49 protein-coding genes and 1 riboswitch are annotated in these 44849 nt (G+C 36.6%); of the genes, 31 read left to right on the top strand and 18 right to left on the bottom strand.

Annotation, left to right across the window (positions count from 1 at the left end; all coding sequences use genetic code 11):
* The 3 genes from ACGHIN_RS10340 to ACGHIN_RS10330 form a co-directional block, all read right to left on the bottom strand.
* The coding region (locus ACGHIN_RS10340) for a TetR/AcrR family transcriptional regulator (protein ID WP_390453127.1) at positions 1–252 on the bottom strand (252 nt) is incomplete at its 3' end.
* 85 nt (positions 253–337) lie between these two features.
* Positions 338–871 (bottom strand): GNAT family N-acetyltransferase, encoded by a 534-nt coding sequence (locus ACGHIN_RS10335; RefSeq protein WP_390453126.1) that lies wholly within the window; start codon positions 869–871, stop codon positions 338–340.
* A 77-nt stretch (positions 872–948) separates the two neighbouring features.
* Complete coding sequence (locus tag ACGHIN_RS10330; RefSeq protein ID WP_390453124.1) at positions 949–1872, bottom strand: hypothetical protein; 924 nt, start codon at positions 1870–1872, stop codon at positions 949–951.
* A gap of 113 nt (positions 1873–1985) precedes the next feature.
* Between ACGHIN_RS10330 and pafA the strand changes: the two genes are divergently transcribed.
* Complete coding sequence (gene pafA, locus ACGHIN_RS10325) at positions 1986–3632, top strand: alkaline phosphatase PafA (protein WP_390453122.1); 1647 nt, start codon at positions 1986–1988, stop codon at positions 3630–3632.
* 80 nt (positions 3633–3712) lie between these two features.
* Here pafA and ACGHIN_RS10320 read toward each other — a convergent pair whose 3' ends face one another.
* The 6 genes from ACGHIN_RS10320 to ACGHIN_RS10295 are packed head-to-tail and all read right to left on the bottom strand — an operon-like array spanning position 3713 to position 7021.
* Positions 3713–4003 (bottom strand): barstar family protein, encoded by a 291-nt coding sequence (locus ACGHIN_RS10320; RefSeq protein WP_390453120.1) that lies wholly within the window; start codon positions 4001–4003, stop codon positions 3713–3715.
* Complete coding sequence (locus tag ACGHIN_RS10315; RefSeq protein ID WP_390453118.1) at positions 4000–4647, bottom strand: matrixin family metalloprotease; 648 nt, start codon at positions 4645–4647, stop codon at positions 4000–4002. Before ACGHIN_RS10315 ends, ACGHIN_RS10320 begins: the two co-directional genes overlap by 4 nt.
* The gene (locus ACGHIN_RS10310; protein WP_390453116.1) at positions 4601–5116 is read right to left on the bottom strand and encodes a ribonuclease domain-containing protein; all 516 of its coding nucleotides are present in this window, start codon (positions 5114–5116) and stop codon (positions 4601–4603) included. Before ACGHIN_RS10310 ends, ACGHIN_RS10315 begins: the two co-directional genes overlap by 47 nt.
* A 39-nt stretch (positions 5117–5155) precedes the next feature.
* Positions 5156–5947, bottom strand: a complete 792-nt coding sequence (nadE, locus tag ACGHIN_RS10305) for an NAD(+) synthase (protein ID WP_390453114.1) — start codon at positions 5945–5947, stop codon at positions 5156–5158.
* A gap of 16 nt (positions 5948–5963) precedes the next feature.
* Positions 5964–6491 (bottom strand): GNAT family N-acetyltransferase, encoded by a 528-nt coding sequence (locus tag ACGHIN_RS10300; RefSeq protein ID WP_390453112.1) that lies wholly within the window; start codon positions 6489–6491, stop codon positions 5964–5966.
* A gap of 2 nt (positions 6492–6493) precedes the next feature.
* A complete protein-coding gene (locus ACGHIN_RS10295) occupies positions 6494–7021 on the bottom strand; it encodes a GNAT family N-acetyltransferase (RefSeq protein WP_390453111.1) in 528 nt (175 codons plus the stop codon).
* A 393-nt stretch (positions 7022–7414) separates the two neighbouring features.
* On the opposite strand from ACGHIN_RS10295, the gene gldB reads away from it, so the two are divergent.
* The 10 genes from gldB to ACGHIN_RS10245 all read left to right on the top strand — a co-directional run bounded on the left by gldB (position 7415) and on the right by ACGHIN_RS10245 (position 14694).
* Positions 7415–8401 (top strand): gliding motility lipoprotein GldB, encoded by a 987-nt coding sequence (gene gldB / locus ACGHIN_RS10290; RefSeq protein ID WP_390453109.1) that lies wholly within the window; start codon positions 7415–7417, stop codon positions 8399–8401.
* A 20-nt stretch (positions 8402–8421) separates the two neighbouring features.
* Entirely contained in the window at positions 8422–8748 is a 327-nt protein-coding gene (gene gldC / locus ACGHIN_RS10285; protein ID WP_390453107.1) for a gliding motility protein GldC, read from the top strand.
* Between the two features lie 91 nt (positions 8749–8839).
* Complete coding sequence (locus ACGHIN_RS10280; RefSeq protein WP_390453105.1) at positions 8840–9979, top strand: cystathionine gamma-synthase; 1140 nt, start codon at positions 8840–8842, stop codon at positions 9977–9979.
* A 10-nt stretch (positions 9980–9989) separates the two neighbouring features.
* Complete coding sequence (locus ACGHIN_RS10275) at positions 9990–10472, top strand: nuclear transport factor 2 family protein (protein WP_390453104.1); 483 nt, start codon at positions 9990–9992, stop codon at positions 10470–10472.
* 4 nt (positions 10473–10476) lie between these two features.
* Complete coding sequence (locus tag ACGHIN_RS10270; protein ID WP_390453102.1) at positions 10477–10926, top strand: GNAT family N-acetyltransferase; 450 nt, start codon at positions 10477–10479, stop codon at positions 10924–10926.
* A gap of 104 nt (positions 10927–11030) precedes the next feature.
* On the top strand, positions 11031–11534 hold the full coding sequence (locus tag ACGHIN_RS10265) for a DinB family protein (RefSeq protein WP_390453100.1): 504 nt from the start codon (positions 11031–11033) through the stop codon (positions 11532–11534).
* Positions 11534–11965 (top strand): hypothetical protein, encoded by a 432-nt coding sequence (locus ACGHIN_RS10260; RefSeq protein WP_390453098.1) that lies wholly within the window; start codon positions 11534–11536, stop codon positions 11963–11965. The genes ACGHIN_RS10265 and ACGHIN_RS10260 overlap by 1 nt, the downstream gene beginning before the upstream one ends.
* Positions 11966–12241: 276 nt before the next feature.
* Entirely contained in the window at positions 12242–12790 is a 549-nt protein-coding gene (locus tag ACGHIN_RS10255; protein ID WP_390453096.1) for an L-threonylcarbamoyladenylate synthase, read from the top strand.
* Between the two features lie 101 nt (positions 12791–12891).
* On the top strand, positions 12892–13236 hold the full coding sequence (locus ACGHIN_RS10250) for a nuclear transport factor 2 family protein (protein ID WP_390453095.1): 345 nt from the start codon (positions 12892–12894) through the stop codon (positions 13234–13236).
* Positions 13237–13272: 36 nt separating this feature from the next.
* Complete coding sequence (locus ACGHIN_RS10245; RefSeq protein WP_390453093.1) at positions 13273–14694, top strand: CCA tRNA nucleotidyltransferase; 1422 nt, start codon at positions 13273–13275, stop codon at positions 14692–14694.
* Positions 14695–14822: 128 nt separating this feature from the next.
* Here the strand turns inward: ACGHIN_RS10245 and ACGHIN_RS10240 are convergent, their stop codons facing one another.
* The 3 genes from ACGHIN_RS10240 to cdd form a co-directional block, all read right to left on the bottom strand.
* A complete protein-coding gene (locus ACGHIN_RS10240; protein ID WP_390453092.1) occupies positions 14823–15857 on the bottom strand; it encodes a YncE family protein in 1035 nt (344 codons plus the stop codon).
* A gap of 10 nt (positions 15858–15867) precedes the next feature.
* Positions 15868–17694: a TonB-dependent receptor plug domain-containing protein gene (locus ACGHIN_RS10235; RefSeq protein ID WP_390453090.1), complete on the bottom strand. Its 1827-nt coding sequence runs from the start codon at positions 17692–17694 to the stop codon at positions 15868–15870.
* 31 nt (positions 17695–17725) lie between these two features.
* Positions 17726–17901, bottom strand: a riboswitch (cobalamin riboswitch).
* Between the two features lie 146 nt (positions 17902–18047).
* A complete protein-coding gene (cdd, locus tag ACGHIN_RS10230) occupies positions 18048–18530 on the bottom strand; it encodes a cytidine deaminase (protein WP_390453088.1) in 483 nt (160 codons plus the stop codon).
* A gap of 102 nt (positions 18531–18632) precedes the next feature.
* Between cdd and namA the strand changes: the two genes are divergently transcribed.
* Genes namA through ACGHIN_RS10215 form a run of 3 tightly spaced genes read left to right on the top strand, consistent with a single transcriptional unit; the run spans position 18633 to position 20345 of the window.
* Positions 18633–19685 carry an NADPH dehydrogenase NamA gene (namA, locus tag ACGHIN_RS10225; RefSeq protein WP_390453086.1) on the top strand — a complete coding sequence of 351 codons (1053 nt, stop codon included), beginning with the start codon at positions 18633–18635 and terminating at the stop codon, positions 19683–19685.
* A 30-nt stretch (positions 19686–19715) separates the two neighbouring features.
* A complete protein-coding gene (locus tag ACGHIN_RS10220) occupies positions 19716–20009 on the top strand; it encodes a DUF2752 domain-containing protein (RefSeq protein WP_390453084.1) in 294 nt (97 codons plus the stop codon).
* Positions 20010–20024: 15 nt separating this feature from the next.
* Complete coding sequence (locus tag ACGHIN_RS10215; protein WP_390453082.1) at positions 20025–20345, top strand: CCC motif membrane protein; 321 nt, start codon at positions 20025–20027, stop codon at positions 20343–20345.
* Positions 20346–20412: 67 nt separating this feature from the next.
* Here ACGHIN_RS10215 and ACGHIN_RS10210 read toward each other — a convergent pair whose 3' ends face one another.
* The 3 genes from ACGHIN_RS10210 to ACGHIN_RS10200 form a co-directional block, all read right to left on the bottom strand.
* Positions 20413–22221 (bottom strand): endonuclease, encoded by a 1809-nt coding sequence (locus tag ACGHIN_RS10210; protein ID WP_390453080.1) that lies wholly within the window; start codon positions 22219–22221, stop codon positions 20413–20415.
* A gap of 259 nt (positions 22222–22480) precedes the next feature.
* Positions 22481–23008 carry a DUF4136 domain-containing protein gene (locus ACGHIN_RS10205; protein WP_390453078.1) on the bottom strand — a complete coding sequence of 176 codons (528 nt, stop codon included), beginning with the start codon at positions 23006–23008 and terminating at the stop codon, positions 22481–22483.
* Positions 23005–23190 (bottom strand): DUF5522 domain-containing protein, encoded by a 186-nt coding sequence (locus tag ACGHIN_RS10200; RefSeq protein WP_390453076.1) that lies wholly within the window; start codon positions 23188–23190, stop codon positions 23005–23007. The genes ACGHIN_RS10205 and ACGHIN_RS10200 overlap by 4 nt, the downstream gene beginning before the upstream one ends.
* A 38-nt stretch (positions 23191–23228) precedes the next feature.
* On the opposite strand from ACGHIN_RS10200, the gene ACGHIN_RS10195 reads away from it, so the two are divergent.
* Positions 23229–23564: a hypothetical protein gene (locus ACGHIN_RS10195; protein ID WP_390453074.1), complete on the top strand. Its 336-nt coding sequence runs from the start codon at positions 23229–23231 to the stop codon at positions 23562–23564.
* A gap of 2 nt (positions 23565–23566) precedes the next feature.
* Here ACGHIN_RS10195 and ACGHIN_RS10190 read toward each other — a convergent pair whose 3' ends face one another.
* A complete protein-coding gene (locus ACGHIN_RS10190) occupies positions 23567–24175 on the bottom strand; it encodes a hypothetical protein (RefSeq protein WP_390453072.1) in 609 nt (202 codons plus the stop codon).
* 60 nt (positions 24176–24235) lie between these two features.
* Between ACGHIN_RS10190 and ACGHIN_RS10185 the strand changes: the two genes are divergently transcribed.
* The 6 genes from ACGHIN_RS10185 (at position 24236) to ACGHIN_RS10160 (ending at position 30775) form a co-directional block, all read left to right on the top strand.
* Entirely contained in the window at positions 24236–25138 is a 903-nt protein-coding gene (locus ACGHIN_RS10185) for a 1-aminocyclopropane-1-carboxylate deaminase/D-cysteine desulfhydrase (protein ID WP_390453070.1), read from the top strand.
* 16 nt (positions 25139–25154) lie between these two features.
* Positions 25155–26207 carry a glucosaminidase domain-containing protein gene (locus ACGHIN_RS10180; RefSeq protein WP_390453068.1) on the top strand — a complete coding sequence of 351 codons (1053 nt, stop codon included), beginning with the start codon at positions 25155–25157 and terminating at the stop codon, positions 26205–26207.
* Between the two features lie 87 nt (positions 26208–26294).
* On the top strand, positions 26295–27578 hold the full coding sequence (gene hemL / locus ACGHIN_RS10175) for a glutamate-1-semialdehyde 2,1-aminomutase (RefSeq protein ID WP_390453066.1): 1284 nt from the start codon (positions 26295–26297) through the stop codon (positions 27576–27578).
* 279 nt (positions 27579–27857) lie between these two features.
* A complete protein-coding gene (locus ACGHIN_RS10170; RefSeq protein WP_390453064.1) occupies positions 27858–29189 on the top strand; it encodes an amidohydrolase in 1332 nt (443 codons plus the stop codon).
* 14 nt (positions 29190–29203) lie between these two features.
* A complete protein-coding gene (locus tag ACGHIN_RS10165; protein WP_390453062.1) occupies positions 29204–29866 on the top strand; it encodes an ankyrin repeat domain-containing protein in 663 nt (220 codons plus the stop codon).
* A gap of 60 nt (positions 29867–29926) precedes the next feature.
* On the top strand, positions 29927–30775 hold the full coding sequence (locus ACGHIN_RS10160; protein ID WP_390453061.1) for a helix-turn-helix domain-containing protein: 849 nt from the start codon (positions 29927–29929) through the stop codon (positions 30773–30775).
* Positions 30776–30966: 191 nt separating this feature from the next.
* Here the strand turns inward: ACGHIN_RS10160 and ACGHIN_RS10155 are convergent, their stop codons facing one another.
* Together ACGHIN_RS10155 and ACGHIN_RS10150 are read right to left on the bottom strand one after the other, a co-directional pair.
* A complete protein-coding gene (locus tag ACGHIN_RS10155) occupies positions 30967–32178 on the bottom strand; it encodes a hypothetical protein (RefSeq protein ID WP_390453059.1) in 1212 nt (403 codons plus the stop codon).
* 33 nt (positions 32179–32211) lie between these two features.
* Positions 32212–34815, bottom strand: coding sequence for a TonB-dependent receptor plug domain-containing protein (locus ACGHIN_RS10150; RefSeq protein WP_390453058.1), 2604 nt, complete (start codon positions 34813–34815; stop codon positions 32212–32214).
* A gap of 200 nt (positions 34816–35015) precedes the next feature.
* Here ACGHIN_RS10150 and ACGHIN_RS10145 point away from each other — a divergent pair, with 200 nt between their 5' ends.
* The 10 genes from ACGHIN_RS10145 to ACGHIN_RS10100 all read left to right on the top strand — a co-directional run.
* On the top strand, positions 35016–35693 hold the full coding sequence (locus ACGHIN_RS10145) for a response regulator transcription factor (protein ID WP_390453056.1): 678 nt from the start codon (positions 35016–35018) through the stop codon (positions 35691–35693).
* A 51-nt stretch (positions 35694–35744) separates the two neighbouring features.
* Positions 35745–36776, top strand: a complete 1032-nt coding sequence (locus tag ACGHIN_RS10140) for a sensor histidine kinase (protein WP_390453054.1) — start codon at positions 35745–35747, stop codon at positions 36774–36776.
* Between the two features lie 132 nt (positions 36777–36908).
* Positions 36909–37502: an IS1096 element passenger TnpR family protein gene (locus tag ACGHIN_RS10135; RefSeq protein ID WP_390453053.1), complete on the top strand. Its 594-nt coding sequence runs from the start codon at positions 36909–36911 to the stop codon at positions 37500–37502.
* Between the two features lie 81 nt (positions 37503–37583).
* Complete coding sequence (locus ACGHIN_RS10130) at positions 37584–38933, top strand: alpha-amylase family glycosyl hydrolase (RefSeq protein WP_390453051.1); 1350 nt, start codon at positions 37584–37586, stop codon at positions 38931–38933.
* A gap of 80 nt (positions 38934–39013) precedes the next feature.
* A complete protein-coding gene (locus tag ACGHIN_RS10125) occupies positions 39014–39454 on the top strand; it encodes a hypothetical protein (RefSeq protein WP_390453050.1) in 441 nt (146 codons plus the stop codon).
* A 37-nt stretch (positions 39455–39491) separates the two neighbouring features.
* Entirely contained in the window at positions 39492–40118 is a 627-nt protein-coding gene (locus tag ACGHIN_RS10120) for a hypothetical protein (protein ID WP_390453048.1), read from the top strand.
* A 75-nt stretch (positions 40119–40193) separates the two neighbouring features.
* Entirely contained in the window at positions 40194–40988 is a 795-nt protein-coding gene (locus tag ACGHIN_RS10115) for a thymidylate synthase (RefSeq protein ID WP_390453047.1), read from the top strand.
* A gap of 73 nt (positions 40989–41061) precedes the next feature.
* Positions 41062–42378, top strand: coding sequence for a serine hydrolase domain-containing protein (locus ACGHIN_RS10110; protein WP_390453045.1), 1317 nt, complete (start codon positions 41062–41064; stop codon positions 42376–42378).
* The gene (locus ACGHIN_RS10105; RefSeq protein WP_390453043.1) at positions 42378–42608 is read left to right on the top strand and encodes a hypothetical protein; all 231 of its coding nucleotides are present in this window, start codon (positions 42378–42380) and stop codon (positions 42606–42608) included. Before ACGHIN_RS10110 ends, ACGHIN_RS10105 begins: the two co-directional genes overlap by 1 nt.
* Before the next feature lie 14 nt (positions 42609–42622).
* Positions 42623–44849, top strand: a 2227-nt coding sequence (locus ACGHIN_RS10100; RefSeq protein ID WP_390453041.1) for a M1 family metallopeptidase, incomplete at its 3' end; no start/stop codon positions are given.

Here is a 44849-nt window from a genome sequence, read left to right as displayed (position 1 = left end):
CTCAATCTGATCTTCTGACTTCTCAATAGCTTGTCTGATTTTCTGGTTAAAACTTTCCGCAAATTGTTTAATTGAGCGAATGTATAATTCCTGTTTTCCTCCTTTGAATGCCAAATAAAAGCTTCCTTTCCCAATTCCCATGGCGCTCAGCAATTCGTCTGCGGAAGCAGTATCGTAGCCTTTGTTTCTAAAGACTTCGGTTGCTTTTTGGATCGCTTCCTGTTCGTCGAATATTTTAGGTCTTCCTGCCATTTTTTTATTTTGATAGAACAAAGATATATAATTGTACCATTTGGTACAAAATAAAAATTCAAATATCTTTTATAGTTTCCGTCAATCAAACCTCAAAGCTCATATATAAAGCTGTTTCCGTGGAATCGTTATATAATTTCGTATTGATGCCGGTAAAAAGAAAACCTGCCTTTTGATAAAATTTAATGGCGGGATAATTGGTATTCTGGGTTTCCAGTTCAACGATTCTGCACTGCAGTTCTCTTGCTTCCCGATTAACACTTTTGATCAATAATCTTCCGATATTTTGCCCTCTGTATTTTTCACTGATGAGCATATTTTCTATAAAGAGGCTGTTATTCCACTCCCTGAAGTCACAAATGATCCAACCTATCAATTCATCATTGTCAAAGGCTCCGAAAGAATGTCCCTGTGCAATAATTTCATTCAGCTCGTCAATATCATCGGAATTGGTTTCCCAAACTTTTCTGTAATACTGCTTTTTTTCCCTGAGATTAAATTCAAATGAATTTCCGATCTCAATGGCAGAAACAACCCATATTTTATCTGTTTCGTAACCGTTGAGTCCCCAATTGAGTGTAGGGTTTCTTGTAAGCTTTCCCAATCTTTTGATTTCCATAGTAAAAATAGGAAGCTTAGTTTAGTTTATTTCCTTTCGAGTTAAGAAAAAGTTTTGAAAAGCTTCATAGAAGAAATTTACAATTTTGCCACGAATTCATTCAGGATTTCTTTAGTTTTTTTGTCGTAATTTTCATCAAACATATCAATTTCCTCATTCTTCTTTACAATTTGCTTAAGATCATCTCTTTCTGACAGATCAGCAATTCTACTCATAAAAAAACTTCCTTCAAATAAAAAATCTTTATATGATTCTTTAAAGCGTGTAACCAGAAAGCTGAGTAATTCATGATCATTAGGTTTACTAATAATGTCAATTAATCCCAGATCATAATAATCTAAAGTTTTTTGTGAAAAAAGAGCTGTTCTCAGTTTTTCTTTTTGAGTTTTATTTAATTCGAATTTTCTTTCAAAAGTGTCTTTGTCGTGATCATAAAAAGACATGAAATCACTTTCAGGAGAGAGTTCATAAGTTCCTTCCCATTTGGTTGCTTTTTCCAAAGCACACTCCACAAGCCAATCCACCGTTTTGATATGTTTTTCTTCTTCATTTTTGATTTTTAGAATATCCTGCATTTCAAGAATTCTATTTTTATAAATGGAATATTCATCTTTATTCAAAACTTTGGAACCATAAGAAAGAGCGTGGGTGGAATATCTGTTATCATTTTTTTCTTTATATAAAAATGCTAATGTAAAAGTCCCTTTTTCATAATAAGCCGGGGCCGGACAGGACATTCCTGAACTGGTGTATACTTCAATAATTTGTGTGCTTTTTATATTTCCCTGTAAAATATCATATACTTTTAAAACTGCAATTTCCGATTTGAACCAATCATCATCTTTTACATTTTTATTTTGTTTAACCTCTAAAACTTCAGCATATACAATATTTTTAGATTCAATAATTAATTTTCTCAAAGACATCAGAGAAATAGGATAAGCAAATAGGGTATAGCTGAAAACGATTAAAATCAGCAGGAAAAATGATTTCAATTTCATAATGGTCAAGTTTTTATTGTAAATATATAATGTAGAACGATAAAATTTAAATAAAATTTCATACTGCAAGACTTTCAAAACCTGTAAATTTGTAGCCAATAAAAATTTACCGGATGCTTAGGAAAATTTCAATCGCGGCAGCTACTTTCTTGTCGGTGGTTACAATCAATGCTCAGAAGAATAAAAATTCTCAATTAGAAAGGCCTAAATTAGTCATAGGTTTAGTAGTAGATCAGATGAGGTGGGACTATCTGTACCGATATTACAGTAAATATGGAAAAGATGGTTTCAAAAGGCTGCTTAATACCGGCTATTCTTTAAATAATGTTCACATCAATTATGTACCTACGGTTACCGCTTTAGGACATACCAGTATTTATACAGGATCAGTTCCGGCTATTCACGGAATTGCCGGAAATGACTGGACGGATAAAGAAACCGGAAAAAATGTATATTGTACTACAGATGAAAGTGTTCAGCCGGTAGGAACAACCAATACCAAAGTCGGAAGCCATTCTCCGAAAAATCTATGGTCAACAACGGTAACGGATGAATTGAGGTTGGCCACCAATTTCCAGGGAAAGGTAATAGGAGTTTCCCTTAAAGACCGCGCTTCCATTCTTCCGGCAGGGCATACTCCAACAGGAGCGTTCTGGTTTGATGATTCTACAGGGAATTTTATTACAAGTACCTGGTATATGAATGACTTGCCTCAATGGCTTAAGTCTTTCAATTCTCAAAATCTACCGGATCAGCTGGTTGCTAATGGATGGAATACATTGCTTCCGATTAATCAGTATACTGAAAGCTCCCCGGATAATTCATCATGGGAAGGACTTTTGGGAAGTGCAAAAACACCTACTTTCCCATACAGCAATCTGGCAAAAGATTATCAGGCAAAAAAAGATAATATCAGATATACTCCTTTCGGAAACACGCTGACTTTAAAACTTGCTGAAGCTTCCGTAGAAGGAGAAAAATTGGGAAGTGATGATGTTACCGATTTTTTAGCGATCAACCTGGCTTCTACGGATTATGCAGGGCATAAATTCGGCCCAAATTCCATTGAGGTAGAGGATGTATACTTAAGACTGGATCAGGATTTAGCGCAATTCTTCAACTATCTGGATTCAAAGGTCGGAAAAGGAGAGTACACGGTTTTCCTTTCTGCGGATCACGGAGGTGCCCATTCTGTAGGGTTTTTGAAAGAACATAAAATAACAACAGGTTTTTTCGGGGAAGACATGGAGAAGAATATCAACCAGAAGCTGAAGGAAAAATTCGGAGTAGATAAGCTAATTAATGCGGTGGATAATTATCAGATCTATTTTGACAGAAAATTAATGAAAGACCATAAAATAGAATTGGAAGATCTGAGGGAGTTCACCATTCATGAGCTGGAAAAAGATCCTACTGTTTTATTTGCCGTTTCCGTACAGGAAGTTCAGGAAGCTACAATTCCGGAACCGATCAAACAAAGAATCATCAATGGGATCAACAGGCAGAGAAGTGGTGATATTCAGTTGATCTCACACGATTCCATGTTGCCGCCATATTCCAAAACAGGAACCACACACAGTGTATGGAATTCTTATGATTCCCATATTCCGTTAATATTTATGGGGTGGGGGATACAACATGGGGAAAGCAATAAACCCTATGATATGACGGATATTGCACCCACGATTTCTTCCTTGTTAAAAATACAGTTTCCAAGTGGGAATGTCGGAAATCCAATTACCGAAGTTATTGGGAAATAAAGATAAAAAAAACGTCCTTACTAAGGACGTTTTTTTATGATCTTATTAATTGACGTAAGTGATGATATCGACTATAAAGATCATTCCTCCTCATCTTCATATTGCTCCAGATAATAAGTGAAAGTAAAGCTTTCAAGCTCTTCTTCAGCATCTTCCAGAGTAGTCAATAAGTCTTCGAAAATTTCCAGCTGATCTACATTCATATTCACGAATTCTATGTGAAGCGGCATTTCCAGCTCGCCTGTAATCACATCATATAAGGCATCAAGATTATCACCGAAATGCTCCGGAAGTTTGAGTTTATCTTTTAGCTGTGCATAAAAATCTTCATAGTCGCCGATGTCTGTAAAATCTATATAAATTGTTTTCATATTGAGTTGAATTTCCAGTTTTTATGGGTTAAAAAAGTTTTACATTGCCTGCAGAAATCTTTTTCTTCATTCGTAGGGTTCTTACCTTCCGCATCCCTCATAAAGCAGGTCTTTTCGGGACAGTGTTTCAACCCCTGGGTGTGGCCCAGCTCATGGATGGCTACCTTAAAAAGCTGCTCATCGGAGTTTTCTTTATCTAATCTGAATTTTGAAGCAACACAGGCTCTTCCCGGCCTGTATCCCAATCCCATGACGCCAAAGTCTCTGATTTTTCCTTTGGTAACACTGATGTCTTTTGAGGTCAGGGCAACAGTAACAAATCCTTCTTTGGTTTTTCCCTGTAAAAACCTAATGATTGAATCTGCCCTGTAACGGTTTCTTTCTTTATAATAGGCGTTTTCAGGAAAATCAATGGGTTCCAGAATTTTAACATTTGGGTATACTTTCTTAATTTCCCGGGTTACAGAGGCTACGTTTTCGGGTTTGATATCTTTAAAAGGCTGAACCAATATAGTCATAGGGATTTCTTCCTTTACTGTTGTATGCTGCTTTTCAGTACAGGAAATAACTAATATAAGGCCCGGGAAAAATAAAAAGTTATTGCTTCTCAAAACTCTTATAATGATTTTTAGTAAGGTAAACATCCCCGTTTTCAGTAAATACGATACGATCTGCATTCCTGTTTCCGCAGTTATAATTTACATCAGCTTCAAAATATCTTTCACCTTTAGGAAGGTTTCCTTCCCGGTTACTGAATTTATCTCCTCCAATAGCTCTTCCCGGCAATACATCGCAGAGATTTCCTTTGGAAGGGTTCCAGCCTTGTTTTCGGGCTTCATTTTTGGTGATATAATAAACAGGAAGTTTGTGGTTTTGCTTCACATAGCTGATTACTTTTTTCTCTTCAGTCAGCTGATCGATAGTTTGGTGGTCTGAAGAATAGTCCGTTTTGTTTTCTTCAGGAGAAGTACTTCCATAGCTTACCTGTTCAGATTTAGAAATTTTGGAATTGTTTTTCTTTTCAATGGTAAAATTATTGATAAGATACATGATCAGAATTCCCAAAAGAAGCCCGGCTAGTGCAAAAAATAAAGGTCTTGATTTACTGTTCATATTATAAACCTATAACTTTTAACTCTTCATTTACAACTTTTATACTCTCCATTCCTCCGGAATATCACATACCGGAATCGGATTCATTTTATGTTGTGCCGCCTTATTCATTCGTTCAAAAATCAGGAATACTTCCTTATCTCTTCCTTCGTAATCCTCTGCTGTTTTGGTTCCGTATTCCTTCTGGATCTTTTCAAGTTCAGGGTAAGAAGCACCGATCTGGTCTTCATCCGTTCTTTCTGCATCCCAAAGTCCATCGGTAGGAACTGCTTTTTGAATGCTTTCTATGATATTTAAAGCTTTAGCCAGCTTGTAAATTTCTGTTTTGTAAAGATCGGCAATCGGGGAAACATCCACACCACCGTCTCCGTATTTGGTATAAAATCCGATTCCGAAATCCTCCACTTTGTTTCCGGTTCCGCAAACCAGTAATCCGTGAAGCTGCCCGAAATAATATAGTGTTAACATTCTAAAACGGGATCTTGTATTAGCTAAAGCCAGATTATTGCTCCATCTTCCCTCTACGTGATCGTGTACCACATCTTCGAAGGTTTCAAAAACAGGAGTCAGGTTAATGGTTTTTCCCTGAACATTAGTGAATTTCGTTTTAAGATCCGCAATATGATCTAGCGCTCGGTTCATTTGGTCTTCTTTTTGACGGATCGGCATTTCAAGCAGTAAAACTTCAAGGCCGGTCATAGCACACAGGGTGGAAACCACGGCAGAATCTATTCCGCCCGAAACTCCTACTACATATCCTTTTACATTTGCTTTTACGGCATAATCTTTCAGCCAGTTAACAATATGATCTATTACTTTTTGTGTTTGCATTTTTTTATTTTGTTTTTTAATCTATTCCAAATTCTTTAGGGTATCGCACTACGCCTTTTACATCTTTTAGTCCGTCTTTTACCAATTCAATCGCCATTCCGTTCTCCTCAGGAATATCAAATGGAAAAGAGATTCCAAAATTAGTGGTTTTTTTGTATCCAAACTTAGGATAATAATTTTCGTGTCCGATTAATATAACAGATTGATAGCCCAGTTGTCGGGCAATATCATGCCCTTTTTCTATAAGTTTTCCGCCAATCCCCTGATGCTGAAAATCAGGCTGTACTGAAACCGGAGCCAAAGCCAGAGATTCAAAGGATTCCTGGCCGTTCTCAATGGTTATTTTTGTGAATAAAATATGGCCGGCAATTTTATCATCTGCTTCTGCAACCAATGATAATTCTGGAATAAAAGCATTTGATTTTCTTAATCTTTCAACTAAAAAATGTTCCTGATGGTCACTGTATTCCAAATTTCTGAAAGCTTCTTCAATAGTTTGAAAAACCTTCGGATAATCTCTTTCTTTTTCCTGTCTTATTACCATGATTATGATATATAATTTTCCTTTTTCAGCTCATACCAGAAGCAAACTCCGTCCGTCTCCGTAAACTCACCGGTTTTTTCAAATCCCAGCTTCTTTAAAATATGGTTGGATCCGGTATTTTCAGAATGAGCATGGGCATAAATGATTTCTGCTTTCAATATAGTAAAGCCGAAATCAAGAGATGCTTTTGCCGATTCAAGGGCATATCCTTTACCCCAGAACTCAGGAATAAAGCGATATCCGAGGTCATAGATATTTTGGTAACCATTGATGGGTTCGGTCAATAATTTTAAACCACTCCAACCGATTAAAAGTCCGCTTTCCTTTTCAATCACCGCAAGCCTTCCTATACCGTTATCTGTATATTGCTGCTGAATCATCCGGATCACTCTTTCAGAATCTCTTTTATCATTCAGCGGTGGCATGCCAATATATTTCATCACTTCAGGATTGGAATCAAGGAGAAACATACGATCTACATCGCCGGCTTCAAAATTCCGTAAAATAAGTCTTTCTGTTTCTAATTGCATGAGAAAAATAATAAATCAGCGTGAGAAGTTAGAGGACTTGCATCAACACTTTTAGGTTTAAAGATATAGTTAATTGATCGATACTCGGTAATTCTTTTAAAGAAATGTTGTTATTCAAATATAGAAAAAACGATTTTAAGATTTTCTGCCTTAATGTAAAGATTCTGTACTTATGGGGAACAACTGGATATCTTCCTGTTTTTTTTATCCTTTTGAAAATACGGCGACCTTTTGACCAGAACCGATTTCTTCAAATTTTCGTCTTTAAATCCAGTTTTATAAGCATTTAAAGGCGGATGATTTCAAATAGAAGGAATACCGCAAATATTTTATTTTTCACCGGAAATTGTGTTTAAATCACTATTTTTGTAAACTTAAATTTCATGTAAAAATATGAAGATTTTTAGAACTATTGTACTTTCTTCCATTATGGTATTGCTATTGAATTCTTGTAAAAAAGAAGCTCAGGACCAATGGAGGGTTGAAGTGAAAGATCCCGTTGAAAAAATTGATATGACGGATATTTCCAAAGAATTTTACAACCCGAATGTTCCGTTGGATCAGTTTAAAGCAAAATTTCCTTGGTTTCAGGGAACCGTTTCTGATGCTGATTTTGTAAAAAGAAGATCCGATGCAGAGGAAATCAAACTCTATAAGGAAGCCATTGGTAAAATAGACCAGAATAAGCTTCAGAAAGAACTTCAGGACCTGTTTTCGCATATTAAATATTACTTTCCCAACTTCAAAGTTCCTAAAATATACCTGTTTTCATCCGTTTTGCAGATGGTTCAGGATCCTGTTTTTTATGAGCCTAAAGAAAATTTGCTCTTTATAGATGTTACCGGATTTATGGGAGAGAATAATCCGAATTATAAAGGATTGGAACTATACTTCCAAAAATCGATGAATCCACAGAATATAGTTCCTAAAGTTTCCCAGATTTTTGCAGAAAATGCAGTAGTTGCTGCTCCTGATCATCAGAAATTCATTGATCACCTGATTCTGAACGGAAAAATCATGATACTTCAGGATGCTTTTTTACCTAACTTCCCGAATTACCTAAAAATGAACTATACTCAGAAGCAATATGATTGGGCTGTAGCCAATGAAGCCAATATTTGGAATTATTTCGTTGAAAGTAATTTGATTTTTGGGGATGATCCGAGACTGGTAGACCGTTTTATTTCCCCGGGACCTTTCTCAAAATTTTATACGGAAATAGACAACGAATCTTCACCTCAGATCGGAATTTTTACAGGATGGCAGATCTGTAAGGCGTATTTTAAGGAAAAGCCGGAAACCAAATTACAAGATTTTCTTAAAATGGATGCTACCACCATATTTAATCAATCAGGGTATAAACCTAAAGCAGAACAATAAAAAATAGAAAAATAGAAAGAATGAGAAAGACTCAGATAACGATAGATGTTGAATTAGATGAAAACCATATTCCTGAAAACATTACCTGGAATGCTCAGGATGGTGGAATTGAAAAAGAGGAAACAAAGGCAACAATGATTTCTGTGTGGGATGACAAGGCAATGGAAGCCCTGAGAATTGACCTTTGGACTAAGGAAATGCCGGTTGATCAAATGAAAATGTTCATCCACCAGATCCTTATTTCATTGGGAAATACCTATCAAAGAGCGACGGGAGAAGAAGATGTGGCACAATGGATGGAGCAGATAGCGGAAGAATTTGCTATCAAGTCAGCGATAAAAATGTAAAAATAATATGATGGTATGAAGATGTGCTGATTGAATCAAAAAAATCAAAATCAACATATCATCACATGAACTAATTATCAAATCAAAAATTATGAATTTTAATACAAAAGTTATACACGGGGGACAACATCATGAATCTGCAACAGGTTCTGTGAATGTTCCGGTTTTTTTAACCTCTACATTTGCACAGAAAAGCCCGGGAGTTCACTCAGGATATGAATATTCAAGAGCAGCTAACCCTACAAGACAGGCTTTGGAAGACTCTTTGGCAAGCATTGAGAATGGGGCGAGAGGCCTGGCTTTCGGATCAGGATTGGCGGCTATTGACTGTGTGTTGAAATTACTGAATCCAGGGGATGAGGTAGTGGCAGTGGATGATTTGTATGGTGGAACCTACAGAATGTTCACAAGACTTTTCGAAAAATATCAACTGAAGTTTACGTTCGTTAATTTTGATGATGTTTCTAAAATTGTTGATGTTATTACAGATAAAACCAAACTGATCTGGCTGGAAACTCCAACGAACCCTTTGATGAAATTGGTAGATATTAAAGCTGTTGTAGAGATGGCCAAGGGAAAAAATATTCTGGTTGCGGTAGATAATACATTCGCGACCCCTTATCTTCAAAGACCGATTGATTTAGGAGCAGATATCGTGATGCATTCTGCAACAAAATATTTAGGAGGGCATTCTGATGTTATTGCAGGAGCTTTGGTTGCCAAAGATGCTGAATTAGGAGAAAAACTTCATTTCATCCAATTTGCAAGCGGTGGAATTTTGGGGCCTCATGATTCTTATTTGGTGTTGAGAGGAATCAAAACATTAGCATTAAGAGTGCAGAGACATTCTGAAAACGGAATGTCAGTAGCCAAATACCTGGAATCTCATCCAGCGGTTGCTCAGGTAATTTATCCGGGACTGGAATCTCACCCACAGTATGAATTGGCAAAATCTCAGATGAAAGATTTCGGAGGAATGGTTTCTTTCACATTCAAATCAGGGAAAAAAGAAGACGCCATTAAATTTCTGGAAAGGCTGAAAGTTTTCACTTTAGCGGAATCTTTAGGAGGTGTAGAATCTTTAGCGAATCACCCTGCTTTGATGACTCATGCTTCTATTCCTGCTGAAAAAAGAGCTGAATTAGGAATTACCGATGATTTGGTTCGTCTGAGTGTTGGAATTGAAGACGCAGAAGACCTGATCGCTGATTTAGAAAGAGCTTTTTCTTAAAAAATAAGTAATGAGAAAGATTCAGATTTTGATGATTCTGAGCCTTTTCAGCCAGTTGATGTACTCTCAGGTAAAACCAACCGATGAGTTGTATAAAACGGCTAAAAAGCTGGACAGTTTGATATTCGATATCGGATTTAACAAGTGTGATCTTTCTCATTATAATTCCATAGTGAGCAATGATCTTGAGTTCTATCATGATAAAGGAGGAATTACATCCGGAAAGGAAGCTTTTATAGCATCCATTAAAAATAATATCTGTGGCGGACCTAATAAAGTAAAGCGCGAGCTGGTTCCGAACAGTATGAAGGTCTATCCTTTGTACAATAATAATGTCTTATATGCATTTATACAGGAAGGCGAACACGATTTTTTTGAGTTCGTTAATGGAAAATGGAACAAAGGAAGCCGTGCAAAATTCACCATTCTATGGATTTTAGAAGGAAAAGACTGGAAAATGAAACGTGTTTTAAGCTACGACCATCATTTATAATTATATGAAAAATACAAGGAAAGCTACTATTCAGGACCTGACACAATTAGCAGAGCTATTTGACCAATACAGGATTTTTTATCATAAGGAATCTGATATTCCGGCAGCAGAAAATTTTCTCATAGAGCGAATTGAAAAAGGAGATTCTGAAATTTTTGTAGCTGAAAATGATAATAAACTTGTTGGGTTTGTACAATTATATCCTATATTTTCATCCACAAGAATGAAGCGCTACTGGTTGCTGAACGATTTATACGTTAATGGAAGCCATAGAGGAAAAGGCTACTCCAAAGAATTAATTGAAGATGCGAAAGAACTTTGCAGGTCAACACAAGCCTGTGGCGTTTTACTGGAAACAGGAAAGAGCAATGATATCGGAAATCAGTTGTATCCTGCTTGCGGATTTGAACTGTATGATTCCGTTAACTTCTATGAATGGACGAACAATTTATAAATGATAAATGATGATTGATATTCTTTTTTTCTCATCATTTATTATCTATCAATTATCATTAATTAATATATTACTCATTACCAATTACTTATTACCATATTAATATGACAGATTTTCAAAAATACATTCAGAGATATTTAGACAATATTCCCTCCGAAAACTGGTTGGATGAAATGAATATATCAGGAGAGAAAACGATAAAAATCTTTTCCGGACTTACGGAAGAGCAGTCACTTTTTGCCTACGATGAAGGAAAATGGACTTTGAAAGAAATGCTTTTGCATTTATCCGATACCGAAAGAGTATTTCAGTATCGTGCATTAGCTTTTGCAAGAGGAGAGCAGGCAGAACTACCAGGTTTTGATGAAAACGGATATGCAGATAATTCTTATGGGAACGAGCGAACCTTAGAATCACTATTGGAAGAATATAAGCTGGTGAGAAAATCTTCTCAGATCTTTTTTCAAACCCTGAATCCATCTGTTTTAAGTAATATTGGGACAGCCAACAGAAACCCAATTTCTGTAGAAACCATCGGGAAATTGATCGTTGGACATAATTATCATCATTTGAATATTATTGCGGAAAGATATTTGCCGGGGTTGTAATGGATTCCAGAAAACTGATTTTAATAAGCGTAATAATCTTTATTACATCGCTTTTCTTTGATGCTCTTACATTTGAAGATTTACATGGAATTGGTAGTTATAGTTCATTGACACTTTTCCTTATTGGCCCAATCGGTTTCCTTGGCGGAGGTATTTTAGAATTTTTTATTTGGACAGCGAATGGCTGGTTGTTGGTTTCAATGATTAGTGCTTATAAAAAGAACTACTTTCTGGCAAATTTGTCAGGAATTATTGCTGCTCTTATTTCCGGGTCATTTATTTTTTGGGAAAATATTCTGGTGTCTGAAAGTGGAAGAACAGCAGAGATTCATAGTCTGGAAGAAGGTTATTTTTTATGGTTAACTTCTATTTTAGTAATGATGATTTTAGCAGTTTATTTGAATTGGCAATCAAAAAGAAATATTAAATAAGAATAGTCTTTAACCCGTTTTTTCATTTTTGCTATAAATATTACAATGACTAGAAGGGTAATTATAAAGTATTTGCTGTTTTCATTTTCATTAATGAGATTGCTTTTCTTTTAGCATTTCAGTGGGAAGAATTTATGTTTAAAAATGAAAATTTAAAATGTATTTTTGCTGTTCAGGATTCATTGAAAAAAACGATACGGTATCGATTATCTTATCAATTAAGAACCCTAATATTTTAACCTTGAATCTGAACACAGCCTTTTAAATTCAAATTGAATGGAACACATCATCAAAATACTAAAATCTGGCGGAACTATTCTTTATCCCACAGATACAATCTGGGGAATAGGTTGTGATGCGACTAATGTAGAAGCGATCAATAAGATCTTTGAGATCAAAAAGCGTGAAAAGAACAAATCCATGATCATTTTGGTGGAATCTGAAAAAAGGTTGCAGGATTTGGTAGATGTTCCGGAAATGGCATGGGAAATTATCGATCTCAGTGAAAAACCGGTTACCATTGTTTATGAAAGTCCAAGAGGCTTGCCGAAAGAATTACTGGCGGAGGATGGAAGTGTAGGAATAAGGCTTGTGAAAAACGACTTCTGTAAAAAGCTCATCACAAAACTCAATAAACCTATTGTATCTACATCAGCTAATTTCAGCGGTGACAAAAGTCCGTTGAAATTCTCGGATATTTCACCAGAGATGATTAAACTGGTGGATTACGCAGTAGAAGAGGACAGGGAGAAAGTTTCCCAATATTCCGGTTCTTCTGTAATCAAAATATGGAGTGACAACAGAATCAAAGTTCTGAGAGAATAAAATTACTGCTACCGCAGCTTTAAAATCTCGTCAATGGATATATTGACGGGATTTCTTTTATTTAATACTATCTTTGCAACTCGAATTGTAAAATCAAAGAAATGAATCACCAGGAATTTGCTAAGGAATGGATTGATACATGGAATTCCCATGATTTGGACCGTATTTTATCCCATTATGCTGATGATATTGAAATCAATACACCTATGATCAAAATGGCGACCCAAGGAAAGGAAGATACTTTGAAAGGAAAAGCAGCCGTTCGTGAATATTGGGGTAAGGCATTGGGGAAATATCCCGATCTTCATTTCGAATTGATCCGTTCAACGGCAGGAGTAGATTCTGTGGCTTTATTTTACAGCTCGATCATGGATAAACATGCCGTTGAGGTTATGTTCTTTAATGAAGAAGGAAAAATCAGTAAAATGTATGCCCATTATGATTAATAAGGTGCATACCGGAAAATTGACGAGTATATTGTAATGGAAATTAATCTGAATCAAAATAAAAACCTGAAGCTTTTCAAAATCATTTCTGAGATAGCCTCACGAAATAATCAATCCGCATACATTGTGGGCGGGTACGTCCGGGATTTACTGATGAAAAGAAAAGCATCTACGGATATTGATTTTGTAACTGAACAGAGCGGAATAGACTTAGCTCAAAGTGTTGCACAGGAAATTGACCCGAAACTGAAAGTTTCTGTTTTCAAGACCTATGGAACGGCTATGATCAAATACAAAGACCTGGAGCTTGAATTTGTGGGTGCCAGAAAAGAAAGCTATTCCGAAAACAGCAGGAAGCCTGAAGTAGAAGGTGGAACGTTAGAAGACGATCAAAAAAGAAGAGATTTTACCATCAACGCAATGGCCATCTCTCTGAATAAAGATAATTTCGGTGAGTTAATCGATCCTTTCAATGGAATCGGAGATCTGGAAAATGGTATTCTGAGAACTCCATTGGAGCCTGCACAAACCTATTCTGACGATCCGCTGAGAATGATGCGTGCCATTCGTTTTGCATCAACGTTACAATTCAAAATAGAAGAAAACTCTTTATCAGCCATAAAACAGGAAGCAGAAAGAATCAAAATTGTTTCCATGGAAAGAGTCATGGTGGAATTCAATAAAATCATGCTTTCGGAAAAACCTTCCCTCGGCTTGAGATTAATGGAAGAAACCGGTCTTTTAAAGCTGATTATTCCTGAATTGATAGAATTGAAGGGCGTGGAGGAAGTAGAAGGGCAAACCCATAAAGATAATTTTTATCACACGCTGGAAGTCGTTGATAATATTTCTGTAAATACAGATAATCTTTGGTTGCGCTGGTCAGCATTGCTTCATGATATAGGAAAGGCACCGACTAAAAAATTCGTAGAAGGAACGGGATGGACATTCCACGGCCATGAGTTTTTAGGCTCCAAAATGGTGAAATCACTTTTTCAGCGATTAAAATTACCTCTTGGACCTGACATGAAATACGTTCAGAAAATGGTAAAATTGTCATCGCGTCCTATCGCATTGATTACAGATGACGCCTCAGACTCGGCTTTAAGGAGATTATTGTTCGATGCAGGAGAAGACCTGGAAGATCTGTTTACCCTATGTAAAGCGGATATTACTACAAAAAATGCCAAAAAGCAGGAACGTTTTATCAAAAACTTCGAATATGTGGCAATAAAAATAAAGGAAGTGGAGGAAAAAGATCAGGTGAGAAATTTCCAACCACCAATTTCAGGCGAGGAAATCATGGAGATGTTTGATCTTAAACCAGGAAGAGAGATTGGTATCTTAAAGGAAAAAGTAAAAGAAGCGATCCTGGAGGGGGAAATTCCTAATGATAAAGAAGAAGCAAAGAATTTTGTGATTGCTGAAGCTCAAAAGCTTGGTCTTCAGGTAAAATAGATATAGAAACTTAAAAAGCAGGCAAAAATGTCTGCTTTTTTATTATATAAATCGGGCGGCTTCGTAGAAGCCGCCCGAAAAAAAACACAAATGATGAAAAAAAATATATAACGCCTAAAGGCGCTGTATTAGTTCGCGTAGAATCCGTTAGAACCTTTACCTGCTGTAAAAGTACTGATAATAGATCCCGACGTGTTATAAACCGTAATTTTGCTGTCCTGCGTAAATCCGTTAGCATCAGACGTAAAGATTTTTCCGTACACTACGTTAAATCCGTATAAGGTAGAGTAAGAATTATCCGTAACCGTAAATAATGGAGTAGTAGGAGCCGCTGTAGCATTCATATCCATTGAATACACCTTATTCCCTGAAGTGAAATAAAATTTGTTGGTGTCAATTTCAAGATTGGTAGCATTGGCAATTCCTGTTAAAGTCGTTGTTTTCACAATAGAACCGGTATTTGAAATTTGGTAAATATATGAATCCGCAGTACCAGAAGCAATTACGTAAACATTGTTGTTATAGGAAATCGTTTTATTGATGTTTCCATTAGGTAAAGTAATGGTAGACTGGATCTCGTTATTTGAGGTATTGACATATGTGATCTTATTTCCGAATCCGAAAGAAGCATTCTGAACAAAAATATTTCCACCAGCCTGTACAATTCTTTCAACAGGGTCCGTAAAAGTAATTTTTTTAACGAAAGATAAATCGGAAGTTTTGTAGATGCTTACATACTTGTCTCCACCGTATTTATCATTCGTTACATAAAGTGTATTGTTAGCTACTGCTGCGTAACGGGGCTGGTTGATCTGTTCTGTGATTTCCCCTGTACTTTTAAAGGTATAGCGGTTAACAACCTTTACTTTATTAGAATTATTCAATAACAGATATGCTTTATCTCCGCTAAAGGCGATGGTTTGCAAAACATCTCCCAGGTTAGATCCGTTATTAACGGAGAAAATATTATCCTGCTTAAGGCTTAAATCTCCTGTTACAAAAGTTACATCTGCATTAGGTGTTCCGTAGTTACCCTCATTGGTAATTAAAATTCCGTTTTCATAGGAAATGGTTGGGACAATAACTTCATCATCATTGCTACAGGAAACATTGAAAAGTAGTGCAAATGCAAAAAGAAGTGGTAAAAGTCTGGTTACTTTCATATCGATTATATTAAAAATTTATTTCTGCGTATATGCTGTAATTCCTTTTCGGAAGAGGATAATAAGCTACGGTCTTATAAACCGTATTCGTAGCATTATTTACCCTGAAACCTAAAGTATATTTTTTTGAAAGCGTTGTTGAAATTCCCGTATTTAAAACAAAATAAGGATCCAGAGCATCCGCTCTTTTTTCATCTGTTGTAGTATAAGTAAGCCCGTTAAACATTCCCTGGACATACAGTTTCAGGAAATCATACTGGTAATCAAAACTTCCGAAAATCTTATGTAACGGAACATACATCATTTGCTTTTGAGTCTCTTTGTTGATTGACTTGGCATATGTATATCCGGCACTTAGTTTAAAATAATGCTTATTGATCTGCTTAAAATAAGTTACTTGAGATTCAAGCCCGTAAGATTCAACCTTATTGGTGTTGAAAGCTGCCCAATATCCATATTGTGTAGGAAGCCAGGTAATATAATCAGAGATATCCATATAATATGGAGTCAGTGTAATTCTAAAAGTTCCAAACAAAAACTCATGCGTCATATCTCCCTGGACCGAAGTTTCCGGTTTCAGATGAGGATTTCCTCCCGGTTCCCAATACAGATCATTAAACGTTGGAAATCTGAAATTTCTGGACATATTGAAAGCAACGGTATACCATTGCAAAGGACTCCATTTTCCGGAAAAAGAATAGAGAATAGGAGAGTCAAAGTCCTCTACAAAATCCTTTTTAATCCCTGCTTCAAAACGCAAGTTATTATGAGCAAAATATCTTACCAATCCAGCCAAAGATCCCACATTTCTACTGATATCACCAATTCCGGAGCCATATCCTTCTCCTTTATTCACCTGGAATTCAGAAATCACGTTCAAATTCAGCTTTGGAGTAATAAAATAATTAAAATCATTTTTGAAAATATAATTCTTTCCGGTGGCTCCACTGGTTTTCGGAGCGGCAATATCCCCGAAATACTGGAAATTCTCTTCGGTATAAGCCGCTTTCAGGCTGTTGGAAAATTTACTTTTATTGATGTCCCAGGAAAGCAAGCTTCTCGTACTTTGAGTTTCATACTTGGTTTTGTTCCCGTTCTCCACAAAAATAGGATAATGCTGTGAAGAATCGAAAAACTGGCTTTGCCATGAAATAGTCTGTTTGTCTGCAATTTTATAAGAAGCTCCAATGTTGAACGTTGTATTGTAATACCTTCCGTTTCTGTTGATATACTCCTCTTCCTCCACTTCATAATCATTCTGGCTGATGAAATAATTGCCGGATACCTTAAAGCTGAACTTATCATTGCTGTACGAAGCCTTTGCAAAATTATTATACGTCTCAAAAGAAGAAAACTCAGAATATAATGATGCCTGAGCTCCTTTATTAAAGTTTAAATCATTATTCAAATGAATGCTTCCTCCGATAGCACCGCTTCCGTACATAATACTTCCGCCACCTGCCTTGACCTCAAGCTGATCATAGCCGAAAACTGGAATATTATTAATGTCTCCTTGCCCTAAAAATTGAGAATTGATATTGATACCGTTCCACACAAAAGCGGTATGACTGGCTCCTGTACCTCTGAATGAAGGCGAAGAAACCATACCACGTCCGTTCTCTTTGATGTACAAAGAAGTCTGAAAACGTAAAACATCAGATAAATTGGCGGAATTTTTTTGAATGTCTGCCGGAGAAAGGCTACGTACCGGATGAAAAAGCTTCACCCTTTTCATCTGATGATCAAAAACCGTAACCGTGTCAATGGCTTTCTCTTGTCCGAAAAGAAAACAACCATAAGACGATAAAAGTAATACTAAAGACCTTTTTATATCCATACTATTTTACTTTTCCTCCGAAAGCAATATGTTTTAAGTTATAATTTTGGCAGGTCTCCTGACTTTCGCTTTCTGCGCCTTCCCGTTTTCACAGTGGCCCGTTGCAGAAATCTTTGTGCGATTTACAGTTGCGGGGACAGTTTGGGATTTTCACCCAATTCCCTTTTCATTCCAAATATCTTGGAAACCAAAATTTTTGCAAAGATAGATATTTTTATTTAAGCAGGGAGGCTGAATAGTAAAATCCTAAAACTGCAAATTTGTCATTCTGAATGTAGAAGGACAAAATCGCAGTTGAGATCTTCTCTTCGTCAGAATGATAAACTCAATATAGGTTTTATCACCCTCTTACCTTAAAGAAACGTAGCGTCAAACGAAAACGGCAGCAAATCTTTTACAGACTGTACTTTGATCACTTCTTCATTCATGCTTGAAAAATAAAGATCAATATTTTCTTTCTGCTTGGTTTCAAATTCCAGTAGGCTTTGTCTGCAGGCTCCACAAGGTGGGATAGGAGGATTTTTCTCGGAAAACTCCTTAGGGCCACCTACAACGAAGATTTTCCTGATCTTTTCATTAGGAAAATTAGCCGCCACCCAGAACAAAGTTGTTCTTTCCGCACAAAGCCCGGAAGGGAAAGCCGCATTCTCCTGATTATTCCCGGAATAGATCTCTCCATTTTCCAATAGGACGGCACAGCCCACCAAAAACTGGGAATACGGAGCATAGGCATTTTCACGTGCCTGTTTTGCTCTTTCAAACAATTGCCTTTCTATATCGCTCAGTTCGCTGCTATTTTTAAAATATTCGTAACCGATCTGTATGTCTTTTTTCATATATTGTGAAACTAAAAAAGGGGGATAAAATTAGCTCTTTTTCATAAGGTGAACAAATAGTTTTTATTCTTCCTTTTAAACTGAAATTCAAAAAGTTCAAACATGCTATATACTCCAATACAATTCAGAAATATAGAACTTAAAAACAGATGGGTAATGTCCCCGATGTGTATGTATTCCTGTGAAAACGGAATGGCCAATGATTTTCATTTCGTGCATTATGGAAGCCGTGCTCAGGGAGGAACAGGATTAATAATGGTGGAAGCAACCGGTGTGGAACCCCGTGGAAGAATCACCAACCATTGCATGGGAATCTGGAATGATGAGCAAGCCCGTGAGTTACAAAAAATTGTCAGCTTCATTCATGAAAATTCTGAAAGTAAAGTCGGAATTCAATTGGCTCATGCGGGAAGAAAGGGTTCTACGTGGAATAATATTCAGATTCCTGTGGAAGAAGGCTGGGAAACCATTGCGCCAAGCTCTATTCCGTATCATCCTACCGAAAGAATTCCTCATGCCGTGTCTGTTGAAGAAATCAGAGACCTGATTCAAAACTTTAAAGATGCCGCAAGAAGAGCGGTCAATGCAGGCTTTGATGTTATTGAAATTCATGGTGCTCATGGCTATCTGATTCACCAGTTTCTATCTCCGCTATCCAATATCAGAACAGATGAGTATGGTGGAAGTTTTGAAAACAGGATTCGTTTTTTATTGGAAATTGTAGATGCCGTTAATGAAGAACTGAGTGATGATACAGCTCTTTTCGTAAGGATTTCAGGAACGGAATACGCAGAAAACGGCTGGAATGTAGAAAACAGTGTAGAGCTGGCCGCAATTTTAAAAGATCATCAGGTGGATCTGGTAGATGTTTCCAGTGGCGGAAATATTCATGGGGCTAAAATTCCAGTTTATGAAGGCTATCAGGTTCCGTTTGCTTCTCAGGTCAGAAATCAGGCAGAAGTAAAAACAGGAGCCGTAGGGTTAATTACTAAATTGGAACAGGCTGAAGAAATTCTGCAAAAAGGAGACGCAGACCTCATCTTTATTGCCAGGGAAATTTTGAGGAATCCTTATATGGCAGTTCAGGGATCATTTGAAATGAAAGAAGACTGCTTTTTTCCGCATCAATACCTGAGAGCTAAAATTTCTTCTTAATTTTATAGAATATTTGAAAAATAATTAACCATGAAAATTGAAGACTTCATGCTTCCGTGTCCAAGTAAAAAATTCTTAGGAATCGAATGCTTCGGATGTGGTACGCAGAGAGCTATAGTATTGGTTTTTGAAGGGAAATTCTCTGAAGCTTTTCATATGTTTCCGGCTGTCTATACCTTGCTTCTTTTTCTAATGACAATAGGCATAAGCTTTATCGATAAAAAAAGGAATTATGGAAATATTATAGTTTTTTTAGCCATTATTAACTCAATTATAATGGTATTTTCCTATTTTTATAAACATTTTTATTTACAGACACATTAATTAAAATTATAAACTATGAATCAAAAATTGCCAAATGCAACAACCGTATTAATCTTGGGAATTGTTGCTATTTTAGGAAGCTGCTGCTGTAACGGGATTATCGGGGTCATCTGCGGATTGATCGGAATGAACCTTTACAACAAAGATAACGCATTATATCTTGCCAATCCTGATCAATATACAGACTATAACAACCTTAAAACAGGACGTATCCTGTGTATTATTGGTCTTGTAATTGGAGTATTAAGCTTAATCTGGTTTATCTATGTGATTTCAACAGGAGGTTGGGATGCCTATATGGAGCAGATGGAACAGATCAAAAATATGGGGAAATAATTTTTCCATAATGATAAAAGAAAGACCGCACAATCTGCGGTCTTTTTTTATGTATGAATTGTTGTTTTTACTTAACAATAAATTTCAAAGTAGACTGGTCCAGTTTCAGAAGATAAACTCCCTGTTCCAGATTTTTAATCTTGATTGAATTTCTGCTGTTCTTAAAAGGATAGTCAATAGTTTGCAATACCTTACCCTGTAAATTATAGATTTCAGCTTTTTTGATGGTCTTAGTGTTTCCTTTTACAAAGATCTCCTGATTGGATATCGGATTCGGGTAGATTTGTAAACTTTCTTTCTCATTTACAGCGAATTCTGAAGATTCTGAAATCAGGCTATTGCTTTGTTTTGCGGTGGATGAATAGCAGGTCCAGCTCAAATTGTCAATAGCCACTCTATTGCTCGATGAAGTGTTGACTAAAGTCACCACAACATTTCCTGAAACATTGATATTGTTGATCGTAGTTGTTGCAGAAGTTGCACTGTAAGGAATTGTTCCAACCGTTGTCCCATTCACTTGTACATTGAAAGTTCCGTTACTTCCCGTGAACTTCAATTGAGTAGTTACCGTTAAAGAACCAATACCATTGCTTAAGGTATTAGATTGTAAAGAACCATCTCTTACTGTAATTGCTTTATTGGAGATCGTTTGATCTGTTCTTGCATCAGTTGCTGTCCAGGTTACGCCTCCGTTCGTCCATGTCCTTGTTAAATAACTTGAAGAACTTGCTGTAGGAATCGTTTCAAACGTTTCATTGACACAATTCGTAGGTGGAGCTACAGTTCCTGAAGTAGTTCCTGAAACTGTTGAACTGTTGGAAGAAGAATTTCCGGCTGCATCTTTGGCAACAACATAGAAATTATATGTTGTAGAAGCACTTAATCCCGTAATCGTAGCAGAAGTTGAGCTTACGGTAGTTTTTAAACTTCCATTCATATAAACTGCGTATGAAGTTACCCCTACATTATCTGTAGACGCATTCCATGCAAGTGAAATACTGCTTGAAGTAGTTCCTGAAACACTCAATCCTGTAACCGTAGTTGGAGCCTGAGTGTCTGATGAAGGTTGCTGAGCCCCCCAGATAAGGTTAACATAATTAGGATTGTCAATGAAAGGATTTCTATTCCCCTGGAAAGTATAAGAAGCATTATTTCTGTTGATTTCCGCCTGAGAAACAGGATCCTGGTTATGCCAGGACATTAGAACATTCAATTCCCAGCTTTGTAACCCCGGATAAGCTGAGCTCCCCAACATATTTCCGGATGTGAAAGAGGAAAGTTTACTCTGATAGCGGGTTACAAAATAAAATATCATTCTTGCGACATCACCCTTAAACTCATCGATGGGTTCAAAAACAGTTCCTGAAAACCCCGAAGAAACAGAATTTCCAAGCTTTGACCCGTTTTTGGAAGTGAAAGTAGCTGTTCCCACTTTCCCGAAAGGATAGTTGGATCTCATCCCGTTTACTTTGCCGTCTGTAGCTCTGATGAAATGAATATCGGAAACCATTGGTGCCGCCTGGTTGAATAAACTTTGCGGGACAATATGCTCACGGTTATAGCAGTTACCCTCTACAGAATAAGTGCCACACTGATTGGTCACTGGTGTGTATTTGTAAGGGTCGGTTCCGGAAGGGTTTTCAGAATAAATGTCTAAAATAGAGCCGTCATTTTCATAATTCTTGTCAATGTCGGTGGTTTTGTATCCCGTCCAAAGTCCACTGTAACCCTTGTCCTGATGTCCGTTGGTAATAATAGAACTTAATTCCGTTTTCAGAGATGCCCCGGACAATCCGTTAGCAGAATTGTAATAACCTGCGGGTGCCTGTGCATAAGACAAACCGCCAATTAAAAGGGAAAGAATAATTTTTTTCATATAGAATATAATTTTCAGTAAGAATACTACATTTTTATGAATGAAAAATTACGACACTGTTAATTTTGAAATGTTATGCATTGAATTTTAAATACATTTGCTGGTACTGATCTAAGTTTTGGTAACGAGTGAAATACAGGATTGAGTTTGAGTCTTTATTGGAGAATCTGTCACCAATAGAAGCAGACTTTAGCCAAATTTCTAAAAGAAAAGGTCAACACATTTTGTGTTGACCTTTGCATATCTGATTTCAGTTTTATTATTTCCTTTGCGGCGGATAATTCGCCATGATTTCTGCCACAATTTCAGGAATCTGTCTTTGTTTAGCACGTGGAGAGTCTACAGAAATTCCGCTTCCGATTCCCTGCCAAACCAATTTGTTGGTTCTTGCATCAATAAGATCAATGATCAAGGCACCTTCATTATAATTGCTACTCCATGTTCTGCTCATTCCTACTCCCCAACCGAAAGGGCCGCCCCATCCCCACATTCCGTAAGGAGAATTGGTGGTGATATCGGTCACTTTTTTGTGATTGGCTTTTACATTAATGATCAAATCAGGGTTTTCACCGGATGTAAGACCTTTGCTTTGTATTTGTTTTGACAATTCATTCAAAACTCTGTCTTTATCAATGTCATTCAGCTTCAGATCATCAATTCTCAGTTTATAGGTCTTGTAAGAATTGAAATTGGCCGTTTCGGCGTAGTCTGAACGTACCTGGAAAGGGCTGCATGAAGTTAAACCTAAAGCAGCCGAGGCTAACAAAATAAAAATATATTTTTTCATTTATTTATTTTTTTATCGTTTTTAATGAAGGTATCTGTCTTTTTATCATATCCGTAAGGACAATGTTTACAGCCACTTTTACAGCAATATCCTCTTTTCAGGTGAAACTTTTCTGTAAAAACCTTGTATCCCTGTTCATTATAGTAAAAATCCTCATTTTCTTTGATGTCAAAAAGAGCCATAAGTTAAATCTTGATCAAAAAATTTTATATTTGTTATTATGATAATTGTGTGCCAAAAGCCATTAAAAAAACTTAAAATTAACGGCATTGCTCTCTTTCCCTTTATCTTCATTAGGAAACCCGAAGATAAGGAAAATAAAATACTTATCAATCATGAGAAAATCCATCTAAGGCAGCAATTGGAATTACTGGTGGTCTTCTTTTATATCTTCTACGTGATCGAATATTATTACTGGTTTTTCAGGTTGAAAGACAGCTTTATGGCGTACCGGTATATTTCGTTTGAAAGAGAAGCTTATGCTATGGAAAGAAATTTGCATTATCTTCAAAAAAGAAAATTCTGGAGCTTTTGGAAATACTTGGGCAATTCCTAACTCTATTGCTGTTTTTCCCATTCCTGATCAAAATCTTTCTGTGTTTTTGATGGCGGAAAATAGTGATCATGGTTTCTTTGAATATCATAAGAAATGGCTTTGTCGATCAACAAATTCAGATCCGGGATGATCCAGTCGGGAGAACCTTTCTTTTCCTGTCCGTTGGTGAAAACTTTCACTGCTTTTCCGTCTTTCATTACCACTTTCATTATTAAACAGGGATCCATATAGCCTGAACATGGATGACCAGTATAAACTTTTTCCGCAATAGTTCCGTCATTAAAAGTAATTTTCAGTTCAAGGTAATTCCTGGGTTGGGTAGATTTTACGCCATACCGGGAATAGCTTTCAATGGTTCGGATGGTTTTTAAATAGGTAATAGTGTTTTGCCGGCTTTCAGGAATGTAGCCGGGATACATAGTACTTTGGGTGTGATCTTCAATTTGCTTTTCAATTTGTGTATTAAACATATGAATGACCTTATCATTCTGCTTATCGGCTATGTCAAATTCAGAACGGGAAGTAAACAGATCTCCGAGAAATACGTAGGTGAGAACTCCTGCAAAAATAAAAATGAGCAATGCAGACAGGAAAGTGGTCGTTTTTTTCATAATGATATTTTAAGTTTTGTTTAACTAATTTATTAAAATAAATTCAGGAAATTTGCATCGATGAAACTTCCGGAAATCCATATTCCCATTGTTGAAATTCCAATTGGGAAAAAAGTGAAGCTCTTTATGAAAAGAGAAGATCTTATTCATCCTCAGATCTCGGGAAATAAGTACTGGAAACTTTTTTATAATGTCAACCATTATATAGAAGGCCATCATCAGAATCCCTGTTTAATTACTTTCGGTGGAGCTTATTCCAATCATATCGCAGCGGTTTCTGCAGTAGGGAAATTATTGAAGATTCCTGCTTTGGGCATTATAAGAGGTGAGGAACTGGAAAGAAGCTGGCAGGAAAATCCGACTTTGACCTTTGCTTCAGAGAAGGGTATGAATTTCAGATTTGTAACCCGGGAAGAATACCGAAACAAAGAGAAATTAACGAAAGCCCTGCAAAATGAATTTCCCGATGCACTGATCATACCAGAAGGAGGAACGAATAAAGAAGCTGTAGAAGGCGTGAAAATGATGCTGAATAATGAAACAAAAGATTTTGATTATCTTTGCACAGCAGTTGGAACCGGCGGTACCATTGCAGGGATTTCAAAATTTTGTGAAGAGAACCAGAAAGTTATAGGATGTATGGTGGTAGCAGATTCTTCTCTGGAAAACAAAATTTATGAATTAACCTTGAAAAAAAATTTTAATCTAATAGATTCAGGTTTTGGAGGTTATGGTAAAATAAAAGATGAAAACATCCGTTTTATCAATGATTTTAAAGTGAAATACGGGATTCCCCTGGAACCCATTTATACGGGAAAGATGATGCAGACGATTTTTGAACAGATTGATGAGGGGTATTTTCCTGAGAACAGCAAAATATTGTGCTTTCATACCGGGGGCTTGCAGGGGATTGAAGGAACCAATTTGCTTTTGAAAAAACAAAACAGAAATTTAATTATATAAAGTAAAATTGAAAAACATGAAAAGACTTTTCTTGCTTATAAGCCTTTTAGTTTTATCAAAATTCTCAGCTCAGACCTGGGCTACTGAAGATCAATACATCCAGAAATTTGCTCAATATGCCGTAGAAGAAATGGAAAAATATAAGATTCCAGCTTCTATTACCCTTGCCCAAGGACTTTTAGAGACCGGGGGAGGGCAGAGCAGACTGGCTCAGGAAGGCAAAAACCATTTTGGGATCAAATGTAAAGAAAACTGGACCGGAAGAACGATGAAACATACCGATGATGCTCCTAATGAGTGCTTCCGTGTATATGACGATCCGAGACAATCGTATGAAGACCATTCCATCTTTTTAACGACCAGAAAATATTACGCGAATCTTTTCAATCTTGACATGAAAGATTACAAAGCTTGGGCGCATGGCCTTAAAAAAGCAGGATATGCAACCAATCCGCGTTACGCCTCCATCCTGATCGGTAAAATTGAAAAATATAAATTATACGAATTCGATAATACCAATTCTAAAGAAGTGTTGTATGCCGTTCTTAAAATGTATCCCGGCTTAAGAGATGACAGAACCTTTATGGCGCAGCTGGAGCCTGCCAAAGTGACTAAGAAAGATCCGGTAACCGTAAATGTTCCTTACAAGCAGACTTCTTTTGCCCAACAGCAAAAAAGAGTGGAGAAGATCAAAACAAAAGCGGAAATCCTTAATTCTATTTTAATTAAAAGTCACCCAAATGAAGGGTTGAAATACATCATCATTCCGGAAGATACCAATATTCAGTTCATCGCCAATAAATTCAAAATCAGTGAAAGTAAACTGATGAAATGGAATGAATTGGATACTGATGTTTTACACAAAAATGATATTGTTTTCCTTGAATCTAAAAATTCCGATGGGAATAAGCCTACTTACAAAGCGGAAGCAGGTGAAGATATGCATGACATTGCTCAAAAATTCGGAATCAAATTGAATAAATTATATGCTAAAAACAGAATGGATGAAGGTCAAAAACCATCCACGGGGCAGCTGATTTATTTAATAGACAAAAAACCAAGAAACTAATTTATTAAGTTGATAGTTTCTAGTTAACAGTTGTCAGTTCCTATAACAACAACTATCAACTACCAACTATCAATCAGCAACAAAAATATGAGATACCAAAGAAGTTCGGCTTTATTTGAAGAGGCTTATCAATACATTCCGGGAGGAGTAAACTCACCCGTTCGTGCATTCAAATCAGTAGGAGGAGTTCCTGTTTTCATGAAATCGGCAAAAGGAGCTTACCTTACCGACGCTGATGATAATACGTATATTGATTATATTAATTCCTGGGGGCCGGCTATTTTAGGGCATACCCATCCTGAAGTGCTGGAAGAATTGAAGATCCAGGCTGAAAAAGGCTTTTCTTTTGGAGCTCCTACAGAGCTGGAAACGGAAATTGCCAAATTCATCACGGAAAATGTTCCGAATATTGATCAGATCAGAATGGTCTCTTCAGGAACGGAAGCTTGTATGAGCGCGATCAGACTGGCTAGAGGATATACGGGAAGAGATAAGATCATCAAGTTTGAAGGTTGCTACCATGGCCATTCAGACTCGTTTCTAATTAAAGCGGGAAGTGGCGCAGCAACTTTCGGGAACCCGAATTCTCCTGGAGTTACTCAAGGAACTGCAAAAGATACACTTTTGGCCCATTACAATGATTTTGAACAGGTGGAAGATTTGTTCCGTCATAATCAAGGAGAAATTGCTGCGGTAATCATTGAACCGGTAGCCGGAAATATGGGTTGTGTTCTTCCGGAGAATAATTTCTTACAGAACTTAAGAAAAATCTGTGATGAGAACGGGGCTTTATTGATTTTTGATGAGGTAATGACCGGTTTCAGACTGGCATTCGGAGGGGCTCAGGAACTTTTCAATGTAAAAGCAGATCTGGTAACATATGGAAAAGTAATCGGCGGAGGTTTACCGGTGGGAGCTTTTGCCGGAAGAAATGAAATTATGGATCATCTGGCTCCGAAAGGAGGTGTTTACCAAGCCGGAACACTGAGTGGAAATCCTTTGGCCATGAGAGCGGGTTTGAAAACCCTTCAAATCATCAAAAATGATGGAGATTTTTTCACCAAACTGAATAAGACAACGGAAACACTGGATTTTGAGATCGGAAAGATTCTCAATGAAAAAGGAATTGCCCATAAAATCAACAGAAAAGGTTCCATGATGTCTGTATTCTTTCATATCAACAGAGTTTCTAATTTTGACGAAGCTCAGGAAGCGAACCATTCTCTGTTCAACAACTTTTTTCATCAGATGCTTAACAATGGAATTTATCTTCCGCCAAGCGGTTATGAAACCTATTTCATTAGTGATGCGATCAAGGATAGGGAAATTGATATGACGCTGGAAGCGGTAAGAAAATTTGAATATTCTTAATAGTAAAAGATAATACAGAAGGGCGGAGTAAAAACTCCGTCTTTTTTTTGTTATTTAAAAATTCAGCTGAAAATTTATCATCTCGTAGGAATCTCAACGGGTGAATGATAAGTATTTGTTTTGGCAAGAAGTATATTTTGTGAATGACTTTAGCTGTAGTCGGTTTTGCTGATAAAGAATTCATTAAAAGATAAACCTGATAAATCATACAGGTAATGTTATAAAACATACAGCCCGATCATCTTCATTCTTTTTACTTTTGTTTTAAATAGTATGAAAATGAACACTCTAAGCAATATATCACGTAAAGATTTTATCAAATGTTCAGCTTTGGCTATGACGGGAATGGCTTTGGCGCCGGGTTCGCTGGCAGCAGCTTCATTGTCTGATGATACAAATATGTCTTTTAAAGGAAAAGTAAGCCTGAAAAATGTCAGATTGGAAACAGGGTTTGAATATGAAGAAGGGGAGGTGATTTCTACTAAAACGGATCTGTTTTCTATTGAAGTTGAAAATGGAAAAATCACTCAAATAGCTCCAAACCGGCCCAACTCAAAAGCAGTTGATATGAAAGGGCTTTTAATGCTTCCTGCTTTCAAGGATATGCATATTCACCTTGATAAAACGTTTTATGGAGACCGATGGCAGGCGGTAAGAAAAAGAACCGGTGGAGTAAAAGGTATGATTGCTCTGGAACAGCAGATGCTTCCGGAAATGCTGAAGAAATCTACACATAAAGCTGAAAAGATGATCGAGCTTTTACAATCAAAGGGAACCTCTTTTGCGAGAAGCCATGTGAATATTGAACCGACCTCAAAACTGGAGTCTTTGAAAAATCTGCAAAAAGCATTAGAGAATAAAAAGAAAACTTTTGGTGCCGAATTAGTGGCCTTCCCACAGCATGGAGTTTATTATACGGATTCTGTTCCTTATTTGAAAGAAGCGGCAGCAATGAATATTGATTTCATTGGTGGAGTAGATCCGTTTACGATTGACGGTGCCATTGAAAAAACTATTGATTTTACCGTTCAGCTAGCATTGGATCACAAAAAAGGAATTGATATTCATTTGCATGAAAGTGGCGAATCCGGATTGAAAACGGTGGAATATTTGATCGATAAAGTGAACGAGAACCCGGATTTGAAAGGCAAAACTTATCTGAGCCATTGCTTTGTTTTAGGGAAACTGGATAAAACGAAGCAGGAGGAAATTGCAGAAAAGTTGAGTAATGCTCAGATAGGAATTGTTTCAACGATACCTTTCGGAAGCCTGATTATGCCGATCCCGACTTTATATAAGCATCATGTAACAGTTTTAACGGGTAACGACAGTATTGTAGACCACTGGAATACTTTCGGGACGGGAAGTGTGCTGCAAAAAGCTAATTTAATGGCTCAGCTGTATGGCTATTCAACAGAATTTTTATTATCAAGAAGCTTAAAACTGGCGACAGCCAATATGTTGCCTTTAGATGATAAAGGAAACCGGCAATGGCCTAAAGTAGGAGACCAGGCCAATCTGGTTTTCCTGAATGCAAGCTGTTCAGCCGAAGCGGTTTCGAGAATTTCAGATGTAGAATCATTGATTCATGAGGGAAATATAGTGTTTTAATTAAAAAGAATTCGATGAAAGTTTTATTCTTCTTTTTGTTTTTCAGCATGATGAATGCCTGTGGAATGTCAGATAAAAATTCTATGAAAAATGGTATGCAACAGAATGTGATAGATTTAGTAAAAGAAAATAACGTTGAAGGGGTCAAAATTGCTCTTGAAAGAGGAGCTGATGTTAATACCCGGGATAAAAGCAAACGTTCTTTGTTATTAATTGCAACGGTTAATAAACAGGTTGAAATGGCTAAGCTTCTGGTTTCCTTCAATGCAGATGTCAATCAGCAGGATGATCACTTGGATAGTCCGTTTTTATATGCAGGAGCAAGCGGGCAAACCGAATTAGTGAAGTTATTTTTGAAGAATGGAGCCCGTTTTGACATTTTCAACCGATATAATGGAACGGCTTTGATTCCTGCTTGTGAAAGAGGCCATGTGGAAACGGTAGCAGTGTTGGCGAATACAAAGGCATTTCCTATTAATCATGTTAATAGATTAGGATGGACTGCATTAATGGAGGCGGTAATTTTAGGAGATGGCAGTCAGAAATATCAGGAAATTGTCACTATTCTGAAAAACAGAGGAGCAGATTTAACGATTCCGGATAAAGATGGAATAACTCCTTTACAGCATGCAAAATCATTAGGCTTTAAGGAAATAGTCAAAATTTTAGAATCATAACCGTTAAAATTCAATATTCCTCGCTCAAAATTTATTATTTTTAAGTGAAAATTGAGCGTTGTGAATCATCAGTCAGAATATTTTCCGGTTTTAGGAATTAAAGAGTTCAGTGAAAAACAGTCACAGGGTTGCCAATTGTTGTTTCATGAGCTGTCTGGCGAAAGGAAGATTGATGATCCGCATAAGCATGATTTCTTTATCATTAACCTGTTTGAAAAAGGGAAAGGAATTCATACGATTGATTTTAGGGACTATCAGATTGATACGTATCAGATTCATCTGGTTTTTCCTGATCAGGTTCATCAATGGTCGATAGAAAAAGAAACCATAGGTTACCAATTGATGATCAGTCGCGAATGGTACGAAAGCTTTCTGCCTGCTTTACGTTTTTCCGCTTCATATTATCAAACGCATCCGGTATTAAATATTTCTGCGGAAATGTTTCAAACGATCCTGTATGAATTTCTGGCAATAAAAAATGAACTGAAAGGAATACCGGTATTTTGGGAACTCATTCAAAAACGTAGTGAACTGATAGGATTATTGGTGAGTAAATCAGTTGAAACCCTCTTCCTTGATTTTGAAGTTTATAGTTCAAACCGTATTATCTCCAAATTTCTGAACTTGATAGATGAGCATTTCAAGCAAGAACGTTCTGTATCTTTTTATGCGGATAAGCTTAATATTTCTGCTAATTACCTGAATATTGTCTGCAGAAAGAATCTTAACGCTTCCGCATCATCTCTTATTCAGGACAGAATCTTGCTGGAAGCCAAACGTCTTTTGAAAGTCTCCAAAATGTCCGTAAAAGATATTGTCTACGACCTGGGATTTTACGATCATGCCAGCTTTTCAAAATTCTTCAAGGTACAAACCGGAATGACACCTTCCCAGTTCAAAGAGCAATAATCTGTACAACAAATAGAATAATTGATACATCTGAAATACACATCGACAGAGGTAATTTTGTTGGCTGAATACCTGTAAAGTTTTAAACCTATATATTTTTTAAACTTGTCTTTGTAAAGTAAAGAGCCGTCAGGAAATAATTTCCTGACGGCTCTTTCAATTTGATATGAAGAAACTATTATAACTTTAAATTATTGTAAGGCAGATAAAAGGTTAACTCCATCTACAGTAGCCCAAGCTCCTCCTGTTAAAGAAACTTTAGAAACGCTTGCTGTATTAGTGAATGTTTTTCCTCCATTTGTCTGAGCATATCCCCAAACACCGGCATTATCTGAATTTAGATAGTTAATAGGCTCTACTTTCACTTTTCCGGTAAGGACTTGGTTGGTATTGGTAGCATCATCCTGGATAAGAACAGCATAAGCATTTTTACCACCAGTGTTTTTATATCCACTTATGTACACATTAGAGAAAATACCAGTACCTTGTCTCTTGAACTGAATTGCAGAAATTTCTACAGACCCTGCTACTTCCGGATTTGTATTTGCATCCCTGATCAAAGTGATATTGGAAATTTTTGGAGCTGTATTATCTACGTTTGCAGAAGCTTCAATCTCCATTCCGAAGTTACCTGTTACGGTCTGGAAAGCAAACCAGTTGCTATTGTTTTGTCCGCTCCATGCGTCTTGCCAGTCGAAAGAATCATCATAGTTACCATAAGCTACAAGGTTTTTTGCACTTACAGTACCTCCGAAGAACTCATATCCGTCATCAGTTCCTTTATACGCTACTAAATTTTCCAAAATAGTACCATCACCTACAGCGTAGAATGTGAAAGTATTAGTTTCAGAGGTTCCATCACTGATTTTTTTACCAGCATATTCTACTCTTACATATTTTAAAATACCTGAACTGAAGTTAGCATCATTTCCACCATATGTGATTGCATTTCCATCTTCAGATACTGCAGAGGAATTTCCATTCACAGCTTTAATAGGAGCTCTTCCGTAAAGCGTTATTCCGCCCCATCCACCAGGAGTTTTAGCTGCAGTTGTGAAAACGATTGGCTCGCTGGCAGATCCTAAAGCAAGGATTTTTCCACCTTGTAAAACAACTAAACTTGATGTAACCGCTGTAGACACGGTGAATGTTGCTCCTGCTTCGATAGTAAGAGTTGCCCCGTCAGCTACTTTTACAATACCTTCTAATGTATAATTACCTTTTTTTATTGTCAAATTAGAAGTGATATCACCGGATAATTTTGCTCCGTCAGGTAAAACCCCTGCATTCGTTCCCGGGGTATTGATTGTACCATTACCACCGTCTTCATTTACTTCAATGGTACATGAAGAAAGGCTCAAAACTAATGTTAATGATAATAATGTTAAAAGATTTCTTTTCATTTTATATTAAGATTTTATTTTATAAGTTAATTTTTAAAAAGTGTAACCAACGGTAAGGTTGAATGTTGTTCCTCTATAGTAGTTGACAAAAGTATAATTGTCGTCAATTTTTACCGGGTAATAATTTTCGTCACTCAGCTCTATACGATATTTTGAATTTAATATATTCTGAACGCCAAATTTTATATTCCAGTTTTTGGTGAGTTGGTTTTGATATACCAAGTCTAATTGATGGAAAGGTCTTTCAAAATATTCACGTGAACCCGAAGATCCAACGGCAAATATTTTAGATCCGGATACATTATAGACAAGAGAAAAAGTCTGACTCAGGTTTTGTGAGTTTTTATACTCATATTTTAAATCTGCATTGATGGTATAAGGCGCTGCTCCCTGTAAACCCCTTTTCTTGAGCTGATCATTGGTAAACCCGTCTGGTCTTTCAAGTTCCAGCTGCTGCTCACTTCTTTCAACGTTAGAATACATAAAAGTAGCATTGGCTCCCAAAGTAAATCTGTTTAATGCTTCAGAAAATCTACCTAAATTTAAAATTCCTTCCAATTCTATACCCGCAATATCAGCTTTTTTTGCATTATAGAATGTAATGACAAGACCACTTGCGTTACCTGAGTTTGCTATGGATCTTTCTATGGCTTTGTCAATTCTTTTTGCAAATAAATTAACGGCAAACATTTCTTTATTAGTAGGGAAGTATTCCCATTTCAGGTCTATATTGTAGTTTTCACTGTTTTCAATATCTTTATTACCTACAACTGATGAGTTATCAGGATTGATATATTCAATCGGCATAGTTTCAATAAGAACTGGTCTGGTAATTGTTTTACTCAGGGATAACCTTAAGTTGTTCTTAGAGTTAAGTGATTTTTTGATTGACAGGGAAGGTAAAAAATAGTTTTTATTAGGAGTTAGGTTTTCAGTATTAGAATTACCAATTCTATTAAACCTAATTATTCTCATATCATTTTCAAATCTACCACCCAATAAAATATCCCAACTGTCATTAGGTTTGTAATCTATATTGGCATATCCTGCATTTACAAATTGATAAATATTCGACAGGTATCCATAAGCATCACTTCCTTCATTATAGTATAAATTTCCACTATTTATTGAGGAATCCAAAACAGATTGAGGCTTGTCTATATTAATATAGGCTTGTGTGTTCCCCCCGGCACCCGGGTTTCCAAAAATAAAACGATAAGTGTTTTTTCTGATGTCTGAAAAACCATTATAACCTATAGCCAACTGTAAAGGATAGTCCTTACGTTCGCCTTTTTCTCCCAAAAATACGGAATACTCACCATAGGCTGATCCATAAAATCTGCCGTCAACATCTAGATATTGCCTGATAAAACTATTTCCTCCGTAAGAGATAACAGCATTATTAAAATCTTCAGGAAGGGTAAGCTCAAATATTTTTCGGTCAGGTTGGCTGTAATTATTCATAACGTAGCTACCTCCTGCCTTAAACTGATGTCTTTCTCCTATTTTTTGAGATGCCGTTAATTGCAAATCTAAAAACCTTGAAATATCCTGTTGGTTGGTTCTGAAAAAACGAATGTCCTGAACGGAAAAGTTTTTAAATCCAATATTATCTTCAATGATATTATTTGAGTTTTGAAGATATATAGCATTTACATTAATATTTGTTCCTTTGTTTTTATACCCTAATCCTAATAAAACAGATGATTCTAATTCGTATTCATAAATTTTTCTGTTAAGACGGTTACTCGCTTCAATCTGCTTTCCATTATCTCTAAATTGATTGTTTTCACCTTCCCGATAAGAATACTTTGATCCTTGATTTAATGAAAATAATAAACCTAAGCTACCTGTTTCCCCTGCTTTTATTTTTTGAACAGTAGTAAAGCCAATGCTTGTATTGGGTATTGGTTTAATATTATCTACATTCCATGAATCTTTAAATGAAGATAAAGACTGTTCTTTTGAGAATATATATCCATTAGGTCTTGAGTCTCTTACCTCATCAGGTAATCTTCGGTCTCTTGAATTTAATCCCAAATAACCTTTAATACCGCTCGCCCCTTCAGCTACCTTAAAATTATCTCTGAATGTACTTAAGGTATTTACCCCAACACTGAATTCTACTTTTGAAAACGCTTTGTCAATCGTTAAGGTTTCAATATCGAAAGTTGCTCCTGCGAAATCTCCGTAAAGATTGGAGTTAAAAGTTTTATAGATATTAAGTTTTCCTACAACATCTGTCGGAAATTGCTTTAATGCAATGATTTTTTGAAAAGGGTTGTTAGATGGAGAACCAAGACCATTGATCAATAGATAATTGTATCTTTCTTCCAATCCTCTTACGAAAAGTCCTCTTCCTTCTACTGCAGTGATTCCGGTTACCTTAGTAAGACCCTGTTCTACATTGGATATTCCTTTTCTGGAAATTTCTTCAGCACTTACAGCCTGTTTTTGTATAATGGCTTTTTTTTGTTCCCCAAGTACGGCAGTTTCTGTTTTCTTGTTGCTGCTTCCCTGTACTACTACGCCATCAATTTTATTTTCCTTTTTTACAGTATCCTGCTTGGTTTCCTGGGCATAAAATACTGATCCGGACAAAAACAAAACGGCAATGCTAAGCTTATGAATTTTCATTATTTACTTTCTTTATTTACACTTAGATTCTTTCGGTGCAAAGGAATAAAAGAAAGGTGTTGTAAATGGTTTAGTAAAATTTAATTTTTTCTTAACTATATATTAACAAAACAATATTATTGTTAACTTTATGTGAACGATAGTGGATTTATTAATCTGTCATTCAAAAATTATTAACTTTGACTCAGTAAAAATTAAAAATGAACCAAAAGAAAATACTCTTAATAGACGATGAACTGGATATTTTAGAGATTCTGTCTTACAATTTAGAAAAAGAAGGTTATGACATTTATACTGCTACCAATGGCAACGAAGGAATAGAAAAAGCGAAGGATATTGTTCCTGATCTTATTTTATTAGATGTTATGATGCCTGAAAAAGATGGTATTGAAACCTGTCAGGAACTTCGTAAAATTAAAGAGCTTCAGAAAACATTGATCGTTTTTCTTTCTGCCAGAAGTGAAGAATTTTCCCAATTGGCAGGATTCCAGGCTGGGGCCAACGATTATATTGTAAAACTGATCAAACCGAAAATCCTGATCTCTAAAGTAAACGCCTTATTACAATTAACTTCTCAGGTTTCAGATAATGCCAAGCTGATTGAAATCGGAGACCTGGTCATAGATAAAGACAACTTCAGGGTTTCTAAAAACGGACAACAGTTCCTGCTTCCTAAAAAAGAATTCGACTTATTGTATCTTTTGGCATCAAATACCGAAAAAGTTTTCAAAAGGGAAGAGATCCTTGAAAAAGTCTGGGGTAATGATGTAATCGTGGGAGAAAGAACCATAGATGTTCATATCAGAAGATTAAGAGAAAAATTAGGAATTAACACCATTCAGACCCTGAAAGGAATAGGCTACAAGCTGATCGTGTAATTAATTCCTGAAAAAACTTATCTTTATATCAACCAATAAAACGTTGTAAAATTGAAATTTTACAGACTTACTCTCGTCGCCTCGTGTCTTCTGACACTGGTGATGTTTCTTTTAGTGATTATTTTTGATTCACTAAAGGATATTTATTACAGAACCCCCTTCTTCAAAATAGGCCTTTTCATTTGCATAGTCCTTATTTTTATCATTAATTATGTTGTACTGGAGTTGCTTTTTAATTATTATGGTAAAAAGCAGGTGCGTACCATTTCTGAAATCCTTCCACAGGAAATGGTAAATGATAATGACGAAAACATTACCATCAAAGAACTGGGAGAAAGATTCTCCGACCTTAATCAGCAGAAGGTTTCCCAGATCGATATGATGAAAGAAATGGAAAGCTATCGTAAAGAATATATAGGGAATGTGTCCCACGAGCTTAAAACTCCTTTGTTTTCCATTCAGGGATATGTAGAGACATTAAGAGAAGGCGGAGTGGAAAATCTCGGTATCAGAGACAAATATTTAGAAAGAATCGGAATTTCTGTGGAAAGGCTTATTGCAATCGTTACAGATTTAGATATGATCAATAGGCTTGAAGCGGGAGAAATCAACCTTACGGTTTCCAGATTCGATGTCAATCTTCTGATCAAAGAGATATTTGACCTTCTTGATCTCGAAGCTGAAAAAAACAATACTACTTTACAAATCCAGACCCTGCATCCGCAGATTTTTGTGGATGCTGATAAACAGAAAATTTCACAGGTCTTTATCAATCTAATTTCCAACGCCATTCATTATGCCAACAGACAGGAGGCAAAAGTGGTGGTAAAAACCAGTGTTCTTAAAAATAAAGTGCTTATTGAAGTCATAGATAACGGGATGGGTATTAAATCCGAAATCCTGCCCAGAATTTTTGAGAGATTCTACCGTGTTGAAACCAGCAGAAGCAGACGCGAGGGTGGCTCCGGATTAGGGTTGGCTATCGTAAAGCACATCCTTGAAGCTCATAACGAAAACATTACGGTAGAAAGCGTATATTTAGAAGGAACCAAGTTCAGTTTTATGCTCGAAAAAAGTAAATAACTCCGCAAAATGTATGAAAAAAAAATATTTTAAAAAATTCTGAAATATTTTTTTGTGACATGTCATTTATTATATATTTGCAACAGAAATTTATCATAATAATAAGGCAAAAAAGAAATTTAAAAAACTGGTATGGTTTACAAAATCCGCGTAATATTAGATGCGAAAGAAGACATTTTCCGTGATATTGAAATCAAAGGAAAACAGACTCTATGGAACTTACATTTAGGAATTAAAAGTGCATTCAGTCTTCAGGGAGACGAGCTTTCCACTTTTAATTTACTGGAAGAAGACGGAACAATCGTGAAAAGCGTTCCGTTGGAAGACATGAGTGATGATGGAGATGGAGAAATTATGTCGGATGTTTATATTGATGAAGCATTTGAAAGTATAGGAGATAAAGCTCAGTTTCAATATGGTCTTCTTGATCTTTGGGAATTCTTTTGTGAGCTTGTTGAAATCATTGAAGAAACAAAAGGGGTAAATTACCCGATTACCGTATACAGATTTGGAAATGTTCCTTTGAAAGCGCCGGGCAAAAACGGAAGTGCAGGAGGTTCCAAAAGGAAATCGGCGATGCCTCTAATGGATGATGATTTCAATTTTGATGATGACTTCTCCACCGGGAACTTTTCAGATGAAGATGACAGTTTTGATGATGAGGAGGAAGAAGATTACAACGATGATATCTTTGATGACGAGGAGGAAGATAACGATGAAAGATAAATACAATATAAACCCTGACATTCAGGGTTTTTTTATACCTTATTATTAAATACAATCACTACTTTTGTTAAAACTTGATTAATGAAAAAAATAATTTTAACAGCAATTATTGGCTTGGGAATTGTATCCTGTGCTGTTCAAAATACAAACAAAAAGACTATGGATTTGCCGAAAGAATGGAAGCATACAACGAATATTTATGAAGTTAATGTAAGACAATATACTCAGGAAGGTACTTTTAAATCATTTGAAAAAGAAATGCCCCGCCTGAAATCCATGGGGGTGAAAATCCTTTGGTTTATGCCCATTACTCCTATTGCCCAACAAAATAAAAAGGGAAGCTTAGGAAGTCAATACGCAGCAGCAGATTATACCTCTATCAATCCTGAATTCGGAACGCTGGATGAATTTAAGCATATGGTGAACGAAGCCCACAGATTAGGATTCAAAGTTATTATAGATTGGGTAGCCAACCATACCGGTTGGGATCATGTATGGACTAAAACCCATCCCGAATTCTATTTGAAAGATCCGGACGGGAAATTCCATATTGCCTCCGGGATGGATGACATCATTGAGCTGGATTATAAAAACCAGGAAATGAGAAAAGAAATGATTGAAGCTATGAAATACTGGGTAAAAGAAACCAATATCGATGGATTCAGATGTGATCTGGCTTCTTGGGTTGAAGTAGATTTCTGGCAGCAAGCCCGTCCTGAAGTGGAAAAGATCAAGCCTCTGTTCTGGATAGGGGAATTTGATGAGCTTGAAAACCCGGAATACGGAAAAGTATTCGATGCAAGCTATTCCTGGACATGGATGCATAAATCCGAAGATTACTACAAAAAAAACCTTCCCTTGCAGGAGCTCAAAGACTTATTGATGAAATATTCTGCCATTGGTGACGGTTCCATGAGAGCATGGTTCACTACCAATCACGATGAAAACTCATGGAATGGCACGGAGTATGAGAAGTACGGAGCTATTGCAAAACCGATGGCCGTATTCTCTGCGACCTGGAATGGAATCCCATTATTATATTCAGGGCAGGAATTGCCCAATATGAAAAGACTGGAATTCTTTGAAAAAGACGTCATTGAATGGAATGGGAATTACCAAATGGCCGATTTTTATAAGACATTGCTGAATCTGAAATCCTCAAATCCGGCCTTGCGTGGAGGAGATCCGAACGTTACCACCTATTTGCTTAATACAACAGCCAATGATAAAATTCTGGCTTATGTGAGAAAAAATGGAAATAATGAAGTTTTTGTTGTTTTAAACATGTCAAAGGAAGCTGTGAATTTCAATATCGAAGATGAACACTTATCCGGCAGCTTTAAAAATGTTTTTGAAGGATCAAAAAGAGATTTCAATGCAGGGAAAGATTTCAGCTTTAAACCTTCGGATTTTGCCGTATTTGAAAAGTAAAATAAAAGTTTGATCAATAGGAGCGGGTTTTAGCCCGCTTTTTTAATCCAATAGAAAAAGGCTTCAGCCAAAATGAAAGAATGGACAAATCTAAAATAGTCAGCACCGTAAAAAATAAAATCTCTGAAAAGATCAGGAGTTTTGAGAATATGATCACAGAAACCCGCGCTTCCAACAACGATACCAAAAGCTCAATGGGAGATAAGTATGAAACCAGCCGGGAAATGCTTCAGCAGGAAATCAATAATCTGCGAAGACAACTCAATGAGGTTCTGCATCAGCAGGAACTTATTCAAAAAGTATCTGCGGACCCTTCTGAAAAAGTACAAAACGGAGCTTTGGTGAAAACCGATAAGGGGCTATTTTATATTTCAGCTTCCGTGGGTGAAATTGTTTTTGAGAATAACAAGATCATGACGATTTCGGATGAAGCTCCTCTGGCAAAAGCGATGATGGGATTAAAAGCAGGACAAACATTCTCCATTAATAATATGCATCATACCATTGAAAACATTTGGTAACTAAATCTAAATTAATATGAAACTTAAAAATATAATCATGCTTCTGTTTTTTCTGGGCAGTATAATGATAGAAGCTCAGATCAGAGCCAATCTTTCCCGGGGATATGATCTGCAGTCCGTTGAGATGAAAATCGGAGACCTCACCGTTACCCTTGACGGCAGCGGGCAAATCGCAGGATTCTATTCCGGAGCTCTCGAAGGAAATGTCGATTATTATGATAATGAAGACTTTGAAAAGTACAGATATGGCAAAGTGAAAAATATCGGAAACATCAGTGTGGATTATTGGAACTCATTAAATGAGACAGATCCTAAATATGGTAAGATAAAAAATATAGAGAATTTAACCGTGGAATATTGGGACGGAATCAATGTTGAAAGAGAAAAATTCGGGAAAGTAAAAAGAATCGGAACTATAGAAATTGATTACTGGACGAAAGATGGTTTCGACGAAAGAAAAACAGGGAAAATTAAAAGCATCGGAGATATTGCTATAGAATACGGAGCTAATGGGCCACTCAATCAAAGCAAATATGGAAAAATAATCAGATTCGGACCGGTAACCTTGGATTATTGGAGTGATACTTTTATGAATAAAAAGAAATTCGGAAGGCTGAAATCCGTTAAAGGAAACAGTAAAAATATCATGGTAGTTTTTTTATAACGAAACGTTTGATAAAATCTAATAGTTTTTCATTTACTTTTTTCTAAATTTGAACCATAAAAATCGTCTTTCAACATGCAGAATTACTTAGACCTTTTACAGCATATTTTAGATAACGGGACAGATAAAACGGACAGAACAGGGACCGGAACAAGAAGTGTTTTCGGATACCAGCTGAGATATGACCTGTCAAAAGGTTTTCCCTTGGTAACGACTAAAAAAGTGCATTTAAAATCCATTATCTATGAATTGCTTTGGTTCTTGAAAGGCGATACCAATATCAAATACCTGAATGATCACGGAGTTTCTATCTGGGACGAATGGGCTGATGAAAACGGAGATTTGGGGCCGGTGTATGGAGCACAGTGGAGAAGCTGGAAAGGAGCGGATAATAAAGTAGTTGACCAGATCTCGGAAGTGATCGATCAGATCAAAAAAAATCCGGATTCCAGAAGATTGATCGTTTCTGCATGGAATGTCGCTGAAATTCCGAATATGGCTTTAGCTCCGTGTCATGCATTATTCCAGTTTTACGTTGCAGATGGTAAATTATCCCTTCAGTTATATCAGAGAAGTGCCGATGTTTTCCTTGGCGTTCCGTTCAACATCGCAAGCTATGCATTATTATTGATGATGGTGGCTCAGGTTTGCGGTTTAGAAGTTGGAGATTATGTTCACAGCTTTGGAGATGTTCATATTTACAACAACCATTTTGAGCAGGTGAACAAGCAGCTTTCAAGAGAACCGAGACCTCTTCCTGTGATGAGATTAAATCCTGAAGTGAAGAATATCTTTGACTTTAACTTTGAAGATTTCACCCTGGAAAATTACGATCCGCATCCGGGAATTAAAGCGCCTGTTGCTGTTTGATTTTGCTGTAATTAAAAGAATGGGAATGTAACAAATTCCTCTGTTTTACGACATATGAGTGAAATTTCTGAGTATGTTCAATAAACTATTTTTCAGTGTCTCCGTTACGGCTTTCAGTTTGGGTTTTGCCCAAAAGATCAATACACAAAAATTAGATCAGTATTTTAAAACTTTAGACGAGAATCATAAAGTAATGGGAAGTTTTGCCATTGCAGATAAAGGAAAAATAATTTATACCAATGCCCTTGGTTTTGCCGATGTAGAAAGCAAAAAGAAAGCGGATATCAATACCGTTTACAGAATCGGATCCATTACCAAAACTTTTACAGCCGTTCTGGTGATGAAGGCGGTTGAGGATAAAAAACTTAGCTTAGATACAAAGTTGTCCGCTTTCTATCCCGAAATAGAAAATGCAAAAAACATAACAGTTGAACAATTATTGCAGCACAGAAGCGGTATCCATAACCTTACAGATGAAGCAGAATTTGGTTCTTATTATACCAGACCTCAGTCTGAAGATCAACTGGTTTCCATCATCAAAAAATATAAAAGCGATTTCCCACCCGGATCACAATATGCATATAGCAATTCAAACTATATTTTGCTGGGATTTATTTTGGAGAAAATATACAAAAAAAGCTATGCGCAGCTTATTCAGGAAAAAATTGCACAACCTTTACAATTGACACGCACACAAGTTGGCGGGAAAACAGAGGTGTCTAAAAATCAGGCGTACTCTTATCAGTATCTTGGAAGTTATCTTCCTTTTCCTGAAACAGATATGAGTGTTCCTGTTGGAGCGGGAAATATCATTTCAACACCCTACGAGCTTTTACAATTTATCATAAGTCTTGAAGAAGGCAAATTGATCAAAAAGGAAACGCTTCACCAGATGAAAAACTTTTTGGATGATTACGGATATGGAATCATAAGCACTTCATTTGAAAAGCACCAGGGATTCGGACATAATGGAGGAATTGACGGGTTTCAATCATCACTATACTACTTCCCGGATTTGAAAACAGGAGTAAGCTTCGTTACCAACCAGTCAAACTATGATCACGAAGATATTTTCAAAAAAATGATGGAAGCGGCTTTGGGAAAAGATTTTGAAATACCCGACTTTAAAGAAATTGCGGTAAAAGAGAATGTTCTGAAAAAATATGAAGGAGTGTATAAGGCAGAAGAGTTTCCGTTAGATATAAAAATATTCATTGAAAATAAGGTTTTAAAAGGACAGGCTACAGGTCAAGCAGCATTCCCGTTAAAAGCCCTTTCTGAAACGGAATTTGAATTTGATCTGGCAGGAATAAGACTGAAATTTGATGCCGATAAAAAGACCATGGATTTTTCACAGGGAGCCAATCAATTAATCTTTAAAAAACAATAATGAAATATTTAAAAATTACCACTGAAGAAAAAGCTGATATGGAGGCATTAAAAAATGCAGTACTTCAATTAAAAGGAGTAAGTTCAGCGGAAATCATTGATGATGAAAATCCTGAAAGCGAACTGAAAAAGGCATTTGCCAAAACCAAAGAACAGCTTAAAAAAGGCGACTATGAAACATTAGTCAATGATATTTTTGATATATTAACTAAAAATAATCCTAAAAAATAATAATAAATAGACAGATGAAAAAGGCTATTTTATCCATTGCCATACTGGGGATTTTATTCTCCGCCCATGTATCGGCACAAACCGAAACATCAGGAAGAGAGAAAGTATACAGAGCCACTCATACCAAAGTAACGGAGCTGAAACATACCAAGCTGAAAGTAAATTTCGATTACCAGAAAGAACAAATGAACGGGGAAGAGTGGTTAACGGCCTCTCCTTATTTTTACCCTTCCAATGAATTGGTTCTTGATGCCAAAAGTATGCTGATTCATGAAGTAGCCTTAGACAACAACGGCAAAAAGTCTCCTTTGAAATATGAATATAAAGATGATATTTTAAAGATCAGCTTAGATAAAACCTACCAGAGAAATCAGGATTACACGGTGTACATTAAATATACATCCCGTCCGAACGAAGTGAAACAACAGGGAAGTGCTGCCATTAATGATGCGAAAGGACTATATTTCATCAATGCTCAGGGGAAAGATCCGGATAAGCCGACTCAGATCTGGACGCAGGGAGAAACAGAATCTTCTTCCGCATGGTTTCCTACCATTGATAAGCCCAATCAAAAGACAACCCAGGAAATCTATATGACGGTTCCTGATAAATATGTCACGTTATCCAACGGTATTTTAAAAGACTCTCAAAAAGAATCCAACGGTTTAAGAACCGATCATTGGGTAATGGATAAAAGACATTCAACCTATCTTTTCTTTATGGGAGTGGGAGAATATGCTATTGTGAAGGATAAATGGAAGAATATTCCGGTGGATTACTATATTGAAAAAGAGTATGAACCGTATGCAAAGCAGATCTACGGAAATACCCCCGAAATGATCGAATTTTTCTCCAAAAAGCTGGGTTACGATTATCCTTGGGCAAAATATGCACAGATTTCAGGCAGAGACTATGTGAGTGGAGCCATGGAAAATACTACGGCCACACTTCACGGAAGTGATATTCTACAGAAACCGGGACAATTGATCGATGAAAATACATGGGAAGACACCATTGCCCACGAATTGTTCCATCATTGGTTCGGAGATTTGGTAACTGCAGAAAGCTGGAGCAACCTTACTGTTAATGAGTCATTTGCCAATTACTCGGAATACCTATGGAACGAATATAAATACGGAAAAGATCAGGCGGATTATCACCAGATGACCGATGTGAATATGTATATTCACAATCCCGGAGACTTCAAGAAAAATCTGGTGAGATTCAATTATGATTCCCGTGAAGATGTTTTCGATCTGGTAACCTATCAGAAAGGAGGCGGAATTCTGCATATGTTGAGAAATTACCTGGGAGATGATGCCTTCTTTGCCGGAATGACGGACTATCTGAAAACCCATGAATATCAGAATGCAGAAGCACATCAGCTAAGACTCTCATTTGAAAAGGTTTCAGGTAAAGATTTGAACTGGTTCTTTAATCAATGGTATTATGGAAGTGGAAATCCGAAGCTGAACTATTCTTATACCTATGAGCCGGTGAAAAAGCAGGTTTCGGTTACCATCAATCAATCACAGGAACAGGCGTTTGAATTTCCGTTAGCTATTGATGTTTACGACAATGGTAAGCCGAAAAGATATAACGTCTGGGTGAAAGCTGAAGCGAAAAATACATTCAATTTTGATGCTTCCAAAAATCCGGATCTGATCAATATTAATGCAGACGGTATTTTGTTATCAGACATTACAGATACTAAAACACCTGAACAATATCTGATGCAGTTTACCCATTCTAAAGAATTCAAGAGCCGATACAACGCATTGAACGGAATCAAGGATCAGGCAGGAAAAAATCCTGCTGCAACGAAACTACTGGCTGCAGCATTAAAAGATCCGTATTTCAGAGTAAGAATGAAAGCATTGGAACTGATGGATCTTACCAATCCGGAACAAATGAAAGCTTTAGGAGCGGACGTCGAAAAACTGGCTGTTAATGATCCTAAAACGCTGGTTCAGGCTTCTGCAATAGCTGCTTTGGCGAAAACTAAAGATAAAAAATACCTTCCGATCTTTGATAAAGGGGTGAATGCCGTTTCGAATTCTGTAAAAGGAAATTCACTAGGAGCGATTTCAGCCATTGATCCTTCAAGAATAAGCTCTTTGGCGGATAAAATTGACCTGGAAGGAGCTTCTGAGGATTTATTAACTCAACTTTTACCTATTGTCATAAAAAATAAAATTACCTCTCAAATGGCTAATATTGCTCCTATTGCAGCATTTTACC

It is taken from the genome of Chryseobacterium barbadense, assembly GCF_042849955.1.
Lineage (GTDB): Bacteria > Bacteroidota > Bacteroidia > Flavobacteriales > Weeksellaceae > Chryseobacterium.
The sequence above is the reverse complement of the archived record's forward strand: the minus strand, read 5'-3'. Positions and strand labels throughout refer to the sequence as shown.

Coding starts and splice junctions, on each gene's coding strand:
- ACGHIN_RS10335 (WP_390453126.1), bottom strand. CDS start 871: ATGGAAATCAAAAGATTGGGAAAGCTTACAAGAAACCCTACACTCAAT.
- ACGHIN_RS10330 (WP_390453124.1), bottom strand. CDS start 1,872: ATGAAATTGAAATCATTTTTCCTGCTGATTTTAATCGTTTTCAGCTAT.
- pafA (WP_390453122.1), top strand. CDS start 1,986: ATGCTTAGGAAAATTTCAATCGCGGCAGCTACTTTCTTGTCGGTGGTT.
- ACGHIN_RS10320 (WP_390453120.1), bottom strand. CDS start 4,003: ATGAAAACAATTTATATAGATTTTACAGACATCGGCGACTATGAAGAT.
- ACGHIN_RS10315 (WP_390453118.1), bottom strand. CDS start 4,647: ATGTTTACCTTACTAAAAATCATTATAAGAGTTTTGAGAAGCAATAAC.
- ACGHIN_RS10310 (WP_390453116.1), bottom strand. CDS start 5,116: ATGAACAGTAAATCAAGACCTTTATTTTTTGCACTAGCCGGGCTTCTT.
- nadE (WP_390453114.1), bottom strand. CDS start 5,947: ATGCAAACACAAAAAGTAATAGATCATATTGTTAACTGGCTGAAAGAT.
- ACGHIN_RS10300 (WP_390453112.1), bottom strand. CDS start 6,491: ATGGTAATAAGACAGGAAAAAGAAAGAGATTATCCGAAGGTTTTTCAA.
- ACGHIN_RS10295 (WP_390453111.1), bottom strand. CDS start 7,021: ATGCAATTAGAAACAGAAAGACTTATTTTACGGAATTTTGAAGCCGGC.
- gldB (WP_390453109.1), top strand. CDS start 7,415: ATGAAGATTTTTAGAACTATTGTACTTTCTTCCATTATGGTATTGCTA.
- gldC (WP_390453107.1), top strand. CDS start 8,422: ATGAGAAAGACTCAGATAACGATAGATGTTGAATTAGATGAAAACCAT.
- ACGHIN_RS10280 (WP_390453105.1), top strand. CDS start 8,840: ATGAATTTTAATACAAAAGTTATACACGGGGGACAACATCATGAATCT.
- ACGHIN_RS10275 (WP_390453104.1), top strand. CDS start 9,990: ATGAGAAAGATTCAGATTTTGATGATTCTGAGCCTTTTCAGCCAGTTG.
- ACGHIN_RS10270 (WP_390453102.1), top strand. CDS start 10,477: ATGAAAAATACAAGGAAAGCTACTATTCAGGACCTGACACAATTAGCA.
- ACGHIN_RS10265 (WP_390453100.1), top strand. CDS start 11,031: ATGACAGATTTTCAAAAATACATTCAGAGATATTTAGACAATATTCCC.
- ACGHIN_RS10260 (WP_390453098.1), top strand. CDS start 11,534: ATGGATTCCAGAAAACTGATTTTAATAAGCGTAATAATCTTTATTACA.
- ACGHIN_RS10255 (WP_390453096.1), top strand. CDS start 12,242: ATGGAACACATCATCAAAATACTAAAATCTGGCGGAACTATTCTTTAT.
- ACGHIN_RS10250 (WP_390453095.1), top strand. CDS start 12,892: ATGAATCACCAGGAATTTGCTAAGGAATGGATTGATACATGGAATTCC.
- ACGHIN_RS10245 (WP_390453093.1), top strand. CDS start 13,273: ATGGAAATTAATCTGAATCAAAATAAAAACCTGAAGCTTTTCAAAATC.
- ACGHIN_RS10240 (WP_390453092.1), bottom strand. CDS start 15,857: ATGAAAGTAACCAGACTTTTACCACTTCTTTTTGCATTTGCACTACTT.
- ACGHIN_RS10235 (WP_390453090.1), bottom strand. CDS start 17,694: ATGGATATAAAAAGGTCTTTAGTATTACTTTTATCGTCTTATGGTTGT.
- cdd (WP_390453088.1), bottom strand. CDS start 18,530: ATGAAAAAAGACATACAGATCGGTTACGAATATTTTAAAAATAGCAGC.
- namA (WP_390453086.1), top strand. CDS start 18,633: ATGCTATATACTCCAATACAATTCAGAAATATAGAACTTAAAAACAGA.
- ACGHIN_RS10220 (WP_390453084.1), top strand. CDS start 19,716: ATGAAAATTGAAGACTTCATGCTTCCGTGTCCAAGTAAAAAATTCTTA.
- ACGHIN_RS10215 (WP_390453082.1), top strand. CDS start 20,025: ATGAATCAAAAATTGCCAAATGCAACAACCGTATTAATCTTGGGAATT.
- ACGHIN_RS10210 (WP_390453080.1), bottom strand. CDS start 22,221: ATGAAAAAAATTATTCTTTCCCTTTTAATTGGCGGTTTGTCTTATGCA.
- ACGHIN_RS10205 (WP_390453078.1), bottom strand. CDS start 23,008: ATGAAAAAATATATTTTTATTTTGTTAGCCTCGGCTGCTTTAGGTTTA.
- ACGHIN_RS10200 (WP_390453076.1), bottom strand. CDS start 23,190: ATGGCTCTTTTTGACATCAAAGAAAATGAGGATTTTTACTATAATGAA.
- ACGHIN_RS10195 (WP_390453074.1), top strand. CDS start 23,229: ATGATAATTGTGTGCCAAAAGCCATTAAAAAAACTTAAAATTAACGGC.
- ACGHIN_RS10190 (WP_390453072.1), bottom strand. CDS start 24,175: ATGAAAAAAACGACCACTTTCCTGTCTGCATTGCTCATTTTTATTTTT.
- ACGHIN_RS10185 (WP_390453070.1), top strand. CDS start 24,236: ATGAAACTTCCGGAAATCCATATTCCCATTGTTGAAATTCCAATTGGG.
- ACGHIN_RS10180 (WP_390453068.1), top strand. CDS start 25,155: ATGAAAAGACTTTTCTTGCTTATAAGCCTTTTAGTTTTATCAAAATTC.
- hemL (WP_390453066.1), top strand. CDS start 26,295: ATGAGATACCAAAGAAGTTCGGCTTTATTTGAAGAGGCTTATCAATAC.
- ACGHIN_RS10170 (WP_390453064.1), top strand. CDS start 27,858: ATGAACACTCTAAGCAATATATCACGTAAAGATTTTATCAAATGTTCA.
- ACGHIN_RS10165 (WP_390453062.1), top strand. CDS start 29,204: ATGAAAGTTTTATTCTTCTTTTTGTTTTTCAGCATGATGAATGCCTGT.
- ACGHIN_RS10155 (WP_390453059.1), bottom strand. CDS start 32,178: ATGAAAAGAAATCTTTTAACATTATTATCATTAACATTAGTTTTGAGC.
- ACGHIN_RS10150 (WP_390453058.1), bottom strand. CDS start 34,815: ATGAAAATTCATAAGCTTAGCATTGCCGTTTTGTTTTTGTCCGGATCA.
- ACGHIN_RS10145 (WP_390453056.1), top strand. CDS start 35,016: ATGAACCAAAAGAAAATACTCTTAATAGACGATGAACTGGATATTTTA.
- ACGHIN_RS10135 (WP_390453053.1), top strand. CDS start 36,909: ATGGTTTACAAAATCCGCGTAATATTAGATGCGAAAGAAGACATTTTC.
- ACGHIN_RS10130 (WP_390453051.1), top strand. CDS start 37,584: ATGAAAAAAATAATTTTAACAGCAATTATTGGCTTGGGAATTGTATCC.
- ACGHIN_RS10125 (WP_390453050.1), top strand. CDS start 39,014: ATGGACAAATCTAAAATAGTCAGCACCGTAAAAAATAAAATCTCTGAA.
- ACGHIN_RS10120 (WP_390453048.1), top strand. CDS start 39,492: ATGCTTCTGTTTTTTCTGGGCAGTATAATGATAGAAGCTCAGATCAGA.
- ACGHIN_RS10115 (WP_390453047.1), top strand. CDS start 40,194: ATGCAGAATTACTTAGACCTTTTACAGCATATTTTAGATAACGGGACA.
- ACGHIN_RS10110 (WP_390453045.1), top strand. CDS start 41,062: ATGTTCAATAAACTATTTTTCAGTGTCTCCGTTACGGCTTTCAGTTTG.
- ACGHIN_RS10105 (WP_390453043.1), top strand. CDS start 42,378: ATGAAATATTTAAAAATTACCACTGAAGAAAAAGCTGATATGGAGGCA.